53 protein-coding genes (1 of these 53 only partly in view) are annotated in these 55,452 nt (G+C 67.3%); 24 read left to right on the forward strand and 29 right to left on the reverse strand.

Annotated features, from left to right (window positions below; translation table 11 throughout):
* The first annotated feature begins 248 nt into the window (after positions 1–248).
* The 3 genes from ASE66_RS01760 (at position 249) to ASE66_RS01770 (ending at position 4,198) form a co-directional block, all read left to right on the forward strand.
* The gene (locus tag ASE66_RS01760; protein WP_057187850.1) at positions 249–1,271 is read left to right on the forward strand and encodes an LLM class flavin-dependent oxidoreductase; all 1,023 of its coding nucleotides are present in this window, start codon (positions 249–251) and stop codon (positions 1,269–1,271) included.
* A gap of 259 nt (positions 1,272–1,530) precedes the next feature.
* Positions 1,531–3,513 (forward strand): alkyl/aryl-sulfatase, encoded by a 1,983-nt coding sequence (locus tag ASE66_RS01765; protein ID WP_057187851.1) that lies wholly within the window; start codon positions 1,531–1,533, stop codon positions 3,511–3,513.
* Positions 3,514–3,577: 64 nt separating this feature from the next.
* A complete protein-coding gene (locus ASE66_RS01770; protein WP_057187852.1) occupies positions 3,578–4,198 on the forward strand; it encodes an SCP2 sterol-binding domain-containing protein in 621 nt (206 codons plus the stop codon).
* Positions 4,199–4,952: 754 nt separating this feature from the next.
* Here the strand turns inward: ASE66_RS01770 and rnhA are convergent.
* The 3 genes from rnhA to ispH are packed head-to-tail and all read right to left on the reverse strand — an operon-like array spanning position 4,953 to position 7,340.
* Positions 4,953–5,399, reverse strand: coding sequence for a ribonuclease HI (rnhA, locus tag ASE66_RS01780; protein WP_057187854.1), 447 nt, complete (start codon positions 5,397–5,399; stop codon positions 4,953–4,955).
* Complete coding sequence (locus ASE66_RS01785) at positions 5,396–6,361, reverse strand: homoserine kinase (protein ID WP_057187855.1); 966 nt, start codon at positions 6,359–6,361, stop codon at positions 5,396–5,398. Before ASE66_RS01785 ends, rnhA begins: the two co-directional genes overlap by 4 nt.
* 7 nt (positions 6,362–6,368) lie before the next feature.
* Complete coding sequence (ispH, locus tag ASE66_RS01790; RefSeq protein WP_057187856.1) at positions 6,369–7,340, reverse strand: 4-hydroxy-3-methylbut-2-enyl diphosphate reductase; 972 nt, start codon at positions 7,338–7,340, stop codon at positions 6,369–6,371.
* A 189-nt stretch (positions 7,341–7,529) separates the two neighbouring features.
* Between ispH and ASE66_RS01795 the strand changes: the two genes are divergently transcribed.
* From ASE66_RS01795 to ASE66_RS01805, 3 genes are all read left to right on the forward strand, one after another.
* Complete coding sequence (locus ASE66_RS01795; RefSeq protein WP_057187857.1) at positions 7,530–9,395, forward strand: monovalent cation:proton antiporter-2 (CPA2) family protein; 1,866 nt, start codon at positions 7,530–7,532, stop codon at positions 9,393–9,395.
* Complete coding sequence (locus tag ASE66_RS01800) at positions 9,392–10,765, forward strand: MATE family efflux transporter (RefSeq protein WP_057187858.1); 1,374 nt, start codon at positions 9,392–9,394, stop codon at positions 10,763–10,765. Before ASE66_RS01795 ends, ASE66_RS01800 begins: the two co-directional genes overlap by 4 nt.
* Positions 10,766–10,930: 165 nt before the next feature.
* Positions 10,931–11,824 carry a DUF937 domain-containing protein gene (locus ASE66_RS01805; RefSeq protein ID WP_057187859.1) on the forward strand — a complete coding sequence of 298 codons (894 nt, stop codon included), beginning with the start codon at positions 10,931–10,933 and terminating at the stop codon, positions 11,822–11,824.
* Between the two features lie 60 nt (positions 11,825–11,884).
* Here ASE66_RS01805 and ASE66_RS01810 read toward each other — a convergent pair whose 3' ends face one another.
* Together ASE66_RS01810 and ASE66_RS01815 are read right to left on the reverse strand one after the other, a co-directional pair.
* Entirely contained in the window at positions 11,885–13,771 is a 1,887-nt protein-coding gene (locus tag ASE66_RS01810; protein ID WP_082613127.1) for a methyl-accepting chemotaxis protein, read from the reverse strand.
* Positions 13,772–13,960: 189 nt separating this feature from the next.
* Positions 13,961–14,326, reverse strand: a complete 366-nt coding sequence (locus ASE66_RS01815) for a DUF1127 domain-containing protein (protein WP_057187861.1) — start codon at positions 14,324–14,326, stop codon at positions 13,961–13,963.
* A gap of 168 nt (positions 14,327–14,494) precedes the next feature.
* Between ASE66_RS01815 and ASE66_RS01820 the strand changes: the two genes are divergently transcribed.
* On the forward strand, positions 14,495–15,376 hold the full coding sequence (locus ASE66_RS01820) for a LysR substrate-binding domain-containing protein (RefSeq protein ID WP_057187862.1): 882 nt from the start codon (positions 14,495–14,497) through the stop codon (positions 15,374–15,376).
* A 14-nt stretch (positions 15,377–15,390) separates the two neighbouring features.
* Here the strand turns inward: ASE66_RS01820 and ASE66_RS01825 are convergent, their stop codons facing one another.
* The 6 genes from ASE66_RS01825 to ASE66_RS01850 form a co-directional block, all read right to left on the reverse strand.
* On the reverse strand, positions 15,391–15,933 hold the full coding sequence (locus ASE66_RS01825) for a TadE/TadG family type IV pilus assembly protein (protein WP_057187863.1): 543 nt from the start codon (positions 15,931–15,933) through the stop codon (positions 15,391–15,393).
* Positions 15,933–16,439, reverse strand: coding sequence for a TadE/TadG family type IV pilus assembly protein (locus ASE66_RS01830; protein ID WP_057187864.1), 507 nt, complete (start codon positions 16,437–16,439; stop codon positions 15,933–15,935). Before ASE66_RS01830 ends, ASE66_RS01825 begins: the two co-directional genes overlap by 1 nt.
* On the reverse strand, positions 16,430–17,524 hold the full coding sequence (locus ASE66_RS01835; protein WP_057187865.1) for a TadE/TadG family type IV pilus assembly protein: 1,095 nt from the start codon (positions 17,522–17,524) through the stop codon (positions 16,430–16,432). The genes ASE66_RS01830 and ASE66_RS01835 overlap by 10 nt, the downstream gene beginning before the upstream one ends.
* Positions 17,525–17,936: 412 nt before the next feature.
* A complete protein-coding gene (locus tag ASE66_RS01840) occupies positions 17,937–19,322 on the reverse strand; it encodes a glutamate--cysteine ligase (protein WP_057187866.1) in 1,386 nt (461 codons plus the stop codon).
* Positions 19,323–19,541: 219 nt separating this feature from the next.
* Positions 19,542–20,726 carry a carboxylate-amine ligase gene (locus ASE66_RS01845; protein ID WP_082613129.1) on the reverse strand — a complete coding sequence of 395 codons (1,185 nt, stop codon included), beginning with the start codon at positions 20,724–20,726 and terminating at the stop codon, positions 19,542–19,544.
* A 167-nt stretch (positions 20,727–20,893) separates the two neighbouring features.
* The gene (locus ASE66_RS01850) at positions 20,894–21,634 is read right to left on the reverse strand and encodes a 16S rRNA (uracil(1498)-N(3))-methyltransferase (RefSeq protein ID WP_057187867.1); all 741 of its coding nucleotides are present in this window, start codon (positions 21,632–21,634) and stop codon (positions 20,894–20,896) included.
* A 177-nt stretch (positions 21,635–21,811) separates the two neighbouring features.
* On the opposite strand from ASE66_RS01850, the gene ASE66_RS01855 reads away from it, so the two are divergent.
* Together ASE66_RS01855 and ubiA are read left to right on the forward strand one after the other, a co-directional pair.
* Complete coding sequence (locus ASE66_RS01855) at positions 21,812–22,282, forward strand: hypothetical protein (RefSeq protein WP_156411987.1); 471 nt, start codon at positions 21,812–21,814, stop codon at positions 22,280–22,282.
* Between the two features lie 14 nt (positions 22,283–22,296).
* Positions 22,297–23,247 carry a 4-hydroxybenzoate octaprenyltransferase gene (ubiA, locus tag ASE66_RS01860; RefSeq protein WP_057187869.1) on the forward strand — a complete coding sequence of 317 codons (951 nt, stop codon included), beginning with the start codon at positions 22,297–22,299 and terminating at the stop codon, positions 23,245–23,247.
* On the opposite strand, the gene ASE66_RS01865 is transcribed toward ubiA, so the two are convergent.
* Positions 23,244–23,771: a DUF6101 family protein gene (locus tag ASE66_RS01865; protein WP_057187870.1), complete on the reverse strand. Its 528-nt coding sequence runs from the start codon at positions 23,769–23,771 to the stop codon at positions 23,244–23,246. The genes ubiA and ASE66_RS01865 overlap by 4 nt on opposite strands.
* A 249-nt stretch (positions 23,772–24,020) precedes the next feature.
* Between ASE66_RS01865 and ASE66_RS01870 the strand changes: the two genes are divergently transcribed.
* From ASE66_RS01870 to lpxK, 5 genes are all read left to right on the forward strand, one after another.
* Positions 24,021–24,848, forward strand: a complete 828-nt coding sequence (locus ASE66_RS01870; RefSeq protein ID WP_057187871.1) for a 3'(2'),5'-bisphosphate nucleotidase CysQ — start codon at positions 24,021–24,023, stop codon at positions 24,846–24,848.
* A gap of 206 nt (positions 24,849–25,054) precedes the next feature.
* Positions 25,055–25,297, forward strand: a complete 243-nt coding sequence (locus tag ASE66_RS01875) for a DUF4170 domain-containing protein (protein WP_057187872.1) — start codon at positions 25,055–25,057, stop codon at positions 25,295–25,297.
* A gap of 27 nt (positions 25,298–25,324) precedes the next feature.
* Positions 25,325–26,074 carry a lysophospholipid acyltransferase family protein gene (locus ASE66_RS01880; protein ID WP_057187873.1) on the forward strand — a complete coding sequence of 250 codons (750 nt, stop codon included), beginning with the start codon at positions 25,325–25,327 and terminating at the stop codon, positions 26,072–26,074.
* On the forward strand, positions 26,071–27,372 hold the full coding sequence (locus ASE66_RS01885) for a 3-deoxy-D-manno-octulosonic acid transferase (protein ID WP_057187874.1): 1,302 nt from the start codon (positions 26,071–26,073) through the stop codon (positions 27,370–27,372). Before ASE66_RS01880 ends, ASE66_RS01885 begins: the two co-directional genes overlap by 4 nt.
* Positions 27,372–28,406 carry a tetraacyldisaccharide 4'-kinase gene (lpxK, locus tag ASE66_RS01890; RefSeq protein WP_057187875.1) on the forward strand — a complete coding sequence of 345 codons (1,035 nt, stop codon included), beginning with the start codon at positions 27,372–27,374 and terminating at the stop codon, positions 28,404–28,406. The genes ASE66_RS01885 and lpxK overlap by 1 nt, the downstream gene beginning before the upstream one ends.
* On the opposite strand, the gene ASE66_RS01895 is transcribed toward lpxK, so the two are convergent.
* Entirely contained in the window at positions 28,374–28,595 is a 222-nt protein-coding gene (locus tag ASE66_RS01895) for a DUF2093 domain-containing protein (RefSeq protein WP_057187876.1), read from the reverse strand. The genes lpxK and ASE66_RS01895 overlap by 33 nt on opposite strands.
* Positions 28,596–28,714: 119 nt before the next feature.
* On the opposite strand from ASE66_RS01895, the gene ASE66_RS01900 reads away from it, so the two are divergent.
* Positions 28,715–29,560: a dienelactone hydrolase family protein gene (locus tag ASE66_RS01900; protein ID WP_156411988.1), complete on the forward strand. Its 846-nt coding sequence runs from the start codon at positions 28,715–28,717 to the stop codon at positions 29,558–29,560.
* A gap of 34 nt (positions 29,561–29,594) precedes the next feature.
* On the opposite strand, the gene ASE66_RS01905 is transcribed toward ASE66_RS01900, so the two are convergent.
* Positions 29,595–30,323, reverse strand: coding sequence for an SGNH/GDSL hydrolase family protein (locus tag ASE66_RS01905; RefSeq protein WP_162262434.1), 729 nt, complete (start codon positions 30,321–30,323; stop codon positions 29,595–29,597).
* A gap of 157 nt (positions 30,324–30,480) precedes the next feature.
* Positions 30,481–32,004, reverse strand: coding sequence for an exodeoxyribonuclease VII large subunit (xseA, locus tag ASE66_RS01910; RefSeq protein WP_057187879.1), 1,524 nt, complete (start codon positions 32,002–32,004; stop codon positions 30,481–30,483).
* Between the two features lie 257 nt (positions 32,005–32,261).
* Between xseA and purD the strand changes: the two genes are divergently transcribed.
* The 5 genes from purD (at position 32,262) to ASE66_RS01935 (ending at position 36,155) form a co-directional block, all read left to right on the forward strand.
* Positions 32,262–33,542 (forward strand): phosphoribosylamine--glycine ligase, encoded by a 1,281-nt coding sequence (gene purD, locus ASE66_RS01915; protein ID WP_057187880.1) that lies wholly within the window; start codon positions 32,262–32,264, stop codon positions 33,540–33,542.
* 58 nt (positions 33,543–33,600) lie between these two features.
* Entirely contained in the window at positions 33,601–33,855 is a 255-nt protein-coding gene (locus tag ASE66_RS01920) for a type II toxin-antitoxin system VapB family antitoxin (protein WP_057187881.1), read from the forward strand.
* Complete coding sequence (locus ASE66_RS01925; protein WP_057187882.1) at positions 33,852–34,274, forward strand: type II toxin-antitoxin system VapC family toxin; 423 nt, start codon at positions 33,852–33,854, stop codon at positions 34,272–34,274. The genes ASE66_RS01920 and ASE66_RS01925 overlap by 4 nt, the downstream gene beginning before the upstream one ends.
* Complete coding sequence (locus ASE66_RS01930; RefSeq protein WP_057187883.1) at positions 34,271–35,185, forward strand: alpha/beta fold hydrolase; 915 nt, start codon at positions 34,271–34,273, stop codon at positions 35,183–35,185. Before ASE66_RS01925 ends, ASE66_RS01930 begins: the two co-directional genes overlap by 4 nt.
* Before the next feature lie 94 nt (positions 35,186–35,279).
* On the forward strand, positions 35,280–36,155 hold the full coding sequence (locus ASE66_RS01935) for a patatin-like phospholipase family protein (RefSeq protein WP_057187884.1): 876 nt from the start codon (positions 35,280–35,282) through the stop codon (positions 36,153–36,155).
* Positions 36,156–36,206: 51 nt separating this feature from the next.
* Here ASE66_RS01935 and ASE66_RS01940 read toward each other — a convergent pair whose 3' ends face one another.
* Positions 36,207–36,962, reverse strand: a complete 756-nt coding sequence (locus ASE66_RS01940; protein WP_082613130.1) for an ArsR/SmtB family transcription factor — start codon at positions 36,960–36,962, stop codon at positions 36,207–36,209.
* A 157-nt stretch (positions 36,963–37,119) separates the two neighbouring features.
* Here ASE66_RS01940 and ASE66_RS01945 point away from each other — a divergent pair, with 157 nt between their 5' ends.
* A complete protein-coding gene (locus ASE66_RS01945; RefSeq protein WP_057187885.1) occupies positions 37,120–37,860 on the forward strand; it encodes a sulfite exporter TauE/SafE family protein in 741 nt (246 codons plus the stop codon).
* A gap of 1 nt (position 37,861) precedes the next feature.
* Here ASE66_RS01945 and ASE66_RS01950 read toward each other — a convergent pair whose 3' ends face one another.
* The 3 genes from ASE66_RS01950 to ASE66_RS01960 form a co-directional block, all read right to left on the reverse strand.
* On the reverse strand, positions 37,862–38,242 hold the full coding sequence (locus ASE66_RS01950) for a D-Ala-D-Ala carboxypeptidase family metallohydrolase (RefSeq protein ID WP_057187886.1): 381 nt from the start codon (positions 38,240–38,242) through the stop codon (positions 37,862–37,864).
* A 445-nt stretch (positions 38,243–38,687) separates the two neighbouring features.
* Positions 38,688–39,191 carry a GNAT family N-acetyltransferase gene (locus ASE66_RS01955; protein ID WP_057187887.1) on the reverse strand — a complete coding sequence of 168 codons (504 nt, stop codon included), beginning with the start codon at positions 39,189–39,191 and terminating at the stop codon, positions 38,688–38,690.
* Positions 39,191–39,619 (reverse strand): nucleoside deaminase, encoded by a 429-nt coding sequence (locus ASE66_RS01960; RefSeq protein WP_156412024.1) that lies wholly within the window; start codon positions 39,617–39,619, stop codon positions 39,191–39,193. The genes ASE66_RS01955 and ASE66_RS01960 overlap by 1 nt, the downstream gene beginning before the upstream one ends.
* A gap of 173 nt (positions 39,620–39,792) precedes the next feature.
* On the opposite strand from ASE66_RS01960, the gene ASE66_RS33810 reads away from it, so the two are divergent.
* Together ASE66_RS33810 and rsmD are read left to right on the forward strand one after the other, a co-directional pair.
* The gene (locus ASE66_RS33810; protein WP_057187889.1) at positions 39,793–42,117 is read left to right on the forward strand and encodes a pseudouridine synthase; all 2,325 of its coding nucleotides are present in this window, start codon (positions 39,793–39,795) and stop codon (positions 42,115–42,117) included.
* A 10-nt stretch (positions 42,118–42,127) separates the two neighbouring features.
* A complete protein-coding gene (gene rsmD / locus ASE66_RS01970; protein WP_057187890.1) occupies positions 42,128–42,688 on the forward strand; it encodes a 16S rRNA (guanine(966)-N(2))-methyltransferase RsmD in 561 nt (186 codons plus the stop codon).
* A gap of 100 nt (positions 42,689–42,788) precedes the next feature.
* On the opposite strand, the gene ASE66_RS01975 is transcribed toward rsmD, so the two are convergent.
* The 9 genes from ASE66_RS01975 to ASE66_RS02015 form a co-directional block, all read right to left on the reverse strand.
* Positions 42,789–43,079 (reverse strand): GIY-YIG nuclease family protein, encoded by a 291-nt coding sequence (locus ASE66_RS01975; RefSeq protein WP_057187891.1) that lies wholly within the window; start codon positions 43,077–43,079, stop codon positions 42,789–42,791.
* 142 nt (positions 43,080–43,221) lie between these two features.
* Positions 43,222–45,033, reverse strand: coding sequence for a DNA mismatch repair endonuclease MutL (gene mutL / locus ASE66_RS01980; protein WP_057187892.1), 1,812 nt, complete (start codon positions 45,031–45,033; stop codon positions 43,222–43,224).
* 25 nt (positions 45,034–45,058) lie between these two features.
* Complete coding sequence (locus tag ASE66_RS01985) at positions 45,059–46,351, reverse strand: M16 family metallopeptidase (RefSeq protein ID WP_057187893.1); 1,293 nt, start codon at positions 46,349–46,351, stop codon at positions 45,059–45,061.
* 54 nt (positions 46,352–46,405) lie between these two features.
* The gene (locus ASE66_RS01990) at positions 46,406–47,701 is read right to left on the reverse strand and encodes a M16 family metallopeptidase (protein WP_057187894.1); all 1,296 of its coding nucleotides are present in this window, start codon (positions 47,699–47,701) and stop codon (positions 46,406–46,408) included.
* Between the two features lie 140 nt (positions 47,702–47,841).
* Positions 47,842–48,498: a hypothetical protein gene (locus ASE66_RS01995; RefSeq protein WP_057187895.1), complete on the reverse strand. Its 657-nt coding sequence runs from the start codon at positions 48,496–48,498 to the stop codon at positions 47,842–47,844.
* 235 nt (positions 48,499–48,733) lie between these two features.
* Positions 48,734–49,222 carry a signal peptidase II gene (gene lspA, locus ASE66_RS02000; RefSeq protein WP_057187896.1) on the reverse strand — a complete coding sequence of 163 codons (489 nt, stop codon included), beginning with the start codon at positions 49,220–49,222 and terminating at the stop codon, positions 48,734–48,736.
* Positions 49,219–52,200 (reverse strand): isoleucine--tRNA ligase, encoded by a 2,982-nt coding sequence (gene ileS, locus ASE66_RS02005; RefSeq protein ID WP_057187897.1) that lies wholly within the window; start codon positions 52,198–52,200, stop codon positions 49,219–49,221. Before ileS ends, lspA begins: the two co-directional genes overlap by 4 nt.
* Before the next feature lie 197 nt (positions 52,201–52,397).
* Positions 52,398–53,381 carry a bifunctional riboflavin kinase/FAD synthetase gene (locus ASE66_RS02010; RefSeq protein ID WP_082613133.1) on the reverse strand — a complete coding sequence of 328 codons (984 nt, stop codon included), beginning with the start codon at positions 53,379–53,381 and terminating at the stop codon, positions 52,398–52,400.
* A 109-nt stretch (positions 53,382–53,490) separates the two neighbouring features.
* Positions 53,491–53,937, reverse strand: a complete 447-nt coding sequence (locus ASE66_RS02015; RefSeq protein WP_413814238.1) for a MaoC family dehydratase — start codon at positions 53,935–53,937, stop codon at positions 53,491–53,493.
* Between the two features lie 279 nt (positions 53,938–54,216).
* Here ASE66_RS02015 and ASE66_RS02020 point away from each other — a divergent pair, with 279 nt between their 5' ends.
* A complete protein-coding gene (locus ASE66_RS02020) occupies positions 54,217–54,600 on the forward strand; it encodes a response regulator (RefSeq protein ID WP_057187898.1) in 384 nt (127 codons plus the stop codon).
* A gap of 97 nt (positions 54,601–54,697) precedes the next feature.
* Here the strand turns inward: ASE66_RS02020 and ASE66_RS02025 are convergent, their stop codons facing one another.
* Positions 54,698–55,452, reverse strand: the 3' portion of a protein-coding gene (locus ASE66_RS02025) for a TIGR01459 family HAD-type hydrolase (RefSeq protein WP_057187899.1). 103 nt of this gene lie beyond the right edge of the window; 755 of the gene's 858 nt are visible here — the last part of the coding sequence; its start codon lies off the right edge, out of view — the gene reads right to left on this strand; it ends in the stop codon at positions 54,698–54,700.

Below are 55,452 nucleotides of genomic sequence, written 5' to 3' on the forward strand. Positions count from 1 at the left end.
AGGCAGGGTCGAAATGCGGTTCTGAGGGAGACGGCGGCGCCTACCGGCAGCCACCGGCGCGAGCCGGCAGGCAGCCACGCAAGAGCCCGGAGATTGCATCGCGGCATTGGCGTCTGTGCATGAACGCCACGGCGCGACCGTGAATCCTGCCTATATGCCGGTGGCACACGCCCGGCGGCGATGGCCGCTCGGGCGTTTCCTTGCCGCGGAACAGCTCCGCACTCTCGGTCGTTCACAGGCGTCACGCGATGAAAAAGATCGGCTTCCTGTCCTTCGGACATTGGACCCCCTCGCCGCAATCCCAGACCCACTCGGCGAGCGACACGCTGCTGCAGTCGATCGATCTTGCCGTCGCGGCCGAAGAACTGGGGGCTGATGGCGCCTATTTCAGGGTGCACCACTTCGCCCGCCAGCTCGCCTCGCCCTTCCCGCTGCTGGCCGCGATCGGCGCCAGGACCAAGCGCATCGAGATCGGCACCGCCGTGATCGACATGCGCTATGAGAACCCGCTCTACATGGCCGAGGATGCGGGCTCGGCCGACCTGATCGCCGGCGGGCGGCTGCAGCTCGGCATCAGCCGTGGCTCGCCCGAGCAGGTCATCGATGGCTGGCGCCATTTCGGCTACCAGCCGGCGGAGGGGCAGAGCGATGCCGACATGGCGCGCCGCCACACCGAGGTCTTCCTCGACGTCCTGCGCGGCGAGGGTTTCGCGCGCCCCAATCCGCGCCCGATGTTTCCGAACCCGCCCGGCCTGCTGCGGCTGGAGCCGCATTCGGAAGGGCTGCGCGAGCGCATCTGGTGGGGCGCCTCCTCCGACGCGACCGCCGTCTGGGCGGCGAAGGCCGGCATGAACCTGCAGAGCTCGACGCTGAAGACCGACGAGAGCGGCGAGCCCTTCCACATCCAGCAGGCCAAGCAGATCCGTCTCTTCAGGCAGGCCTGGAAGGAGGCCGGTCACACGCGCGAACCGCGCGTCTCGGTCAGCCGCAGCATCTTCGCTTTGGTCGACGACCGCGACCGCGCCTATTTCGGCCAAGGCAACCAGGGCGACGATTCGATCGGCTACATCGACGACAACACGCGCGCGATCTTCGGGCGCAGCTACGCGGCCGAACCCGACAAGCTGATCGAGGAGCTGAAACGGGACGAGGCGATCGCCGAAGCCGACACACTGCTGCTGACGGTGCCGAACCAATTGGGCGTCGACTACAACGCCCATGTCATCGAGGCGATCCTGAAGCATGTCGCGCCTGGACTCGGCTGGCGCTGAGGGGGCGGCGCTGCGGCGCCGGAGAGAACGGGATACCGGTCTGATGGTTCCACTTCCGACCCAACTCGGACAGTCAGCGCGTCCGCTTGCGGCCATTACCAGGGGTTATTTGCCCTCTGACGCTGCGGCATAGACGTCATGCCTTCTGCGATTACATTCACGGCTGACTCTCGGAGGCATCTCCGATAGCATCGCGGCGTCACGCAAACGAGGAATAGCAGATCGATATTGATAAATTTATCCAAATTCGGAGGGAATAATGAGCATCCGTCACTCCCTAGCCGTATTCGGACTATCGATCGGTATACTTAGCGCGACGGCAGTCGCACAACAGCCGCAGCCAACAGCGCCCAAGCCCGCAACGGAAGCCACCAAAGCCGCCAACCGCGCGCTTCAGCAGAGCCTCAACTTCAACGACAGACAAGATTTTGAAGATGCGACGCGGGGGTTGATCGCAAAACCCGATACCCTCACGATCAAGAACGACAAAGGCGCCGTCGTTTGGGACCTTGAGCAGTACAAGGCGTTCATCGCCGTCGATAAGCCGGCGCCGGACAGCGTGAATCCCAGCCTCTGGCGCAATGCCCAGCTCAACATGCAGTACGGGCTGTTCCGCGTCACCGACAACATCTTCCAGGTCAGGGGCTATGACCTCTCCAACATCACGTTCATCAAGGGCGATACCGGCTGGATCGTCTTCGACCCGCTGATCTCGGCCGAAACGGCCAAGGCGGCGTATCAGCTCGTCACGCAGCACCTCGGCAATCGACCGATCCATGCGGTCATCTACAGCCATTCGCACGTCGACCATTACGGCGGTGTCCGCGGTATCATCGACGAGGCCGATGTGAAGGCCGGCAAGGTCCAGGTTCTGGCGCCGGAGCACTTCAGCGAACACGCGATCAGTGAAAACGTCATCGCCGGCAACGCGATGAGCCGTCGCGCCGTCTACATGTATGGCGCGGTCCTGCCGCGCAACGACAAGGGCGGCGTGAACGGTGGCCTCGGTCAAACGACTTCCGTCGGAACCTCGACGCTGATCGAGCCCAGCCGGGAGATCAAGAAGACCGGCGAAGAGGTGACAATCGATGGCGTGAAGATGGTGTTCCAGATGACTCCCGGAACGGAAGCTCCGGCGGAGATGAACACGTACTTCCCGCAGTTCCGGGCCATGTGGATGGCCGAGAACTCAACCAACACCCTGCACAACTTCCTGACGCTCCGAGGCGCCCAGGTCCGTGACCCGCTCAAATGGGCGAGTTACCTGAACGAGACCATCGAGCTCTATGGCGACAAGGTCGACGTCAAATTCCAGGCTCACCACTGGCCGATCTGGGGCAATGACAGGATCATCCCGTACTGGAAAAACTACCGCGACCTCTACAAGTACCTGCACGACCAGTCGGTGCGCTTGATGAACATGGGCTACACCGGGGTCGAGATCTCCAACATGGTCAAGCCGCCACCGGAGCTGGAGAAGCAGTGGTACAACCGCGGCTATTACGGCTCCTATAAGCACAACACCCGCGCCGTCTATCAGCGCTACATGGGCTTCTACGACGGCAACCCGACGACGCTCGATCAATTGCCTCCGGAGGAAGCTGCCAAGAAGTACGTCGAGTATATGGGCGGCGCGGCCGCCATCCTGCAAAAAGCCAAGGCCGACTACGACAAGGGCGAGTATCGCTGGGTTGCCGAAGCGTTGAAGCAGATCGTCTTCACCGATCCGAATAATAGGGACGCCAAGGAACTGCTGGCGGATTCCTATGAGCAGATGGGCTACCAGTCCGAGTCTGGGCCTTGGCGGGCGATCTACCTCCAGGGCGCCCTAGAGCTGCGCAATGGCGTGCCCAACCTTCAGGTCGCGGTGACCGCCAGCCCCGACACCATCCGTGCCATGCCGCCCGAGATGCTGTTCGACTATCTCGGCGTCCGGCTCAACGGCGAGCGCGCCTCCGGGAAGAACTTCACTTTGCATCTCGATTTCACCGACCTAAAGCAGCACTACGTGTTGACGGTCGCAAACGGGACTCTCAACTACTCGACAAAGGTTCCGGCGCAGACCGATTCCAAGCTGACGCTGACCAAGGCCACGCTCGACAAGATCCAGCTCAAGGAAACGACCCTGGAGCAGGCCATCGCCGCGGGCGACCTGAAGGTCGAAGGCAAGCGCGAAACGCTCGGGGAGTTCATCGGTTTGCTCGATAACTTCCCGTTCTGGTTCAACATCGTCACTCCGTGACGGCGTGGCGGGGCGTTAGGGTGGTCAGCCCTGCGCCCCGTTCGCCTTTTGATGGGAGGCTTCCATGACGAAACGGACCAACCCCTTCATTGCGCTCGGCTTTGCCACGGTTATCGTCGGAGGTAGCGTGGGATCGGCGACGGCTTGCGGCTTCGACGGGATATTGCTGAACGGCTTCGACGCCCTGCATCCCAAGTCGATCGATGTCTCAATCGCGATCCGAAACGCCTACGAGGCGGGCATTGTCGATAAGAGCGCAATTCAGCCGATTACGCCCGGCTCCGCTGGTTACTGGCGTGCCGTCGGTCACCTGACCGATCTTCAACGCTGGCTGAGCTTCGACGAACTGAGCCGGGAGCGACCTACCATTTCGGTGCTTTTGGTCGATTCCGGCCTTTGGTCACGGATCACCGGCACGGGCCCCCAAAGCCTTCAGGTCCATACCGCAGGCGCTCAAGACAACGACGTTATCCTCCTCACAAACGAGGCTGTCCTCGTCGCGATCCTAGAGCGGCGTCTGTCGCCCGACCTGGCGCTCGAGCAAGGACTGCTCCGCATCGAGGGGAGCGCTCCCACTGCCGAAAGCGTTCGACAGGCGATCCGCAGGACGGCAGGGACCTCGGACAGCGCGGCAACGGGCGCAGCTGCTCGGATCGCGCCGTTCTTCAAAGTAACGAAGCAATGACAAGTTTTTGACGGCAGGGGGCGAAATCAAGTCGATCATTGAAGGAGAAGAACCATGAGATCGATCCGTATCCTGACCGCCGCACTTGGCATCGGCCTGTTCGCATCAGTTGAGGTTTCCGCAGGAGTGTTTGTGACGCCCACGCTAAAGCTCGCTGCCCCCGAACTGATCGAAACAGTCCAGTTCCGACGGGGAGGAGCCGTCAGGGGGGGCCGGGCGATCGGAGCAAGGGGCGGTTTCGCTCATCGGGGTTTCGCAGCCCGTGGACCGCGCGGTGCCATTGCCGGAAGAGGTTACGTCGCGCGAGGTCCCCGCGGCGCAATCGCCGGTCGCGGATACGTGGCCCGGGGCCCGAGGGGGAATGTGGTCGCGCGACGCGGCGTCGTCGCCCGGCCGGGTTATCGTCCGGTTGGGCCATGGGTCCGCCCCGCAAACTACTGGTGGCATCCCGGCATGGCCGTTGTCTCGGGCGCGGCGATCGGCTTCGTCACCGCTGCTGCGGCCAACGCCTACGTCAATTCGCAACCGCCGGCGCCGGGCTATTGCTGGTACTACACGAACTCGCAACGCACCCAAGGGTTCTGGGACGTTTGCCCCTAAGCGACCGTGCGCTTGTTGAACCCCTCGTGTTCCTCGACTGCGTGAAGAGGGTAAGGGCAAAAATCGAAGAAGAAGCAAGCGTCCGCTTTCGGGCATGGACGTTATGTCCCGAAACCACTCTCAGCTGCCGCTGAGACAGCAGCCCGCCGCCTCCTCACCGCCCTGGCTTGAACGGCGCCATGCCGGCGCGCGCCAGGGCGTCGGCGCGCTCGTTCATCTCGTCGCCGGCATGGCCCTTGACCCATTTCCACTCGATCTTGTGCTGCTTCAGCGCGGCATCGAGGCGCTTCCAGAGCTCCTCGTTCTTGACCGGCTTGCGGTCGGCGGTCTTCCAGCCGTTCTTCTTCCAGCCATGGATCCAGCTGGTGATGCCCTGGCGCAGATACTGGCTGTCGGTGTGGAGCGCGACGGTGCAGGGCCGGGTCAGCGTCTCCAGCGCCGCGATCGCCCCCATGAGCTCCATGCGGTTGTTGGTGGTCTGCGCCTCGCCGCCGGAGAGCTCGCGGTCCGTGCCCTTGTAGCTGAGGATCGCGCCCCAGCCGCCCGGGCCGGGATTTCCCGAGCAGGCGCCGTCCGTCCAGACTTCAACAGTGTCACTCATCGTCTCAATCCGTATTCGCGTGCATCCGAAACCCGCTGATGGAAAGCGAGCTTGCGGTCGTATTCGAGCGGATCGAGCGGCTTGACGAACGCACCCGGCGGCACGTTCAGCCAGTCGACCAACCGGGTCAGCAGGAAACGCAGCGCGGAGCCGCGGCAGAGCGCCGGCAGCGCCGCGACCTCGGCGTCCTCCAGCCGGCGCACGCTCTCATAGCCGGCGAGCATCGCCTGGCCCTTGGTCAGGTTGAACGAGGCATCGGCCTCGAAGCACCAGGAATTCAGGCAGATGGCGAGGTCGTAGGCGAAAGCGTCGGTGCAGGCGAAATAGAAGTCGATCAGCCCCGACAGCCTGTCCTTGATGAAGAAGACATTGTTCGGAAACAGGTCGGCATGGATCACGCCGCGCGGCAAATCCTTCGGCCATGAGCGTTCATGGATGTCGATCTCGGCCATGATGCGCCTGGCGAGGCCGGGCGAGACGGTGTCGGCGGCGGCACCGGCGCGTTCGGCCAGCGGCCGCCAGTCGGGCACCGACAGGGAATTGGCCCGTTCCATCGGGAAATCGGCACCCGCCTGATGCAGCAGCGCCAGGCCGCGCCCGAGCTCGGCGCAATGCGTCGCATTCGGACGCCGCACCGACAGCCCGTCCAGGAAGGTCACGATCGCAGCCGGGCGGCCGGCAAGGCGGCCCACAGCCGAACCGTTCAGTGCCTTGACGGGCTGCGGGCAGATCAGCCCGCGCGCCGCCAGATGCTCCATCAGGCCGATGAAGAAAGGCAGGTCGGCGAGATCGACCCGCTCCTCGTACAGCGTCAGGATATAGAAGGCCTTGCTGGTGTGGAGCAGGAAGTTGGAGTTCGAGACACCCTCGGCGATGCCCTTCACCGCGAGGAGGTCGCCGATGCCATAGCTCGCCACGAAGGCAGCCATCTCGTCATCAGGCACTTCGGTATAGACGGCCACGCTGGACTTACTCTGCTGCGGTCGGGGTCGGCTCGCGCAGCTCGCGCGGCAGCGGGAAGAAGACGCTCTCGTCTGCGGTCGAGACCGTCTCGACCGTGACCTCATAGCGCTCGGCGAAGGCGTCGATGATCTCCTCGACCAGCACTTCGGGCGCGCTGGCGCCGGCTGTGATGCCGAGGCGGCGGATATCGCCGAAGAGCGACCAGTCGATCTCGTCGGTGCGCAGGACGAGGCGCGAGATCGGGCAGCCGGCGCGCTCGGCGACCTCGCGCAGGCGCTGCGAGTTCGAGGAATTGGGCGAGCCGACCACGATCAGCCCGTCGACCAAAGGCGCGACGCGCTTGACCGCCTCCTGGCGGTTGGTGGTGGCGTAGCAGATGTCTTCCTTGTGCGGGGCGATCAGCGCCGGAAACCGCGCCTGAAGCGCCTGCACGATCTCACGGGTGTCATCGACCGAGAGCGTGGTCTGCGTGACATAGGCGAGCTCCCTGCCCTCGGGCGGGGTCAGCCGTGCCACATCCTCGCGCGTCTCGATCAGCGTGATCGCGCCTTCCGGCAGCTGCCCCATCGTCCCGATCACCTCGGGATGACCGGCATGGCCGACCAGGAGGATGTGCCGGCCGCGCTTGTGATGGACCTCGGCCTCGCGATGCACCTTGGTGACCAACGGGCAGGTCGCATCGATGGCGAAGAAGTGGCGCGCCTGCGCTTCGGCCGGCACCGATTTCGGCACGCCATGGGCCGAGAAGATCACCGGCCGCGTCGCATCGGGAACCTCGGAGAGCTCGGCGACGAAGACCGCGCCCTTCCGCTTCAGCGACTCGACCACGTATTTGTTGTGCACGATCTCGTGGCGCACGAAGACCGGCGCGCCGTGCAGGGCGAGCGCCTTCTCGACGGCGTCGATCGCCCTGACCACGCCGGCGCAGAAGCCGCGCGGGGCACAGAGCAGGATGTCGAGCGGTGGCTTGGCGGTCACTGGGTGCTGGTTCCGAGATGGTCGCGCCTTCTTTCGATCTGGCGGCTGCGATGTCAAGAAAGCCCGGCGCCGCAGCGCATGGCCGCCGATGCAATGCGCCTCTCGCAGGATGCGGCGACAGGCCCTACATTGCACGCGACCGGCCAGCGCCTCCGCGCGGCCCATCTTCGCTTCAGCACGAGTTCTTGCATGGCCGATGCCGCCTCGCATGCCAGCTATCTGCCGCCGATCCTGACTTTCTGCGCCGGAGCGGTCATAGCAGTGCCGTTGTTCCGCCGTTTCGGCCTCTCGGCGGTGCTCGGTTATCTCGCCGCCGGCGTCGCGATCGGTCCCTCGGTGCTCGCCGTGATCAAGGACCCGGATACGATCCGCAGCACCGCGGAGATTGGCGTCGTGCTGCTGCTCTTCCTGGTCGGACTCGAATTGCAGCCGGCGCGACTCTATTCGATGCGCAAGGACATCCTCGGCGCCGGCTTCGCGCAGATGCTGCTGAGCGCGGCGGTAATCGGCGCCGTCGCCTGGAAGCTCGGGCTCAGCCCCGGCGGCGCGCTGGCGGTCGGGCTGGCGCTCGCCCTCTCCGCCACCTCGATCGCGCTGCAACTGCTCGAGGAGCGCGGCGACGGCGCCGAGCCCTATGGCAGGCGCTGCTTCTCCGTCCTGCTGTTCCAGGACATCTCGATCGCCCCGATGCTGGCCCTGCTGCCGCTGCTGGCGACGACCGAGGCCGCCCATGGCGGCGGCTCGGCCAAGGCGCTGACGGGCTTAGGACTTGCCCTGCTCGCCATCGCGGCCGTCGTGCTCGCTGGCCGCTATGCGCTCAATCCCTTCTTCCGCCTGCTGGCCAAGACCGGCGCCAAGGAGGTGATGACGGCGGCCGCCCTGCTGGTCGTTCTCGGCGCGGCGCTGCTGATGGAGCAGGTCGGCCTCTCCATGGCGATGGGCGCCTTCCTCGCCGGCGTGCTGCTGGCGGATTCGCATTTCCGGCATGAGCTCGAAGCCGATATCGAGCCCTTCCGCGGCGTGCTGCTCGGCCTGTTCTTCATGGCGGTCGGCATGTCGATCGACCTCAAGCTGGTCGCCGAGAACGCGCTGCTGCTGGCGCTGGCGGCCCCGCTCCTGGTGCTGTTCAAGATCGCGGCCGCGGCAGCGATCTTGCGCGCTTCCTGTTCCTCGACGAGCGAGGCCATCCGCGCCGGCGCCCTGCTCTCTCCGGCCGGCGAGTTCGCCTTCGTGCTGCTGCCGCTCGGGGCCTCGCTCGGCCTGCTCGACGAGAAACAGGGCGCACTCGCGACGGCGATCGCCGCGCTCAGCATGCTGATCGGCCCGATCGCCGCCAAATTGATCGACCTCTGGCTTGCCGCCAACGCACCGCCTCCGGAGGAGATCGAGGAGACCTTCGACGGCGTCACGCCCTCGGTGCTGGTCATCGGCTTCGGCCGCTTCGGCCAGGTGGTGACGCAGGCGCTGCTGCTGCAGCATCTCGACGTCACCATCATCGATTCCGACATCGAGCGGATTCGGTCCGCCGCCAAGTTCGGCTTCAAGATCTACTATGGCGACGGCACCAGGCTCGACGTCCTGCGTGCCGCCGGCGCCGGCAAGGCCAAGGTGGTCTGCGTCTGCATCGACGACCGGCAGGCGGCGCTGCGCATCGTCGAGATGGCCAAGGTCGAATTCCCGGCCGTTCGCATCCATGCCCGCGCCTATGACCGCGTCCATGCGATGGACCTGATGCGCGCCGATGTCGACTACCAGATGCGCGAGACCTTCGAATCGGCCCTCGGCTTCGGCCGGGTGACGCTGGAGGCGCTCGGCCTGAGCTATGAGGAAGCGAGCTTCGTGATCGAGCATGTGCGCGACCGCGATGCGCAACGCATGGAGATCCAGTTCAACGAGGGCGTCGCCGCAGGCATCGAGAAGGTGCCGCGCGTCACGCCCGAGCCTCTGGTCGCGCCGAAGGGCAAGTCGAAGGCGCTCACCAAGGAGACCCAGGACGTCATCGAGGATGGCGGCGCCGAGGTCGCGGTCGGCGGGGTCGGGGAGCCGGCCGAGTGAACGCACCGCCAAAGCCACAGCAGGCCGTCTTCCTCAGCGGCTCGACCCTGCGCCATGTCGCAGTGATGACATCGACCGCCTCGGTCGGCCTGATCGCGATCTTCGTCGTCGACTTCCTGTCGCTGCTCTACGTCTCGCGCCTCGGCCGGCCCGAGGCGACGGCGGGTGTCGGCTACGCGACGATCGTGCTCTACTTGATGGTCTCCTTCAATGTCGGGCTGATGATCGCAGTGACCGCGCTGACGGCGCGGGCGCTCGGCGCCGGCGATCGCGACGGCGCACGCCGCATGGCCGGCTCGACATTGACGGCCATGACCATCTGCGGCCTGGCCCTGAGCCTCCTGATGCTGCCGCTGCTGCCCTGGCTCTTGCCTAAGCTCGGCGCGCACGGAGAGTCGCTTTCGGTCGCGACCTCCTTCCTGTGGATCACCCTGCCCTCGAATGCCCTGATGGCCCTCGGCATGGGCCTCTCCGGCGTCCTGCGCGCCGTCGGCGACGCCAAGCGGGCGATGTATGTCACCCTGGCCGGCGGCATCGTCACGGCCGGGCTCGACCCCCTGCTGATCTTCGGTCTCGGCCTCGGCCCCGACGGCGCCGCCTGGGCGACCGTGTTCTCGCGCGTCGTCTTCCTCGCCGTCGGCTTCCAGGGCGCGCTTCGCGTGCACAAGATGATCGCGCGCCCGAGCTTTGCCGCGCTCCGCCGTGATGTCAGGCCGACCTTCGCGATCGCGGCCCCGGCGATCCTGACCAATCTCGCCAATCCGATCGCCAATGCCTGCTTCTTCGGCATCATCGCCCGCTTCGGCGACCAGGTGATCGCGGCGAGCGCGATCATCGACCGGCTGGTGCCGGTCGCCTTCGGCGTGCTGTTCGCGCTGTCGGGCGCAGTCGGGCCGATCCTGGCGCAGAACTGGGGGGCACAGCGTTATGACCGCATGCGCCGGGCATTGACCGATTCCGTCGGCTTCGCCGCAGCCTATGTCGCGGTCGCCGGCGTCCTGCTGGCGCTGCTCCGCCACCAGATCAGCGCGCTCTTCGGCACCGGCGGCGAGACAGCCGAGCTCGTCGCCTTCTTCTGCCTGATCGCCGGGCCGATGTGGCTCTTCGTCGGTGCGCTGTTCGTCGCCAATGCCGCCTTCAACAATCTCGGCATGCCGTTCTACTCGACCCTGTTCAGCTGGGGCCGCGCCACGCTCGGCACGGTGCCGCTCGCCTGGCTGGGCGCGCAATATGCCGGGCCCAAGGGCGCGCTCGCCGGGGCGGCACTGGGCGCCGTGCTGTTCGGCATCGCCGCGCTGGTCACCGCCTATCGCGGCATCAGCCGGCTGGAAAGCGCGGCACAGGCCGCTGCCAGGTCGTCGCTTGCCTGACGGCACGCGGCTGCTATCGTTTCCCGGTGGATGAGCGGGCTGGCCCCGCTATAGCATCGGACCGAAAAGTGGAATCCACTTTTCGGAATAATCCGATGCGATAACAATGTGATAGATCATCGTGACCGCGTCCGGTCGGACGCGCGATGATCTCGGGAGCGCGCCATGATGAATCTCTTCGAGATGATGCAATCGGCCCAGAACGGCCAGGCCATGCAGAACCTGGCGCGGCAATACGGTCTCTCGATGCAGCAGACCCAGGCCGCGCTCGATGCGCTGCTGCCGGCCTTCTCGATGGGGCTGCAGCGCCAGACCCAGAACCCCTACGCCTTCGGCAATCTCGCCCAGATGATGACGGCGACGCCGTTCGGCCAGATGTACGACAGCGATGGCGACGGCATCCCCGACCGGGCGATGCCGCTCGGGCAGGACGTGATGAGCCAGCTCTTCGGCTCGAAGGAGGTCGCCAACGCCGTCGCGGCGCAGGCGGCAGCGACCAGCGGCGTCGGCCAGGCGATCCTGAAACAGATGCTGCCGGTGATCGCCTCGATCGTGATGGGCGGCCTGTTCAAATCGGTGAACAATCAGGGCCTCGGCGGCATTCTCGGTCAGTTCGCCGAGATGATGCGCGGCCAGATGCCAGGCATGCAGCCTTCCCCGCAGGCGACCCCCGCCAACCCCTGGGAACAGATCCTTGGCGGCATGTTCGGCGGGCAGAAGCCCCAAGCCGGCCAGGCACAGGGCGGCGGCGGGATGCCCGGCATGCCGACCGACATGGGCGCCATCTTCGGCCAGATCCTCGGCGGCATGTTCGGCGGGACACAGGGGCAAGCCCCGCAGAGCAGCCCGCAGCCGGCGCCGCAATCGCGCCGGCCTGCGCCGGAACCCGAACCGGCCGCGGACGAGGCGCCGCCATCGGGTGAGGCGAGCCCGGGCTCGATCGGGCTCGATGCGCTGAACCAGATGTTCGAGCACGGCCGCCAGGTCCAGGCGGGCCAGCAGGACGCACTGCGCTCGATCTTCGAGACGATGCTCGGCGGCGGCCAGCGCAAAGGCTGATCCATGACAAACGGCCGCCCAGAGGCGGCCGTCCATCAATTCCAGTGATGCCGCTTATGCTCAGGCCCGGCGGCGTTCATCCCATTCGTAAGCGTCGTCTGCGAGCGGCGCACTGGTCTGCGCGAGCGCATCGCCGCTGGTGCGGAAGCTGGCGACCAACTCGTTGAGACGATGGATCTGACCGCTGAGCGAGGTCGCCGAAGCGGCGCTCTCCTCGGCCAGCGCCGCGTTCGCTTGCGTCATCTCATCCATATGGGCCACCGTCTGGCTCATCTCGTCGATGCCGTTCGCCTGCTCGGCCGCCGCGGCCGAGATGTCGGAGACCGTGGCCGAGACCTTCTTCGAAGCCTCGACGATCCGGCTCAGCGCCTCGCCGGCGGCCCGGACCAGCCCGACGCCCTGCTCGACCTCGGTGCCCGACTCGCTGATCAGCCCCTTGATGTCCTTGGCGGCGTCGGCCGAGCGTTGCGCCAGCGTCCTGACCTCGCTGGCGACCACGGCGAAGCCCTTTCCGGCATCGCCGGCACGGGCGGCTTCCACGGCGGCGTTGAGCGCCAGCAGATTTGTCTGGAAGGCGATCTCGTCGATCACCGAGGTGATGTCGGAGATCTTGCGCGAGGTCTGCTCGATCCGCGCCATGGCGTCGACGGCCTGGCTGGCGACGGCCCCGCCATTGACCGCGACGTCCGTCGCCTCGTTGGCGAGCTGGACAGCCTGCCGCGAGGCCTGCGCCGAGGCCTTGACCGAAGCGGCGAGCTGCTCGGTGGTGGCGGCCGTCTGCTCGAGCGAAGACGCCTGCTCCTCGGTGCGCTTCGACAGGTCGTCGGCCCCGGAATTGATCTCGCGCGCGGCGCTGCCAACATCGACCGAGGTTGCCTGGATGGTCGCGATCGTCTGCGCCAGATGGCTGACGGCGGCGTTGAAATCCTGCTTCAGCGCGGCATAGTCCGCGGCTACCTCGTCCTCGACGCGCGCGCTGAGATCGCCTTGGGAGAGACGGGTCAACCCTTCGGCCAAAGCCCTGACCACGACCGCCTGCTCCGCCGCAAGGCGCTGCTGAGCCGCTGCGGCGCTCGTGCGCTCGGTTTCGGCCGCCAGGCGCTGGCGCTCGGCAGCGGCGCGCCCGGCTTCCGTCTCGCTTTCGAGGCGCCGGACGGCTAGGCCGTTTTCCTTGAACACCTGGACTGCCCGGGCCATCTCGCCGACCTCGTCCTTGCGGTCCTGGCCCTCGACCTCGCCGGCATAGTCGCCCTGAGCAATCTGGCCCATGCGAAGCTTGAGCCGCTCCAGCGGCCGCGTAATGGCTGCACCGGTCAGCAGTGCGCCACCGATCAGGCCGAGCAGCGTCCCGGCCAGGCTCAGGCCAATCGCGATCAGCGTGACGTGCTTGGCATCGACGGCGAGCGCCTCCGAGGTCGCCTCGGTATCCTTCTTGATGTCGCCATTCAGCTTGGCCGCCGTATCGACAATCCCGCTGATCGTCTTATCAAGCTGCGACATGATCGAGAGTGCCGGCAGGTCTTCGTCGCGCCCTGCCTGGGCGATGATCTGGTCGATGTCGGACTTGGTCGCCTGCAGGCGGCGGCTGAGTTCGTCGAAACTCTCGGCCCGCTGCGGGAAGCTGATCTTCGCCTCGACCAGCGCCTGGAGCGAAGCCGCATAAGCGGTCTTCACCTCCTCGATGCTGGTCGCATTTTGCTTCATGAACTCGGGATAGGCGATCGCCTGGTAGAGATTGCCAACGATCTCGCCCATCGCAGCCGTGGCGCGAGCCGAGTCGACGATTGCCGTCGCGCGCTGGGAGACCAGATCGGCATAGGTCTTCTCGATCTTGCCGAACTCGAACGCGCCATAGGCGGCCGAACCTATACCGATCGCTCCCATGACCAGCATCGGGATGGCGATCTTAGTCCTGATCCGCAGATCCTGAAAGCGAAGACGACGCATGAAAAACCCCGGGGCGAGGGATCGGGGCGCCGGTCCTGGCGCAATGCGGCGCAAATGTGGTCGAACTTGCTGAATGAAGTGTTACGTTGCGCGCTCAGCGGTCAACTATCGCGGCCAGGTTGCATGTCCGGCACAAAAAAAGGGCGGCAGCCGAAGCCACCGCCCGCAGGGACGCGTCACGCCAAGGGGTCAGGCGTTGCACGCGATCTTGATGTCCTTCGCGCCGGGCCGCGTCGCGGCCTGGATCACCACAGGCCGTCGAAGCCCGGCCTCTCGCCGGCTCGCGGCAGCCGACTGCTGTTGATCCGAGCGGGCCTGCAGCACGCTCGACGGGTCGTTCAGCCAGGACACCGAGAGCGCGCCGTCGATGTCGGAGCGGATGAGGCCGATGTCCTTCAACCCGCGCTCGTCGAGCTCGCTGAGACGCATCACTTCGCGGCGGTGCACGAAGGCGCGCACCAGATTTTTCGTGCCCGTGACCGAATGGGCGGCAGCACGCGCCGCGCCGCCGGAAACGGCTGACAAGGTCTTCGTGACGAAGGTCATGATCAACATGACGGCCTCCTCGGGTTGGACTGGAAACTCGCTCCCCCGCCGCCCCGACGCTGACCGGTATGTGCGGGAGAATGCCCAAACGATAACTCCGCGCTGGTCATCAGCCAAACGAATGGTTATGATGTTTAACACAACCGATCTTGATGACCCTCTGGGAGGAGGCCGGCCATGGCCCATGTGCTCGACGCCGATCAGCTCAAGACCTTCGTCGCCATTTCCGATACCGGCTCCTTCACCCGCGCCGCCGAGATCGTCTTCAAGACGCAATCGGCCGTTTCGATGCAGATGAAGCGGCTGGAGGAACGTGTCGGCCGGCCGCTTTTCGGCCGCGACGGGCGCCATGCCAAGCTGACCGAGGACGGCGAGCGCCTGCTCGACTATGCCCGTCGCATCGTCAGGCTCAACCTCGAATGCGTCGCCAGCTTCACCGAGGCCGATCTCAAGGGCCGCATCCGACTCGGCGTGCCCGACGACTATGCCGACCGCTATTTGCCGGAGATCCTGGCGCGCTTCGCCCGCTCCAATCCGCGCACCGAGGTCACCGTGGTCTGCGAGCCGACGCCGATGCTGGCAGAGCGGATCGGCAGCGGCGATATCGACCTCGCCATCATCACCCATGTCGAGGGGCGCGGCCAGGGCGAGATCATCCGGATCGAGCCGCTGCTCTGGGTGACCTCGGCCCGCCATTGCGTGCACGAGGAGGATCCGCTGCCTCTGGCGCTGGGACGGCCGACCTGCAACTGGCGCCAGGCGGCAGTCGAGGCGCTGGAGAGCAAGGGCCGGCGTTTCCGCGTGCTCTATGCCAGCTGGAACTCGACCGCGGTCGGCGCCGCAGTAGTGGCGGGGCTCGCGGTCTCGGTGCTGCCGGAAAGCGCGGTCAGGCCCGGCATGCGCATCCTGGGGCCGGCCGAAGGCTTCTCGACCCTGCCCTCCTGCAAGATCGGCCTGCTGCGCACAAGGCACGACCCGTCGATCCTGTCGAACGCGCTCGCCGAGCACATCATCCAGAGCCTGGACAACCTGCAGAGCTTCAAGGTGGCGGCGGAGTGAACGGAAGCCGGCGCTTACGGTGCCGGGGGGCGATAACTGAGAACGACTCTGGGCGCGCGAAAATTCTTGGTCGTGAAACCCCAGTCGTTGGCCAGGCCGAGGATGATCGGCTGGTGGGTGTAGGTCGCGAGAACTGCTACGCCCTTATCCTTATTCTCCAGCCTCGCCATCGCGTCGGCATTCATGTCGGACGGTAGATAAGTCATGAATCCGCCGATTTCTTCGACACGATTATTATCCTTGGTGAAGTAAGCCATACCGAGTTGTATCGTCCCGAGATTCGGCGCGATATTCGCGCGGCGCGCATTGATCGCCTCCATGACAGGAATGGCGCAACCAGGCGCGCCTTTGCAAGCAGCCAAAACCTGCGCGACCTCGGCCGCCACTCGGTTTAGATCGCGTTGGATCGTGATCGCCTGAGTGATGTCGACAGCGCCCGAGAGCATCGTGAACATACCCATGCCGATGAGGGCGAACTCAACGGCCGCGACGCCATTCTGATCGCTGATCAGATCACGCTGCTTTGTACGTCGGAACATTCTGACGAACCGTTTCATCACGGCCTCGTATATAGCGCGGCTGCACTGACATGAAGCGTCGGCAGGCCCGGGACGAAGGTCATCACTGGGACCCGTGCCCGGATCAGCATCACCGTCCCGGACGCGCCGGCGACAAAGACCGTTCCTGTGACAGACTGAGCAGCCGCTGAATAACTCGTCAACGGCTGGGTCTCCAATTGAAGATTAGCAGCGCAGTTGTCGAGCGCGATCATCCGCCCGCAGATCTGTGCCGCCACCTGGGAGCGGTTGCCCGCATAGGTCCCCGCCGTTCGGCCGGTCGCAGCCTCCGACACGGCGTCATGGAGATACATCTTTGCCATGAAGGCGAGAGCGAATTGGACGATGCCGAGCATCGAGACAATAAAGATGAGACCTATGAAGGCGAACTCGACTGCGGTCGAGCCAGCAGCATCATTGCGGAATCGCCCAAATCGAGCCGCCAGCCGGTTGTGGCAGGTTCGCGGGGAGCCGTTCCTGGCCATATCGGCGCTCGTCACGGACATGCACTGCTGCAGAAGCGGATGTAGTCGATCAGACCGCCATAGGTATCCTCGCGGCCGGCAGCCTGGAAGAAGATGCGATAGGTCCCCTTGCTCGTGACTTTCAAGGGAATTTTACGCTCTGTCCACCTGTCGGTATGCACGCAGACATCGACCTGATCGGTGCCCTTGTCCACGTCTTTAGAGGGCGTGGTATAACTACTCGACTTCTTCTGGAAAAATACCTCGATCCGGTTGGTCTGAGCTTCCCATTTTGCCGCAGCAAGCTTGGTCCAGACCGAGGTCGCGTCAGTCTTATAGGCGCACAGGGTCTGACCAGCATAATCAGGATTACGGACTCGCGAGATATACCAATAACTTAATTCGTAATTACCAACCTCAAGGTTGGTGAATTCGCGCCACATGTTCGAATTAGTCTTGCAGTTCGTTACGTAACAATGAGAGTCCAACTCAGCGAAGAAATTTCCGAACCGGATTGTATTGGCTGCGAGTTCGGGAATACCGTTGATCTCGATACCGCCTTTGCCGCTTTGTGTCGTCCAGCCATTCCAGTTATTCAGCACAGTCCAGCTGTTAGAGGCGACATTGTGCCCGGTTTCGAAGGATTCCATGAAGAGAACCGTGCCAGGACTACCCCCACCTCCACCTGGCGTACCAAGCACATAATCGCAGCGCCGTTCGACGCGAAGCGCGATTGTATCGTAGCCCACTATACCGCCGAAGGAGTTCGTGCTGGTGGCAGTTGCGACTGCGGTGATGACATTGTTGGCCAATGTGCTCGTCACAGTGACGCCGCTGACGCCAGACTGCGAGACGCCGGTGACCCGGCTTTTGATCTCGGTATTGGCGACCGAAGTGTAGTCCTTCTTCGGATCGGCACCTGTCTTCTGCGACTGCGAGTTAATTTTGAGAGCGGCTTCCCGACAGCCGATCTCGACCTCGCTGGCGATGCGCTGACGGCGCGCCGCCGCCTGGCTGAAATCGATGCCGCCGGCGACCGAGAGCGCGATCACCGGCAAGGACATGCCGAACATCAACGCGCTGACGCCGCGGACATCCTTCAGGAAAGATCGAAACAGGCCGGGCATCGGAGGGCCTCGCAAACGCTACAGGCGAGCAACAGGACGATTGCCCGAACGGTAGGCGCGACGCGATTGAGAAAACCTTTCCAGGACCTGTGAATGTCACCGGTATCGCTGGCAAAACCCGCCTGATCGCTCAGTCTTCGAGCGGTATGGTAAAATGCAGTTAAAAGTGAATGGAGAATGAGAGCGCGGACACATTGAGCCGGCGCTCCGCTGAATCGCGGCGATCACTGCGATCAGGCATAGAAAAGGCGACGAAGCCGTCGTCGAGCACGGCCGAGCCGTGGTGATCGCGTTGAGTATCGCGGACGGGAATGCGCTCCATACGCCTCTACGAATGCGAAACTCCGGGCCGATCGGTTAATCCGACGCGTGAAAGGCGCCGCCGCCAGCCGAAACCGGCTTCGGCCGGCGATTAGAAGGAGAGCTCCGGGAAGACCGGCTCGACCTTGCCGCCCCAGGCGCCCTGCTCGCGCACGGCCAGGCGCTCGGCGAGCGTGCGGCCGCTCTGGGCGATGGCGACGATCGGCTCGAGGTAGACCGTCTCGTCGCGCCCCTGCTCGTCGAGCCGGGCCCGGCGAGCCAGCCCGGCGCGCGACAACTCGATCACTTCGCGGGCCAGCTCGCGCAGCGGACGGTTCCCGATCCGGCTGTTGAGCCCGGCTTTCGGGACCGTATCACGCAGCTCCTGTCGCTCCTGCGCGCTCCAGCCCTTGACCAGGTCCCAGGCGGCCGCGAGCACGGCGTCGTCGTAGAGCAGGCCCACCCAGAAAGCCGGCAGCGCGTTCAGCATCTCGACCGGGCCTGCATCGGCGCCGCGCATCTCGATGTAACGCTTCAGCCGTGCCTCCGGGAACAGGGTTCCAAGGTGATTGACCCAGTCCGACATGGTGGCGCGCTCGCCGGGCAATTGCTGGAGCTTGCCCGCCAGCAGATCGCGGAAGGAAGCGCCGGCGACGTCGTGATAGGTGTCGCCGCGCTTGACGAAATACAGGGGGACGTCGAGCGCCCAGTCGACATAGGCCTCGTAGGACATGCCCGCGTCGAAGGCGAAGGGCAGCATGCCGGAGCGGGCGTTGTCGGTGTCGCGCCAGATCTCGGAGCGCATCGACTGGAAGCCGTTGAGCCGCCCTTCACTGAAGGGCGAGGCGGCGAAGAGTGCCGACGCCAGCGGCTGCAGCGCGAGCGAGACCCGCAGCTTGCGCACCATGTCGGCCTCGCTGGCGAAGTCGAGATTGACCTGGACGGTGCAGGTCCGGAACATCATGTCGAGGCCGCGCGTGCCGACCTTCGGCATGTAGTTCTTCATGATCTCATAGCGCCGCTTCGGCATCATCGGCGTTTCCCCGCGCGTCCAGAGCGGCGAGTGCCCAAGCGAGAGGAAACCGATGCCATGCGGCTCGGCCACTGCCTTCAGGTCGGCGAGGTGCTGGTCGAGCTCGCGGGCGGTCTCATGCACATTTGCAAGCGGCGCGCCGGAGAGCTCGAACTGTCCGCCGGGCTCCAGCGAGATCGCGCCGCCGCCATCGGGACCGGCGAGACCGATGACATGGCCGGCATCCAGGATCGGCTCCCAGCCGAGACGCTCCTGCATGCCTTCGAGCAATTGCCGGATGCCGCCGCTGCGGCCGGCTGTGGCGACCTCATAGGGAACCGGGCTGAGATCGTCGCGATAGAACGGGAACTTCTCGTGCTCGGTGCCGAGCCTGAATTCGGAAGCCGGCTTTTCGCCCTGCGCGATCCAGCCGACGAGTTCGGCCTTCGAGCTGATCGGAGTCGAATCGGATACGTCGCGGGCCATGGGCGCTCCGGAATGCATGCACCGGCGCGCTGCCAGCCAATCTGGCCAGACGGGAAATGCGCCGGATCGAACGGTGCGACACAACAAGCGGGAGCGAACGCCCCGCCGCGCCATGCGCTGAGGAGCGACAGCATTAGGCGAGCGGCGAGCATCCCACAACGACCGCAAACGCGTGCAAGCACACGCCGACCTTGCATCAATGCATGATCGCGGCAGTTCTCATGCGGCGCCGCGCAGCAGATTCTCACCCTTCGGCACGAGTCCGCCATCCTGATCTTCATCCGCGCGCGTCTGCGCGGCGATCCAGTCGGTGACGGCGACGAGTCCGGCGTTCTGGCCGCCAGTCCCGGCGCGCGCCTCCTCGAAGATCGCGAGCTGCATGTCGGCGCTGGTGCCGCCGGCGACGATAGTGCGGCCATGGGCGAGATCGAGGCCGCAGCCGAGCGCGGCCGCGTCCTCGTCGAGGACGTCGAGCACCTCGTCGAGCACCTGTCCGACCGGGATCATGGCGCGGCGCTTCTCGCAGACGAAGCCGCCATGCAGGCCGTAGCGTTGGGCCCGCCAGATGTTCTCACCGGCGAGGGCGCGCGAGGCCGCGGTCAAGTCGGCGTTGAGATCGGGATTGCGGGCGAGATGGCGCACCAGGCAGCGATAGAGTGCGACGATGGCGAGCGTGTCGTCGAGGCGCGTGCAACTGTCGGCGACGCGCAGTTCCAATGTCGGATGCTGGTGCGAGGGCCGGATCGCCCACCAGATGAAGCTGGAATCGCGCATGGCGCCCGATGCGACCATGGTGTCGACATAGGTGCGGTAGTCCGCAGCATCGGTGAAGAGCTCGGGCAGGCCAGTGCGCGGCAGTTCGGCATAGGCGCAGAGCCGGTAGCCCATCAGCCCGGTCCGCCGCCCCTGCCAGAAGGGCGAGGAGGTCGAGAGCGCGAGCAGCAGCGGCAGATAGGGCAACATCCTGACCATGATCGAGATGCGCTGTTCCTCGTCCGGCACCTCGACGTGGACGTGCAGGCCGCAGAGCTGGTTGCGGCTGCCGAGCATCTGCAGGTCGCGCATGATGCCATCATAGCGCTTGGCCTCGGTGGCGCGCTGGCGGGCCCAGACGGCGCTCGGATGCGTGCCGCAGGCAAGCAGGAGCATGTCGTGCTCGCGCGCAATGGTCGCGAGCCCCGAACGCAGCCGCTGCAGCGAATGGCGGGCCTGGGTCATGCTCTCGCAGACCGGCGTCGCCACCTCGATCTGGGATTGCAGCATCTCGCGCTGCAGTTCGTTCGGAAAGGCGGCCTGCGCCGCTTCGATGAAACGCGGTGCGATCTTGCGCACGGCGCCGCGGCTTTCGGCATCGGACAGGAAATACTCCTCCTCGACGCCGAAGCGGTAGGCGCTGCTCACCATGATGTCTCTCCCCCGTGGCGGGCCGCTCCGAAGCGAAGCGGCGGCGCCAGACTGCCAGTCAATGAGTCGGAACTGCGACCGGTGGCGCAGTTTCCACGCCTAAACGCGGAAGCCGCCATGGCGTTCCAACCGGCAGGGAAGAGGCCGGTCTGGCGCAAGCCCCGGAGCTAATTGGCGGACCAGTCGCCGAGCGTCGCCTGGACGAGGGCGAGCGCCGCGACCGCCGCGGTGTCGGCCCGCAGGATGCGCGGACCGAGCGACAGGCGCAGCACCCGCTCGCGCTGGAGAATCAGGGCGCGCTCCGATTCGTCGAAGCCGCCTTCCGGGCCGATCAGCACGGCGAGCGGTCCACGCGCCGCCCCTTGCAGAGCGGTGATCGGACTTCCGGCGTCCTGCGCCTCATCGCAGAAGAAAAGCAGCCGCTCCGGCTCGAGCCCGGCAAGCACCGCAGCGAGCGGCCGTTCGGCCCTGATCTCCGGCAGAGCGAGGATGCCGCATTGCTCGGCCGCTTCGACGGCATTGGCGGCGAGCCGGTCGAGATTGAGCCGCGAAACCTGGGTGAAGCGGGTCAGCACCGGCTGGAGCACGCCCGCCCCCATCTCGACCGCCTTCTGGGCCATGTAATCCAGCCGGGCATGCTTCAGCGGTGCGAAGAGATAGATGAGGTCCGGCGCCGGCGGTTGCGGGCGGGTCTGCTCCAGCGCCTCCAGGCTCGCCTGCTTGCGCCCCTCCGCCCGGATCGCGCAGAGCCATTCGCCGTCGCGGCCATTGAAGACGAGGATCGTGTCGCCGCTGCGCAGCCGGAGCACGTTGAGCAGATAGTTGGCCTGGTCCCGCGCGAGGTCCAGCACGACGCCGGCCGCCAGCGGCGCCTCGTTGTACAGCCGGTGTTTGGTGAAATCCCGCATGCGAACCCAATCCGATATCCACAAGAATGGCGCGAAAGTCGCCACAATCCCACGCTATCGGCAAGTCGGTCCTGGCAAAATACAAGCCGGCGCTTGTTGGCGCACGGCTCTGGCTGTTATGGAAAGGCCCGCGACGCTGGGGCGGGCGTGGTTAACGGGACAAGAGCGGAGCGGATGATGCGGCGATACGCGACCCTGAAGCTGGCTGCAGCGCTGGCTGGCCTTGGCTGGGCCGCGCCGGCATTGGCGCAAGTGCCCTCGGGCTGCGAGAACCTGCAGAAGCTGATGCAGGAACGTCAGTCGATCGTGGGGCAGCTCAATGCCAACGCGAAAGCCAAGCGCAAGATGACGCCGCAGGCGGCCTGCGGCGTCCTGGGCCGGCTGGTCGGCAACGGCAATTCGCTGATCAAGTTCGCCACCGCCAATCAGGATTGGTGCCAGATTCCGGCGACTTTCGTCGACGGCATGAAGGCCGACAACGAAAAGGCCGGCACCATCCGCGGCCAGGCCTGCAATGCGGTGAAGCAGCAGGCGCAGATGCAGCGCCGCGCCCAGCAGCAGGCACAGCAGCAGCAGGGCGCCAACCCGTTCGGCGGCTCCGATTCCGTCACCGGCGGCCCGATGCGCGTGCCGCAGGGCGCACTCTGAAAGACGGCGTCGAGATGGCGTCGTCCCCCAACGCCACCGACACGCCCCTTCCCGACGCGCTCAAGGGCCACTGGGTCGATACGCGTGCGCCCAAGCGCCTGCGGCCCTATCTCAAGCTCGCCCGGATCGAGCGCCCGATCGGCTGGCAGCTGCTGCTGCTGCCGTGCTGGTGGGCGGCCGGCCTGGCAGCGATCGCGTCCGGCCAGGCCTTTCCCGATCTCTGGCAGTGCCTGCTCTTCCTGATCGGTGCGATCGTGATGCGTGGCGCAGGCTCGACCTTCAACGACATCGTCGACCGCAAGCTCGACGCCCAGGTGGCGCGCACGCGCGGTCGCCCCCTGCCCTCCGGCCAGGTCAGCCCGAAGGAAGCCGCCGCCTTCATGGTCGGGCTCTCCCTGGTCGGCCTCGTCGTCCTGCTGCAGTTCAACCGCTTCACGGTGATCGCCGGCATCGCCTCGCTGGCGATCGTCGCGATCTATCCGTTCATGAAGCGGATCACCAACATGCCGCAGTTCGTGCTCGGCCTCGCCTTCTCATGGGGCGGGCTCGTCGGCTGGAGCGCGGTGTTCGGACGCTTCGATGCGCCGGCCTATCTGATCTACGCCGCCGCGGTGTTCTGGACGATCGGCTACGACACGATCTACGCGATGCAGGACATCGAGGACGACGTGATCGCCGGGATCAAGTCGAGCGCACGCTATTTCGGCGCCTTCACCCAGCAGGCGGTGGGGTTGTGCTACGGCGCGACGATCGCCCTCGCCGCCGCCGCCGCCTGGCTCGCGAGCGCCGGCTTCGTCGCCTTCATCGGGCTCGGGCTGTTCGCGCTGCACCTGGGCTGGCAGGTCCACAGCATCGCCGGAGCCGACGGGCCCACGGCGTTGAAGCTGTTCCGGTCCAACTGGCATGCCGGACTGCTGCTCGCAGCTGGCTTCGCGCTCGATGCGCTGGTGAAGTTCGCGTTCTAGGACAGGATCTCGCCTTTGATCACCACCGGCCGCTCCGGCAGGCGGCCGGTCTTGCGCCGGGTCAGGAAGCGCGGCCGGCGGCCGGCGAGCAGAGCATGCCGGCGGCGGATGCGGGTCGTGCCGAGCGCGACCCGGCCGACCTGCGGATAGGGTTCGGTGATCGCGCCGTCGCTGGTCTCGAGCAGGAGCGGCAGGCCGCTGGTCCGGCCGGCGTCGCGCCAGACGGCGATGGCATCGTCCTGGTCGAGCACGGCGACGATGACGGAACGGCCGTCACCGGCGGTCAGGGCAAGCTGGAAACGGTCATCATCGGCGATCGCACCGCCCGCGAGGCGCAGGGCGATGCCGCGCCAGCCGGCGCCGCCGCGCAGGATGCGCACCGGCCCGACACGTTCGATGCGGGGGCTGTCGGACTGCTGCGGCGCATGCGCCGGCTGCGAGGGCTGTCCGCTCTGGTTATGTGCGCTGCCGGGGAAAACGGGCACGTAGCCAGCCTCCCCGGCAGCCGGCGTGACGCTGGCCATCGGTTTTAACGCCTCTCTTTTAATCCCTGCTGCCCGGAACCCTCTGTCGATGCGGGGTTCTCGTGCTTTGCAGGGAGGAGATTGGCGGGAAGGATTGTCCGAGCGCTTAAGCTTGAGGGTTAAACAAAGGTGATGAGGCGGTTTTCCGCCTCTCTCCGGTTGGTTTCCCGGCTGATGCTTGACGGAATCTTTCTGGTGATGGTGGCTTTTTCCTTGTTCCACCATCCCGCAAAGCCGTAACGAAGTCCGATGACATCAACACCATTGCCAATCGCCCGCGATCTGCTGCCCGCCGTCGAAGCCGCTTGCCGCGAGGCCGGCCAGCTCGCGCTCGACCTGTTCCGCCCCGGCGCGCAGACCGCGGCGAAGACCTGGTCCAAGGCCGGCGGCGCGCCGGTGACGGAAGCCGATATCGGCGTCGACACGTTCCTGAATGTGCGCCTGTCGGCATTGCTGCCGGACGCGGCCTGGCTCTCGGAGGAGACGGCCGACGATACGATCCGCCTGTCGCGACGCTTCGTCTGGGTGGTCGATCCGATCGACGGCACCCGTGCCTTCATGGCCGGCTCGCCCGATTGGGCGGTCTGTGTCGCCCTGCTCGACGCGGGCAAGCCCATCCTCGGCGTGGTGCATGCGCCTGCGGGAGCCACGACCTATACGGCGACCAGCGGCGGCGGGGCGATGAGCAACGGCAGGCCGATCCGAACGACAGACCTCACCTCGCTCACCGGCGCGCGCATCGCCGGCCCCAAGCCGATGCTCGACGCGCTGGCGCGCCAGGAGAGCTTCACGGCCGCCGACAAGATTCCGTCGCTGGCGCTGCGGCTGACCCGCATCGCCGACGGCACGATCGATGCCGGGCTGGTCTCGCCCGATGCCCGCGACTGGGATCTCGCCGCCGCCGACCTCGTGCTCAGCGAAGCGGGCGGGCAAGTGACGACGGCCGATAGCGAGCCGCTGCGCTACAACCGCGAGATGCCGGTTCACGGCATGCTGATGGCATCCGGAAACAGCCTCGCCGCCCCGCTCGCCCTCGCGCTGAGCCGCCTGCGCGAAAGCCAACCGCAGCGCAGCTAGAGCGCGGCGCAACGCCGCTGCCGCCGCGTCAGGACGAAAACTGCCGGAAATAACCGCAATTTGTTGGCAATCGGCCCTCGCGCGCGAGCAGCGGATGCCTTATCTGATCGCACGGCAAAAGCGCAGATGGGGCAAGTCGGAGCGAATCCGGCAGCGCTTCGGCCTGCTTGCGACAGAGATTTCAAGACACCGGTCGGAGACGGACGATGAGCACGAGCCACGACACCAAGCAGCTGCTGCACCTCGTGATCGGCGGCGAGCTGAGCTCGCTCGACGGAGTCGAGTTCAAGGATCTCTCCAAGCTCGACATCGTCGGCGTCTATCCCAACTACGCCGCCGCTCACACCGCCTGGAAGGCGAAGGCGCAGCAGACCGTCGACCAGGCCCAGACCCGCTATTTCGTCGTCCATCTGCACCGCCTGCTCGATCCCTCGACGGCGCAGAACTGATTCCAGGGTCACGGCCAGTCCGGTTCGATGGGATTTTCGCTGCTCAAGACGAAATTCGCGCAGGAGGTGCTCGGGCGCAGCCTCGCCTTCTATCTGCGCCTGGTCAGGCGTACGAACCGCTTCGTCGTCGAGCCGGCCGATGTCTATGAGCATGTGCGCGGCGAGCTGCCGCTGATCATCGCGATGTGGCACGGTCAGCACATCATGATCCCGTTCGCCCGACCGGAATGGATGCCGTCCTGCTCGCTGGTCTCGCGCCATGGCGATGGCGGCTTCAACGCCGTGGCCCTGCGCGAGCTCGGCATCGGCGCGATCCGCGGCTCGGGCGCCTCCGGCAAGAAGGTCCGCGAGAAGGGCGGCGCACCGGCCTTCCTCGCCATGGTCCGCCGGCTCGCCGCCGGCGACACCATGGTGCTGACCGCCGATATCCCCAAGCGCGCCCGTGTCTGCGGCCCCGGCATCGTCCAGCTGGCACGGGCCTCGGGCCGGCCGATCCATCCGATCGCGGTGGTGACCAGCCGGCGGATCGACTTCAACAGCTGGGACCGCGCCTCGATCGGCCTGCCCTTCGGGCGCGGCGCCATCGTCGTCGGCGATCCCGTGCGGGTCGCGCGCGACGCCGACGAAGCGACCTGCGAGGCGGCGCGGCTCGCCGTCCAGGCCGGGCTCGATGCCGTGCATGAGCGCGCCTATGCGCTGATCGGCGCGCGCGATCCCGGGGCAGGATTGCGCGAAGCCCAGGCCGCCAAGATCGCAGCGAAGGCCAGCGCCGCATGATCGGCCGCAGCTTCGTCATACGCGCCTATCGGACGCTCACCGCCCTGCTCGAGCCGGTTGCGGCCGGGCTGCTGCTCTGGCGGCGCCGGCGCGGCAAGGAAGACCCGGCGCGGCTCTCCGAGCGGCGCGGCTATCCCAGCGTCGAGCGGCCGCAAAAGACCCTGGTCTGGCTGCACGGCGCCAGCGTCGGCGAGACGGTGACGCTCTTGCCGCTGATCGAGCGCCTGCAGCGGCGCGGGCTCGCCGTGCTGGTGACCTCGGGCACGGTGACCTCGGCGCGGTTGCTGGCGCAGCGTCTGCCGGCCGGGGCGATCCATCAATTCCTGCCGCTCGACGTGCCACGCTATATGCGCCGCTTCCTCGACCATTGGCGCCCCGATCTCGGCCTGATCTGCGAATCCGAGATCTGGCCGAACCTGATGATCGAAGCCGGCAAGCGCGACATCCCGCTCGTGCTGGTCAATGCGCGCATGTCGGAGCGCTCCTTCCGGCGGTGGTACAAATTCCCCAAGACCTCGCGCTATCTGCTCTCCGGCTTCGACCGCTGCCTGGCGCAATCGCAGGAAGATGGGCAGCGCCTCGCCCAGCTCGGCGCCCCGCGCGTCAGCATCGCCGGCAACCTGAAGTTCGACGTTCCCGCGCCGCCGGCCGATCCCAACACGCTCGCCTTGCTTGACGGCCTCGCCGCCGGCCGGCCGGTCTGGGTCGCCGCCTCGACCCATCCCGGCGAGGAGGAGGACGTGCTCGCCGCCCATCTCGGCGTCAGGCAGCACCTGCCCAAGCTCCTCACCATCGTCGTGCCGCGCCATCCCGACCGCGGCGGCGAGGTCGAGGCACTGGCCCAGGCCAATGGCGTCGCCAGCGCCCGCCGCTCGCTGGGGAACCTGCCGGAGCGCGACATCGACTTCTACATCGCCGACACGCTTGGCGATCTCGGCCTGTTCTACCGGCTGGCGCCGGTCGCGTTCATCGGCGGCTCGCTCGCGCCGATCGGCGGCCACAACCCGATCGAGCCGGCCAAGCTCGGCTGCGCCCTGCTGCACGGCCCGCTGGTCCACAAATCCGCCGACCTCTTCGCCGCCTTCGACGCTGGCGGCGGCGCGATTCAAGTCGCCGACCGGCAGGAGCTCGCCCAAGGCGTGCATCGCTGGCTCAGCGACCCCGCCGCTGCGCGCCAGGCCGCCCGGGCCGCAGCCCGCACCAGCACGGAGCTCAGCGGCGCGCTCGAGCGCACGGTCCAGGCGATCGAGCCGCTCCTGCTGCGCGCGGCCATCGGCCAGCGCGAGGCGACGGGCTGATGCGGGCCCCGGGCTTCTGGTGGCGCTCGCCGCCATCCGCCCTCGCCCGGCTGCTGCAACCGCTCGGGGCGCTCTACGGCGGGATCACGCTGAAACGGATGCGCCAACCGGGCGCGCGAGCCGGCATCCCGGTGATCTGCATCGGCAATTTCGTCGCCGGCGGCGCCGGCAAGACGCCGACCACGCTGGCCCTCGCAGCGAAGCTCTCCACGATGGGTGAGACAGCCTTCGCCCTGACGCGCGGCTATGGCGGCAAGCTGCCCGGCCCGCTCCGCGTCGACCCGGCCCGGCACAATGCGATCGATGTCGGCGACGAGCCTCTGCTGCTGGCGGCCCGCCTGCCGACGATCGTGGCGCGCGAGCGGCCGGCCGGCGCGACGCTCGCGCGCGAGGCCGGCGCCAGCCTCGTCCTGATGGATGACGGGCTGCAGAACCCCTCACTGCACAAGGACCTGCGCCTCGCGATCGTCGACGGTGCTGTCGGTGTCGGCAACGGCCTCTGCCTGCCGGCAGGGCCGCTGCGCGCGCCACTCGCCGGCCAGCTTGGACAGGTCGACGCCCTCGTCATCATCGGCGAGGGAGCGACAGGCGACAATGTCGCCGTGCAGGCGCTCGCCGTGGGCAAGCGCGTGCTGCGGGCGCGGCTGGCACCGCCGGTCGAGATCCAGGCCGAGCTCGCCGGGCTATCGGTGCTGGCGGTCTCCGGGATCGGCCGACCGGAGAAATTCGCGGCGACGCTACGTGATGCCGGAGCGCGGCTTGCCGGCGAGCGCGCCTATGGCGACCATCACGCCTATTCAGCGGGCGACGTCGCGACGCTGATCGCCGAGGCGAAGGCGAAAGCCTGCCGCATCGCCGTCACCGAGAAGGACATGGTCAAGCTCGCGCCGCTCTGGCCGACGGCCGAGCGCTCGCTCCTGATCTGTGTGCCGGTCACGCTCGCCTTCGACGATGAAGAGGCGCTCGACGCGCTCCTGCGCGGCTGCCTCGCGAAGGCTCGTTCAGCTGCGGCCGGCGCGGCGCACGCGCAATAGCACGGCCTCGGGCGAGGCATAGGCCTCCTGCCAATCCACCGACCAGTAGCGCAGATCCTCGAGCCGGATCGGGGCGCCGGTGATGGCGCAGCGGACGAAGGCGCCAGGACGCACGACCCGGAACTCGCCATGGCCGTAATCGACCAGCGCTTCCGTTCCGGAGGGGGGCAGACGTTCGTTGATGTTCATCACGGGGCCGGGCGGTCGAGCGGCAGAAAGCTAGCGTACAGGTTGCAGTAGGACGCAACCATCTCTGAATCAACGCATTGTTCCAGAATGGTCTTTCTGTGATAGCGTCAGTTGCGATGATGTCCAGCCTGACCCGCGCCAAGGCACTGGCGATTGGTCTACTTTCCCTGCTCGCGGCGCCCGCGATCGCGGGCGGCTATGAGCGCGTCCGCATCCCGCATGACGATTATCAGCTCGATGCGGTGCTGTTCCGCCCGGCGGGTCCGGGACCGTTCCCCGCGGTCGTCGCGTTGCATGGCTGCGGCGGCCTCTGGCGCGAGCCCGACAAGCTCTCGACGCGGCATAGCGACTGGGGCGAGCGTCTGGCCGCAACCGGGCTCGTCGTACTGATGCCGGACAGCTACGGCTCGCGCAGCCTCGGCTCGCAATGCGGCGTCAAGGAAGTCACCATCCGCGCCAGCCGCGAGCGCGTCGGCGACGCGATGGCGGCGCGGCGCTGGCTGCAGGAACGTCCCGAGGTCCGCCGGGACGCGATCGCACTGCTCGGCTGGTCGGGCGGCGGCTCCACCATTCTCGCCGCGATCCGGAAGGACCGCAGGCCGGCCGACCGTCAGCCCGATTTCGTCCGTGCGGTCGCCTTCTATCCGGGCTGCCGGACGCAATCGGAATCGGGCAGCTTCGAAGCGCGGCTTCCAACCCTGATCCTGATGGGCGACGCCGACGACTGGACGCCGCCCGCCCCTTGCAACTTCCTCGCCAAGGCCGCCCAAGCCCGTGGCGAGCCGGTCGAGATCGTGCTCTATCCCGGCGCTGTGCATGATTTCGATCATCCGCGCCTCGACCGGCGCGAGAAGGAAGGCATCGCCTATTCCGCCTCCGGAACCGGGAAGGTCACCGTCGGCACCGATCCGGCGGCGCGCGACGATGCGATCCGGCGGGTAAAAGCCTTCCTGCTGGGCAAGTGAGCAGCAGGTAGAACGCCGGCTCTGGACCGTCGCGCTATCGGACCGAGGCTGCGAGCGTCACTGCAGGCTTGTCGCCCAGCAACGAGCGGGCGATGTCCTGAGCCAGGCAGCCATAGCCGGCATCGCTCATGTGGAAACGGTCGCCGGCGAGCGCGGCCATGAAGCCGTCCGCGTCGCGCTGATACCAGCCCAGCATCGCCTGATAGCGCGACAGGACGGGCACGGCCTGCGCCCTGGCGACCTCGGCGATGGCTTCGACATAGGCGCGGTAGCGCGCCGTTTCCTTGATGCCGGGGTAGAATTGCGGATCGAGGATCACGAGCCGGGTATGGCTCTGCTTGGCGGCGGCTATGCCGTCGGCGACGAGGTTGCGGAATGTGCCAAGGTCGCCGCCGGTCACGGCGTCGTTGGTGCCGACCTGCCAGATCACCAGATCGTAACGGCCTTGCGCCAGCGCGCCCTTGAGACGCGATAGCGTCTGCGGCGCGGTTTCGCCGCCAATGCCGGCATTGACCATCTCGATGGAGCGACCGGACAGCCCTTCGCGCAACAGCGAGCCAAGCCGCGCCGGATAGGTCTTGTCCTTGCCGCTGGCGCCGATGCCCTCGGTCGAGGACGAGCCGATGGCGAGGATGCGCAAGGGGGTGCTGCCGTTGCTCCAGACCGAAGCCAGAGCGGCGGCATCACGCGTCAGCGTCGACGGCTTGCAGATGAACTCGGATGCGCTCGCCTGCTGGGAATGCAGGCCCGCGAACGCAAGCATGGCAAAGGCGCAAGCAAGGCCTGTCCGGAAACCGGCGAGCATCAAGGATGAATCCCCCAACCGCTATCAAGCAGCGATTATCCAGAGCTAGCTGAACGCTGTCTGAACGAAGCCGGGTTCATCCAAAACCGTGGTGAATCGCAGGTTTTCGGGTTCGTCAGAACAGATCCCCCTGCCCCGCCCCTCCGCTCGCCTTGCGCCCGGGTTGCCGCGGCGTCTGCGGCGGGGAGGCTCCGCCCGGCACCACGGCGCCGAAACTGCCATCGGCGAGCGTGACCTGGAGAGCAAGTCCCGGGCGGGCTGCTGCCGCGCTGCGCAGCAGATTGCCATCCTCGTCGCGAACCAGCGCATAGCCCCGCGCCAGCACGGCCTGCGGCCCGAGCGAGGCGGCGAGAGACCAGACGCTCTCCAGCCGGTCGCGGCGACGCTGGAGCTGGCGCGAGAACGCCGCGACCGCGCGCGCGGCAACAGCATCGAGCCGGTCTCCGGCGCGGGCGATACGGTCGCGCTCGGTGCGAAGAAGTGCGCCGCGCGCTGCTGCGAGCCGCTTGCCGAGCCCGTCGAGGCGGGCGGCATGGGTTTTCAGTCGCGCCGCCGGCGACTGCGTGTGAAGGCGGCGGTCGAGCTGGGCGAGGCGCTGCTCGTAAGCGCGGGCGTTACGCGCCAGCGCCGGGCCAAGTCTCGTCGCAGCCAGATCGAGCCGCTGGCGCGGCGCGGCCAGCAGGTTCTCTGGCGTCGGTAGGGCCCGGGCGAGCGCGCGCAGATCGCTGCGGCGGCGCTCGGACAGGCGCAGCGTCGCGCCCGACAGCCGGCGCGACAGGTCGGTGACTTGCCCCAGCAGTTCGGCGCGCACCGGCACGACCTTCTCGGCTGCGCCGGTCGGCGTCGGGCTGCGCAGATCGGCGGCGTGGTCGATCAGGGTCACGTCGGTCTCGTGGCCGACGGCCGAGACCAGCGGGATCAGCGAGGCCGCGGCGGCGCGCACCACCACCTCCTCGTTGAAGCCCATCAGGTCCTCGAGCGAGCCGCCGCCGCGCGCGACGATGATCACGTCCGGGCGCGGGATGCGGCCGCCTTCGGGCAATGCGTTGAAGCCCGCGATCGCGTTGGCGACCTCGGCCGCGCTGCTCTCACCCTGGACGCGCACCGGCCAGACCAGGACATGGCGCGGAAAGCGTTCCTCCAGCCGGTGCAGGATGTCACGGATGACAGCGCCGGTCGGCGAGGTGATGACGCCGACGACGCGCGGCAGGAAGGGGATGAGCTGTTTGCGGCCTGCATCGAACAGGCCTTCGGCGGCGAGCTTCTTGCGCCGCTCCTCTAGCAGCGCCATCAACGCGCCGATGCCGGCCGGCTCGAGCGAATCGATGATGATCTGGTAGCTCGACTTGCCGGCGAAGGTGGTGATCTTGCCGGTGGCGATGACCTCCAACCCCTCCTGGGGCTTGGTCTTCAGCCGGCCGAAGACCCCCTTCCAGATCACCGCGTCGATCTTGGCGTTGGCGTCCTTCAGCGAGAAGTAGACATGGCCGGAGCCGACCGGGCCGCGATAGCCGGAGATTTCGCCGCGCACGCGCACGAAGCCGAAGGCATCCTCCAGCGTGCGCTTGAGCGCGCCGGAGAGATCGGAGACCGACCATTCGGGGGCATTGCCGGGGGCTTGAGGCGATTCGCTGTCCATGGCGCGAACTTAGCGGCACGAGGACACAAGCAGAAGCGTTGCCCTGTCAGAGGATGGCGGCTATTGCGCGCCTTGTGGACTTCTTGCTGGAACCCACCATGTCGTCCCGGGCGATCGGAGGAAGACCCGGGACCCATTCCGGAACCTCTTTCGGGAAGGCTCAGGAATGGATCCCGGATCGGCGCGGCTCCGCCGCTTGTCCGGGATGACCGATGAGGTTGGTGTGCCAGCGACTGCGACCTGAACGAGGCGGTGCGATGAACATTCTTCTGATCGGGTCCGGCGGACGCGAACATGCCCTGGCCTGGGCGATCTCGGCCTCGCCGCTCTGCGACAAGCTCTTCATCGCCCCCGGCAATCCCGGCACCGGCCAATGCGGCACGAATATCGTGCTGGATATCGCCGACCACCGCGCCGTGGCCGATTTCTGCAAGGTGATGGGCGTCGGCCTCGCCGTGATCGGGCCTGAGGGGCCGCTGGTCGACGGCATCGCCGACGATCTCGAAGCCGCCGGGATCAAGACCTTCGGCCCGTCGAAGGCAGCAGCACAGCTCGAGGGCTCGAAGGCCTTCACCAAGGAGCTCTGCGCCGAGTTCGATATCCCGACCGCAGCCTTCGCCCGCTTCACCGACGAAGCCGCAGCCAGGGCTTACGTCGCCAAGACTGGTGCGCCTTTGGTGATCAAGGCCGACGGGCTCGCCGCCGGCAAGGGCGTGGTCATGGCCGAGACCATCGAACAGGCCAATGAGGCCTTGGCGATGATGTTCTCCGGCGGGCTCGGCGCGGCCGGCGCCGAGGTCGTGATCGAGGAGTGGATGATCGGCGAGGAAGCCAGTTTCTTCGCGCTCTGCGACGGCACGCATGCGCTCGCGCTCGCTTCGGCCCAGGACCACAAGCGCGTGGGTGATGGCGACACCGGCCCGAACACCGGCGGCATGGGCGCCTATTCGCCGGCCCCGGTCATGACCAAGGCACTGGAAGATCAGGTCATGGCCGAGATCATCGCGCCGACGCTCGCCGGCATGGCAAAGCGAGGCACGCCGTTCAAGGGCATCCTCTACGCCGGGCTGATGATCACGGCACAGGGTCCCAAGCTGATCGAATACAACACGCGCTTCGGCGATCCTGAATGCGAGGTGCTGATGCCGCGCCTCAAAAGCGACATCGTGCCGGCGCTGCTCGCCGCCTGCGATGGCGTGCTGAACGCGGTCGATCTGCGCTGGTCGGACCAGGCGGCGCTGACGGTGGTGATGGCTGCGAACGGCTACCCAGCCACGCCCGAGAAGGGCAGCGTCATCAAGGGCATCGAGAAGGCTGCCGCCGAAAAGGACGTGCTGGTCTTCCATGCCGGCACACAGGCGAAGGGCGACGACATCATCGCCAATGGCGGGCGCGTGCTTAACATCGTCGCGCTCGGCAAGACTGTCTCTGAAGCGCAAGCCAAAGCCTATGCTGCAGTCGACCTGATCGACTGGCCGGGCGGCTTCTGCCGACGCGATATCGGCTGGCAGGCGGTGAAGCGCGAGCGTGAAGGCTGACAAGGCGACTACCAGGTCGTATATATCGAGACAGGATCGATATATACGCGAGGATGCCATGGCCATCCTGATCAAGGACCCCGAAACGGACCGGATCGTCCGCGAGCTCGCGGCACGCACGGGCAGGACGATCACCGACGCGGTCAAGACAGCAGCGGAGCGCGAGCTTGCCGAGTTGCCGCCGCGCAAGGGCCGGATCGACATGGAGAAGCTTGAGAAGCTGCTCGCCGAGATCGACGCCATGCCGAAGATCAACAGTGATCTCAGCGATGATGAGATCATCGGCTATGACGAGAATGGCGTCCCATCGTGACGGCCTCGCCGATTGTCGTCGACAGCTCGGCGATCATCGCGGTCCTGCTCAAGGAGCCGGAGCGTGCCCTCTTCGTTTCCGTTCTGGACGACAGCGCCGACGCCTGCTGTTCGGCAGTCACCTTCGTGGAAACCTTCATGGTGGCGATGGGCCGTGTGCCGAACTTCACGTTCGAGCGTTACATCGCATTGATGGACGGTTTCGGAATCCGTCGTGTTCCGGTCGATGACGAGCAGAGTACGCTGTCAGCCCAGGCCTTCCTGCGTTTCGGCAAGGGGCGCCATGCTGCCCGCCTCAACCTCGGCGACTGCTTCTCTTATGCTCTTGCCAAATCCTTGAACGCGCCTCTGCTCTACAAGGGCGGGGATTTCGGCCGGACCGACATCGTTTCGGCGATCACGACGGGAGCACGGCCATGACCAATATCGACAGCCTCTTCCCCGGTTTTGAGGCGCGCTGGGTCGACGGGCCGGTCGGCAAGATCTTCGCCCGCGTCGGCGGCGAGGGACCACCTGTGGTGCTGATCCACGGCTTCCCGCAAACCCATGCCGAATGGCACGAGATGGCGGGCGAACTGGCGAAGAAGCATACCGTCGTCTGCCCTGATCTGCGCGGCTATGGCTGGTCTGCTGCCCCGCACGGCGATGGCGGCAAGGCACTCTATACCAAGCGCGGCATGGGCGAGGACATCGTCGCCCTGATGAGCGCGCTCGGCTTCAACCGTTTCGCGGTGATCGGCCATGACCGCGGCGCTCGCGTCGCCTATCGCCTCGCGCTCGACCATCCCGGCCGGGTCGAGCGGCTCGTCCTGCTCGACATCCTGCCGACCGTGTCGATGTGGGAAGGCATGAACGCGGCGCGCGCCATGCAGGTCTATCACTGGACCTTCCTGGCCCAGCCCGAGCCGGTGCCGGAGAAGCTGATCCAGGCCGACCCTGCCGGCTGGCTCGACCATACGATCGCGAGCTGGACGCGGGCCAAGGAGCTGAAGGCCTTCCACCCGCTGGCGCTGGCCGCCTACGCCGATTCCTTCAACGATCCGTCGCGCATCCATGCCGCCTGCGAGGATTATCGCGCCGGTGCGACGACCGATGTCGAGCACGACAAGGCCGATCTCGGGGCGGGCAAAAAGATCCTCTGCCCGGTGCTGGTGCTCTGGGGCGAGGCCGGCATTCCCGCCAAGGGCGCGAGCCCGCTCGAAATCTGGCGCGAGACCTTCGCGCCACAGGCGGAAGGGCTGGCGATCGCCAGCGGCCATTTCCTGCCGGAGGAGAATCCGCAGGACACCCTCGCGGCAGTGAAACCTTTCCTCGCCAGACCGCTTTCATAAATACGCGGGTCATCCCGGACGGAGCGAGGCGGAGATCCGGGACGACTATGAAAGGGCTCGCCTCGATGTGCCCTGAAACGGATCGCCTCTCGCTATGACCTTGCTCCAGCCTGCAACGAATCGAGCCCCCTCCCAGCCCGAGCTCGTCCTCGTGCTCGGCTCGGGCGGCGCGCGGGGGCTCAGCCATATCCCGGTGCTGGAGGCGCTCGACGAGCTCGGGCTGAAGCCGGCGCTGATCGCCGGCTCGTCGATGGGCGCGATCGTCGGCGCGGCCTATGCCGCCGGCCTCTCCGGCCGCGATCTCCGCGCCCATGTCGAGGCCAGTTTCCGCGACCGCGCGCGGGTGATCGCCCGGCTGCTCGAAGCGCGCGTCGGCAAGATCGCCGATCTCTGGCGCGGCGGGCTCGGCAATCCCGTCCTGATCGACGGCGAGCGCCTGCTCGACCTGTTCTGGCCGCAGGCCGTGCCTGATCGCTTCGAGGAACTCGGCATCCCCTTCCTCTGCGTTGCGACCGACTACCACCTGCATGACGAGGTCATCATCGGCAGCGGCCCGTTGACGCCGGCTGTCGCCGCCTCACTGGCGATCCCGGGCCTGATCCGGCCGGTAACGATCGGCGGGCGGGTGCTGATCGACGGCGGCGCGATCAACCCCCTGCCCTATGACCGCCTGCTGGCGCCAGGACGCCTCGTGCTCGCGGTCGACACCAGCGCCCCCGCTACCATTAGCGACAGCCGCGTGCCGGAGCCGCTGGAGGCGATGGTCGGCGTCTCGCAGATCCTGACGCGGGCGCTGGTCCAGCGCATGATCGAGCGTCAGCCGCCGGACATCCTGATCCGCGCCGGCGGCGAAGGCTTCGGCGGGCTCGACTTCTTCCGCTGGCAGGCGATCTTCGAGGCCGCCCAGCCGGCCAAGGAGGAGGTCAAGCGGAGGCTGTCAGAGGCGCTGGAGAAGGCGGCGGTGGCGTGAGACGTCATGCTCGGGCTTGACCCGAGCATCTCGGAAACCAGTGCCAGCTGGTCATGAGGTTCTCGGGTCTGCGCTCCGCGCCGCCCGAGAATGACGAGCAGCCATCTCCGGTTCATCGCACCGGAAGCCTGGCAACCCGGCCTCCAGCGCTGCGCGTCCCTCGTCCGTCAGCAGCACGGCGCGGCTGTCCCTGATCCGCGTCACCCAGCCCGCTTCGAAGCAACGGCAGGCCAGCGCCGCCGCGAGCGAGCCGGCGAGATGCGGGCGGCGCTCGCTCCAGTCGAGACAGGGGCGGAGCGCAGCGCGCTTGCCCTTGCTTGCGGTGGCGGGATCGACCTCGAGCCCGGCGAAGAGCGTGACGCCTGAGCGGGTCAGCCCATAGCCGCCGTCGGCAACGGTGAGATGCCCGCCGGCGACGAGCGCATCATGGATCGCGATGCCCAAGCGGCCAGCGAAATGGTCGTAGCAGGTGCGGGCCTGAGCGAGATCGGCACCGACTCGGGAAGGCAGCCGGCGCCCGTTCGCCTGCCCGCCGGAAAGTACCATCAATCCTTCGAGTGCGGCAGCGACTTCCGGCCCCGCGAGCCGGTAATAGCGATGGCGGCCCTGCACGGCGACGCCGAGCAGGCCGCCCTGCATCAGCTTGGCGAGATGGCCGCTCGCGGTCTGCGGCGCGACGCCGGCGAGGAAGGCGAGCTCCTTCGCCGTCAGCGCGCGCCCGTCCATCAGCGCATGCAGCATGTTGGCCCGGGCAGGGTCGCCCATCAGATGCGCGATCTCGGCTAGATAGGGTCCGTGCATGGCCATGGCTCAACGCCCTCCATTGTGGCTGCCATGATGACGCCCGCGCCCGTCCAGGCAAGCAAGGACGCTACGGCCGAGACCGTAGTATCCGCTCGCGACAGGCGCGGTCAGGACTGCGACAAGCGATCCGACGCAATCGACCGACAGGGCCGGCACGATCATGGACCAGACGACGCTCCTCATCTTCATTGCCGCGACCTTCGTGCTCGCCGGCTTCGTCAAGGGCGTGATCGGACTCGGCCTGCCGACGATCGCGGTCGGCATCCTCGGCGTGGTGATGGCGCCGGCGCAGGCCGCGGCGCTGCTGGTCATTCCCAATCTCGTCACCAATAGCTGGCAGCTGACCGGGTCGAAGCTGAAGGCGATCGCCATCCGGCTCTGGCCGATGCTGGCCGGCATCTGCGTCGGCACCTGGGCTGGGGCCGGGCTCCTGGAGAAGGCCAAGGACGGCTCGGCGACGCTCTGGCTCGGCATCGCGCTGGTGCTCTATGCGCTGGTCGGGCTGAAGGCGGCGAAGCTGCGCGTGCCGGCCAGACATGAGGGCTGGGCCGGCCCGGTCGTCGGCGTGCTCACCGGCATCTCGACTGCTGCGACCGGTGTCTTCGTGCTACCGGCGGTGCCCTATCTGCAGGCGCTCGGCTTCGACAAGGACGAACTGGTGCAGGCGCTCGGCCTCTCCTTCATCGTTTCGACGATCGCCCTGTCGTTCGGACTGGTCGGCGCCGGCGCGCTCGACCTCAAGGTCGCCGGCGCCTCGCTGCTGGCGCTGCTGCCGGCACTCGGCGGAATGTGGTTCGGCCAGGCGATCCGGCAGCGCATTTCGGCAGCGACCTTCAAGCTCAGCTTCTTCGCCGGACTCCTGGCGCTGGGCGGCTACCTCGTCGCCCGGGCGATGCTCTGAGCTAGCGCCCGCGCCCGGCATAGGCCAGGCGGCGGCTGCGCTTCTTGCCGTACCAGGCGATCTCGCGATCACCGACATCGACATGGACGAGGCCGTTCGAATAGGAGCCGACGCCGCCGACAGCTTCGATTTTCTTGGCAACGGCTGCGGCATTGCGCGGCGAGGTGGCGAGCGGGCGAAAATCGATGGCGTTGCCGCGATAGTGCTGGGAGTTGCGGGCGTGGCGGCCACCGCAGGTCGAGGTGATCTGGACCGGACCGATCTTCGCGGTGAGTTCCTTGATCATGCCAAGGGTTTCCGGCTTGAGGCAGCCGAGGCCCTTCACCTGTGGCTGGAAGGAGATCTTCGCGAGCGCGGTATCCGCGGCGAAGGAAGAGGACACAGGCCAACAGGCTGCGAACAGCGCAGCCAACGCAACTTTACGCATAATGGAGGTGAACCAGTTTTCTTGGGGAATGGAAGGCTCAAGCCACCATTCCTTGGTCTGGCTGAGCAGTGCATCAGCGACCTACTGACGATACAAGGCCAAAACATGGCAGGCTGCACCAGCAACGCCAAAACGGATCAACTCACGACTTGCCTAGCCAAATCGAGTTAGGTCGATTGAACTAGAATCCGACAGCCATTTGATTGTTGAATCAATACTTGCATATCACAAATTCAATTTCATTCGCGTGGGTATTTACTGGAAACTCAAGTGCTGGCGCAGACCCTTGAAGAATTCGCCCGGCAGCTCGCCCTGCCCCGCTTTCAGCGAAGCCCCTTTTCGGCGCCTGAGCCGCCAGCGAGGCAGAAACCTGACTGAGGCCGTGGGCCGAAGCGGGCGGCTACAGCCCGAACGCGGCCGGATAGGCAACCGAACCTTGCTGCCCAGCCAGGGCTCCCGGCACGAGCTCCAGCGCCATGAAGGCCTCGCCGGTGAAAGGAGAGGCGAGGTTCCGCGCCAGTGCCGCCGAGAAGCCGAAGCGCGGGTAATAATCGGGATGGCCGAGCACGATGACAGCCTCTGCGCCGGCAGCCCTCGCCTCGTCCAGCGCCGCCGCGATCAGGCGGCCGCCGATACCCTGCTTTTGGAATCCCGGCAGGACGGCTATCGGCGCAAGCGCCAGGGCCTTCACGGCGCGCCCGTCCATCATCGTCGGCAGCCAGCTCAGCAGGATATAGCCACCGATCGCGCCGCCCTGTTCGGCGACGAGCTCGACCGCGACCAGGCCATCACGGCTCAGGCGCTCGATGATGCCGACCTCGCCCTCGCCGCCAAAGGCCGCGTGGTTGAGATCGGCGATGGCTTTCGCGTCGGCCGGGCTCGCGGCGCGGATGATCTGCGCCATCAGCGCTTCCCGCGGAAGAAATCGCGCAGCAGCTCAGCCGCCTCGCGCTCGCTCAGGCCGCCATAGACCTCCGGCGCATGATGGCAGCTCGGGCTGCTATAGAGCCGGACGCCGTTCTCGACCGCCCCGCCCTTCGGGTCGAAGGCACCGAAATAGAGCCGCCTGATCCGGGCGAAGGAGATCGCCGCCGCGCACATCGGGCAGGGCTCGAGCGTGACATAGAGATCGCAGTCGATCAGCCGTTCCGAGCCGATCGCCTCGCAGGCCAGCCGGATCGCCAGCGTCTCGGCATGCGCCGTCGGATCCTTCAGCTCGAGCGTGCGGTTGCTGGCGATGGCCAGCACCTGGCTGTCACGGACGATCACCGCCCCGACCGGCACCTCGCCACGCTCCGCCGCGGCGCGCGCCTCGGCGAGTGCGAGCGCCATCGGCGCCACCTCGAGCTGCTTTGCGTCGATCGATCCCATCGAACCTTCATCTTTGCCGTCGCAGCGCACGAAAGCGCCTGCTACAAGCGCCGGCTAATACCAGATTCAAAAGCCGCTGCCGTCCCGGATCGCTTCGCAACCCGGTCCGCGATGATCCGGCTTCAGGAGCCACCATGAGCGACGACAACAACCAGAAAAGCCGCGGCCCGCGCAAGGGCGGCGGAACCGGCGGCCGCGGCGGCGGACGCGATGGCGGCCCCGGCCGCGGTGGACCGGGCGGCCGGCCGCCCGGGCGCGGCGGCCCTGGCAAGCCGCCCTTCCGCTCGCGCGATGGCGAGGATCGGCCCCGGCGCGCACCCGCCGAAGGTGCCGAGCGTCGCCGCAGCGAAGGCGAGCGCCCGGCGGCGCCGCGCTTCGAGAAGAAGCCGTTCCGCGAGCGCCCGAGCGGCGAGCGGCCGCCACGCGAGGGCGGTGAACGCCCGTTCCGCGACCGTGGCAGTGACGAACGCCGTGCCAGCCGCCCGCCTCGCGACGGCGAACGGCCACGCAGTGACCGGACTGGCGGCGACCGGCCCGGCGGCTTCGGGCGTCCTTCCCGCGACGGCGCACCGTCACGCCCACCCCGCGAGGGTGGCGAGCGGCCATTTCGCGAGCGCGGCGGTGATGAGAGCCGCGCCGGCCGTCCTCCGCGAGGGGGCGAGCGGCCAAGCCGCGACAGGACCGGCGGCGATAGGCCCGGCGGCTTCGGACGCCCTTCTCGCGACGGCGCACCGTCACGCCCGCCGCGCGAAGGCGGCGAGCGGTCGTTCCGTCCGCGTGACGGCGAGGAGCGCCGGCCGCCGCGGGACCGCGGCGATCAACCTGGCCGCAGCGAGCGCCCCTTCCGCGAGCGTAGCGGCAGCGGTGAGCGCCCTGCCCGGCCGCCGCGCCGCGACGACCGCGGTGAAGGTCGCAGCTTCGGCGGCGCCAAGCGTTTCGACGCGCCGCGTGGCAGCAATCCGACGCGCGGCCGGCCTGACCGCGCGCATCGTAACGCCGCCGAGATCGCCGAGGCAGTCTCGGTCCCGGCCGCGCCGCAGGAGCCCGAGCGCATCGCCAAGGTGATGGCCCGCGCCGGCGTCGCCTCGCGCCGCGATTCCGAGGCGATCATCGCGGAAGGCCGCGTCAGTGTGAACGGCAAGATCATCGAGAGCCCGGCGCTCGATATCGGCCCTAACGATGTCGTTCTGGTCGACGGCGAGGCGTTGCCGGCACGCGAGCGCACGCGGCTCTGGTTCTACCACAAGCCGCGCGGCCTGGTGACGACCAACCATGATCCGGAAGGGCGCCCGACCGTGTTCGACGCGCTGCCGGAGGATCTGCCGCGCGTGCTCTCGGTCGGCCGGCTCGACATCAACACCGAAGGCCTGCTGCTGCTCACCAATGATGGCGGGCTGGCGCGGATGCTGGAGCTCCCCGAGACCGGCTGGCTCCGGCGCTATCGCGTGCGTGCCTTCGGCCAGGTCAATCAGGGCCAGCTCGATACCCTGAAGGGCGGCGTCACCATCGACGGCGTCCAGTACGGACCGGTCATCGCCCAGTTCGAGCGCGAGCAGGGCTCGAACACCTGGCTCACCGTCGACCTGCGCGAGGGCAAGAACCGCGAGGTCAAGACGCTGCTGGAGCATCTCGGCCTGCAGGTGAACCGCCTGATCCGGGTCTCCTTCGGCCCGTTCCAGCTCGGCGACCTGCCCGAGGGCGAGGCCGAGGAGGTGCGCTCCAAGGTGCTCAAGGACCAGCTCGGCACCGAATTGATGGCCAAGGCAGGGGTCGATTTCGACTCGCCGCGGCGCGACGAGGGCCCAGCAGCGGAACGACCCGCGCGCGGCAGGCCCGCACCTGCCGGCGACGACCGGCCACGCCGCCGTCCTCGCGCCGAGCAGGACGAGCGGGGCGAGGATGGGAGCCTGATGCGCGGCGACAAGCCGTGGACGCGCGGCGTCTGGCGCGATGCCGAAGCCGAGCCGCAGCGCGATCGCAAGGCGGCACCGCGACGCGGCCTCGATCCCAAAGAGGAGCGGCAGGCACGCGAGGCGGCCGGCACCGTCAAGCGCATGCGCGACAAGGCGATCGCCGATCCGAAGGGGCGGCGCGTCAAGGTCGAACGCATCAGCGCCAAACCGAAGGACGAGTCACGCGAGGAGCGCCCGGCGCGCGCGCCGCGCAGCGAACGTCCGGAGCGGGCACCACGCGAGGAGAGCTTCGGGCACGATCGCAGCGGCGAGTCGCCTTGGCGTGGCGCCGGCGACTGGGCCGACAAGCCGCCACGCGGCAAGCGTCCGCCCAGCGGCGGCGCTGGCGAGGCCCGGCCCGAGCGTCCGTTCCGCGACAGGCCTGCCGGTGACCGCCCGGGCGGCGATCGGCCCGGCGGACGCGGCGGCCCGCGCCCCGGCGGCGACAAGCGCCCACCGCGCTCCGGTCCTCCGCGTTCCGGCGGTGGACGCGACCGCCGCGGCTGAGGTCTGACCGATGCGCATCGTCGGAGGCCGCTTCGGCGGCCGTCCTCTCGCCAGCCCGAAGCCGGGCATCGGCGCGATCCGGCCGACTTCGGATCGGCTGCGGGAATCGCTGTTCAACGTGCTGGCGCATGGCCATGGCGATGCGGCCGATGGTGCGCGCGTGCTCGACCTCTTTGCCGGCACCGGCGCGATGGCGTTCGAAGCGCTGTCGCGCGGCGCCGCCTTTGCGCTCTTGGTCGATGACGGGGCCGAAGCGCGCGGGCTGATCCGCGAGAACCAGATGGCGCTCGGGCTCGCCGGCTATAGCCGCATCTTCCGCCGCGACGCGACCAAGCTCGGCCCGATCACCGGCATGGCCCCGTTCGACCTCGTCTTCTGCGACCCGCCCTATCGCAAGGGCCTGGGCGAAAAGTCTCTCGCCTCGGCCCGCGAGGGTGGCTGGCTGGCGAAGGACGCGCTCATCCTGCTGGAGGAAGCTGCGGACGTTGAGATCGCGCTGCCAGGTGGCTTCGAGGAGTTGGACCGGCGGGACTATGGCGAGACGCAGGTAAGGTTTCTGCGGGCGGTTTAGACCTCTCCGTCATTGCGAGGAGCGAAGCGACGAAGCAATCTAGGAGGGCGTAGAGCAAGTCCCCCTGGATTGCTTCGCTTCGCTCGCAATGACGGGGGCGTCAGCCGGCCAAATTCTCATACAGATCGCGCCAACCTGGATTCATTGCCTCGATCAACGCCAGCTTGTTGGCGCGTGAGCCGCCCTTGAGCTGCTTCTCACGGCTAATAGCTTCGTCCATTCGCTCGTGATGCTCGTACCAGACGAGGAGCTTGCAGCCATATCTCTTGGTGAACCCTGGTACTACGCCCTCTCTATGCTGCCATACCCGCTCGGCGATGTTCGACGTCACGCCGACATAGAGCGTTCCGTTACGCTGGCTCGCCATGATGTAGACAGCCGGCTCGCGCATGCTCGCTCCCGCAGATTTCGCGCCACCGAAAAACGATAGCCGTCGTTGCGAGCGTAGCGAAGCAATCCAGCAGGTCTCGCTCTGCTGCCCCTAGATTGCTTCGTCGGCTTCGCCTCCTCGCAATGACGGGCGAGCCCTGCCCTCACCGTCTCCCGAACAGCTTCTCGATATCGCTGAGCTTCAGTTCGACATAGGTCGGGCGGCCGTGATTGCACTGGCCGGAATTCGGCGTCGCCTCCATTTCGCGCAAGAGCGCATCCATCTCCTCGGGGCGCAGGCGCCGGCCGGCGCGGACCGAGTTGTGGCAGGCCATGGTCGCCAGCACATGGTCGAGCCTTCGCTCCAGCGAGCCGGCGTCGCCATGCTCGGCGAGCGCATCGGCAACGTCGCGGACGATGCCCTGCAGGTTGCCGCCGGCGATGGCGGACGGCGCCTCGCGCACCAGCACGGCACCGGGGCCGAAGCTCTCGATGACGAGGCCGAGCGAGGCGAGATCGGCGGCGGCGGCGTTGAGCCGGTCGGCATCGACGGGATCGAGCTCGACCACCTCGGGCAGCAGCAAGGGCTGGCGGGCGATCCCGGCCTTGGCGCGCTCGGCCTTGAGCCGTTCATAGACCAGGCGCTCATGCGCGGCGTGCTGGTCGACGATGACCATCCCGTCGCGGGTCTGGGCGACGATATAGGTGCCATGGACCTGGGCGCGCGCCGCGCCGAGCGGCCGGTCGAGCGCATCCTGCGGCGGCTCGGCAAGATGCGCGCGAGCATCGGCCGAGGGCATGGCGAGGTCGGAAAAGCCCGCCTGCATCGGCTGAGCATGAGCCTCGGGCACGCGCCAATCGGCGGTGCTGCCGAAGTTCGGGCGCTGGATCGTGGCTGGCCCACCGCCTAGTCCCCCGCCTGAGAAGACCGCACGGAAGGCGTCGAGCGTGCGGGCGCCGCCGGTGGTGGTGGCGCGGTGGCCGGCGCCGGCGAGCGCCGCCTTGAGGCTGGACACGACGAGCCCGCGTACCAGAGCCGGATCGCGGAAGCGGACCTCGCTCTTGGCCGGGTGGACGTTGACGTCGACCACGGCGGGATCGCAGAGCACGTCGAGATAGAGCACCGGATGCCGGTCGGACGGCACGACGTCGGCATAGGCCCCGCGCACGGCCGAAAGCAGCAATTTATCGCGCACCGGGCGGCCATTGACCGCCATGTGGATGCCGGCCGAGGTGCCGCGATGGAAGGTCGGCAGGCCGGCGAAGCCCGAAAGCCTGACGCCCTCGCGCTCGGTTTCGACCGGCAGCGCGTTCTCGGGGAAGTCGCGCCCGAGCGCGCGGCCGAGACGACGCAGCCGGCCGTCCTCGCTGAACGGTTCGGCCGGCCAGTCGAAGGCCGAGACATGCTCGCCCTCGAGCGAGAAGCGGACCTCGTGATGGGCGATGGCGAGCCGCCGCAGCATGTCGGAAACGGCCTGCGCCTCGGCCCGGTCACTCTTCAGGAATTTGAGGCGGGCGGGCGTGAAGATGAAGAGGTCGCTGACCTCGATGCGGGTCCCGGGGGCGGCTGCCGCCGGCCTCACCGCTCCCTTTGCGCCGGCCTCGACCACCAGGGCGGAGCCCTGCGCCGCATCGCGCTGGCGCGTGGTGATCGAGAGCCGCGCCACCGAACCGATCGAGGGCAAGGCCTCGCCGCGGAAGCCGAGCGAGCGGATGGCGAAGAGGTCGCCGTCCGGGAGCTTCGAGGTCGCGTGGCGCTCGACGCAGAGGGCAAGGTCCCCCGGGCTCATGCCGCTGCCGTCATCGACGACGCGGATCAGTTCGCACCCGCCAGCCGCGATGGTGACGGCGATGGTGCGGGCGCCGGCATCGATCGCGTTCTCGACCAGCTCCTTCACTGCCGCGGCCGGCCGCTCGATCACCTCGCCGGCGGCGATGCGATCGACCAGGACGGGATCGAGACGGCGGACGGTCATGACGGGCGGCCGAGCCTTGCTCCGATCAAACCAGCCCGACCGGCCGGCCGACGGCTTGGACGAGCAGCTTGCCCTCGCCAAACAGGCGCTGGGCGACGCGCCGGACATCGGCAAGCGTCACCGCGGCGAAGCGCTGGTTGCGGGTCTCGACGAAGTCCGGCTGCTCACCGCGGATCGCGAGGCCGAGCAGTTCGCCCGCGATCTTCGGCGAGGTGTCGAAGCGCAGCGAATAGGAGCCGATCAGATAGCGCTTGGCCTCCTCGACCTCGTGCTCGCTCGGCCCTTCGCTGACGAGCTTGGCGATCTCCTCGCGGATCACGCTCATGGATTCGGCGACGCGGTCATTGCGGGTCGAGGTGCCGCCGACGAAGAAGCCGCTCTGGCGCAAGGGGACCAGGCTGGACGAGACGCCGTAAGCGAGGCCGCGCTTCTCGCGCACCTCCAGGAACATGCGCGAGGTGAAGGCCGAGCCGCCGAGGATGTGGTTCAGCACGGTCGCGGCGATGAAATCGGGATCGTCCCACATTAGGCCGGGGCCGATGAAGCGCAGCACGGTCTGCGGCACGTCGAGATCGACGACATGGGTCTGGCCGAGATCGGCGATCGGCAGCGGGGCCGCCGGCTCGATGCGCGGGGCGCCGGCCGGCAAGGCGCCGAACAGGGCATCGAGCCGCGAGGCCAGCTCGCTCGCGCTGATGTCGCCGACCGCGACGACCTTGAGACCGCCGCGGGTGAAGAGGCCCTGCGTCAGTGCCTTCAACGCTGCGGGCTCGACCCCGCCGACGCTGGCGACATCGCCGCGTTCGGGCCGGCCATAGGCGTGGCCGGGGAAGGCCGCGGCGAAGAGCGCATTGCGGCAGACCACATCCGGATTCTGCGCCTGGCGTTGCAGGCCGGCGATCACCTGCGCCTTGACGCGCGCCACCGCATCGGCGTCGAAGCGCGGGGCGTTGAGCGCGAGGCCGAGCAGTTCGAAGGCAACATCGCGATGCTGCGACAGGGTCTGAAGCTGACCGTGGAAATCGTCGCGGCGCGCATCGAAGGAGAGGTTGATGGCGTGGTCGGCCAGGCGACCCTGGAAGGCCTCGGCATCGAGATCGCCGGCGCCCTCGTCGAGCAGGCCAGAGACCAGATTGGCGCTGCCGGCGGCATTGGCCGGGTCGCGGTTGGCGCCGCCGTCGAAGGCGAAGTCGAGCGCGAGCAGCGGCAGGCTGTGCTCCTCGACCAGCCAGGCCTCGACGCCGCAGGCGGCGGTGACGCGCTGGACGGCGAGCGAAGGACCGGGAGAAGCGGAGGCGGGAGCAAGCGAAGCGTTCATCGGCAATCCTCGACGGCGGACCGGAGCCCGCCCGTAATGGCTTTAAGCGCAGTATCAGGCAGCGGCCGGCAGCAGCAGGCCGGTGACCGAGCGGTCGGGCTTGAGATAGCGCCGGACTGCCTCGGTGACCTGCTCGCGCGTCACCGCCTCGATCCGCTGCGGCCAGAGCAGCACGTCCTCAACGGTCTCGCCGACGGCGAGCGCCGAGCCGAAGATGCGGGCGAGCGAGGACTGGCTGTCGCGGGCGAAGACCGTTTCGGCCACGAGGCGGGTACGGGCGCGGGCGAGCTCGAGCTCGGTCGGTCCCTCGGCGATGAAGGCTGCGAGCGCGGCATCAAGCCCTGCTTCGAGCGCCGTCATCGCGACACCCGGGCGCGGGCTGACCGAGAGCTGGAAGGTCGAGCGGTCGACCATCGAGCCCATGAAATAGGCGCCGGCGCCGGCAGCGAGCTCCTGCTCGACGCAGAGCTTGCGATAGAGCCGCGAGGTCGTGCCGCCGCCGAGGATCTCGGCCGCCAGCTCGAGCGCGAAGGCCTCGTCGCGCTGTGCCGAGACATAGGTCGGCGCCAGCCAGGCCCGGCGCAGCGAAGGCTGCTGGACGCGCGGATCGTTGAGGGTGACGCGGCGCGCGGCGCGCGGCTCGGGCTCGGCAGGACGCTTGCGGCGAGGGGCCTCGCCGTGGGCCGGGATCACGCCATAGGTCTCCTGCGCGAGGCGCAGCACCTCACCCGGCTCGACATCGCCGGCGACGACCAGGATGGCGTTCTCGGGCGTGTAGAAGCGCTGGTAATAGGCGAAAGCGTCGTCGCGCGAGAGTTCCTCGATCTCGTGCTCCCAGCCGATGATCGGCGTGCCATAGGGGTGGTGAGCGTAGAGGGCGCTGGAGAACTCCTCGCCGAGCTGGGCGGCCGGATCGGCGTCGACGCGCATGCGCCGCTCCTCCAGCACCACGTCGCGCTCGGGCGCGACCACGCTCTCGTCGAAGGCGAGGCCGGTCATCCGGTCGGCCTCGTAATCCATCATCGCGCGCAGATGCTCCTTCGGCACGCGCTGGAAATAGGCGGTGTAGTCATAGGAGGTGAAGGCGTTCTCCTGGCCGCCATAGCCCGCGACGATCTTCGAGAACTCGCCGGCCGGCCATTTCGCCGTGCCCTTGAACATCAGGTGCTCGAGGAAATGGGCGATGCCGGACTTGCCCGCCGGATCGTCACCGGAGCCGTTACGGTACCAGACCATATGCGTGACGACAGGCGCGCGGTGGTCGGGCGCGACCACGATCTCGAGCCCATTGGCGAGCTTGTAGGATTCGATCTGGCTGGCTGCTTCGGCGGGAGCGATGTGCACCGTCATGACCTTAAAGCTCCTGCGGATCGCGAGGTCTAGAAACGAACCGGCTCGGGCCCGCATGGACCCGAGCCGGAAAAAGGGCTCGTTCTTAGATAGGCCGGCTGCGCCGGAAAACCAACGCAGCAAGATCCGATCGCTGACGCCTATTCGTAGACCTTCTGGCCGGTGAGGAATTCGCGCTGGCCGACCGCCTGCTTGTCCTCGCGCGGGCCAACCGCGCCCGGGCCGAGCGCGGCGGTGCCGGCCGGGCGGCGATAGCCGGTCGGCGGCTCGTGCAGATAGCGACGGGACGGCTCGGTGCCATAGGCGAGGTTGGAGGTATCCGTCGACGCCTGGCGGGCCGCCATCTCGCGGCCGATGCGGATCGGGCCGATCTGGTTGTTGCCAGTGTTGTGATCCTCGGCGACCCCTTCCGGGCCGTTGCCGCGCCCGGTCACGCGGCCGCGGCGCAGCTCTTCCTGCGACAGCAGCGGCCTGGTGTTGGCGCGATAGGACTCGGTGTTCTGGAACAGGATGTTGGAGCTGTCGCGCTCGGCCTTGCGGCGGGCGACGTCCGGGTCATCAGGCCAGGCGGCGCTGCGGTTGGCGCCGGCTTCCTGCGGCTTGGGCAGAGCCGAGGACGGCGGCACGACCAGCGGGGCCCGCTGCTTGTAATCGATGTCCGCCTTGTCGCGGCCGAACAGACCCATGCCCTCAACCAAATTCTTGAAGAGCATGCCTTCCTGGGCGAAAGCAGGGGTCGTCGCCAGCAGCAGGCCGCCAGCGAGCAGCACGTGCGAAGCGCGAATCCGATAAGCCATCTACCTCTCCATCCCGATACCGGCCACGTCATTGAACGAACGACGCGGCGAAAGCATGGCGGGCCTTTTAACCCATATCCGGCAAAACGGGGAGCCCTTTTGCCGAATTGCCGTAAATGACCTGTGGCCGGCCGGTACTCTGGAGGCCCATGAATGCCCCTCAGCCCTCATCCTGAGGAGCCGCGCAGCGGCGTCTCGAAGGATGAGGCCCAAGAGCCGAATAAGCGTTTGATCTTCAAGTCGCCTTGGAGCGGTCCGCGCTTGGCCTCAGCGACTCCCAGAGCAACCCGAGCACGCCGAAGACGATCGCCGCGTCGGCGATGTTGAAGATGTACCAGCTGAACGTGCCGACATGGACATGCACGAAGTCGACGACAGCGCCGTAGACGATACGATCGAGCCCGTTGCCGAGCGCGCCGCCGATGATCAGCGCCAGGCTCACCACGGTCAGCCTGTCGTCGGAGCGCCACATCCAACGCCAGAGCCAGATCGCCGCGACAATCGAGAGCACGACCAGCGCCCAGCGGCCGATATCGGTCGACTGCTGGAACAGGCCATAGGAGATGCCGCGGTTCCAGGCGAGCACGATCTCCAGGAAGGAGGCGAGCTGGAACGGCCCCTCCTCGGCCAGCCTGAGGCCGAAGAGCAGCCAGAGCTTCAGCGCCTGGTCGAGCACGAAAACGAGCGCGACGATCAGGGCGCCGAGGCGGCGCGTCGGTGTCATGCTGCGCGCCCGAGCTCGCGCAGCGCCTTGGCGTCGCGCGGCGTCACCTCGGGGAAGCCGGGCTCGGCCGTCGCCGGATCGAAATACTTCCAGGAGCGGGCGCATTTGATGCCGGAGGCGCGCGCCGGGACAACCGCGACACCGGGCACGTCCGGCAGGCGGAAGGCGTCGGCCGGCCCCTCACCGTCCGCGATCTTCGCACCGGAGATGATGCAGATCTCGGCGAGGTCGAGCCCGCTCAGCGCCGCGCGCAGGTCGGGATCGGCGATGTGGACGATCGGCGCCGCTTCCAGCGAGGAGCCGATGCGCTTGGCGGCACGCTCCAGTTCGAGCGCACCGGTGACGACGCGGCGCACGCGGCGGACCTTGGCCCAGCGCTCGGCCAATTCGGGAGCGAGCCAGGCGTCATCCGCCTTGGCGAAGAGCTCGAGATGGACGGAAGCCTCGCCGGCCTTGGCGTCCGGATAGCGCTCGAGCCAGGCCTCCTCGGCGGTGAAGACCAGGATCGGCGCGAGCCAGGTCGTCAGGCAGCGGAAGAGATGGTCGACGACGGTGAGCGCGCTCTTGCGGACATGGCTGGAGCGCGGATCGCAATAGAGCGCGTCCTTGCGGACGTCGAAATAGAAGGCCGAGAGCTCGGTGTTCATGAACTGCGAGAGCAGGGTCACGACCTTCTTGTAGTCATAGGTGCGATAGGCTTCCTCGACCTGCGGGCCGAGCTCGGCGAGACGGTGCAGCATCAGCCGCTCCAGCTCCGGCATCGAGGCCGGATCGGAGACGCGGATCTTCTCGTCGAAATGAGCGAGCGTGCCGAGCATCCAGCGCATGGTGTTGCGCAGCTTGCGATAGGTCTCGACGAAGGTCTTCAGGATCTCCTTGCCGATGCGCAGATCGTCGGAATAGTCGGCAGCCGCGACCCAGAGGCGCAGGATGTCGGCGCCGCTGTCCTTGATGATGTCCTGCGGGGCGGTGACGTTGCCCTTCGACTTCGACATCTTCTCGCCCTTCTCGTCGAGGCAGAAGCCGTGGGTCAGCACCACGTCGAAGGGCGCGCGGCCGCGCGTGCCGCAGCTTTCGAGCAGGCTCGAATGGAACCAGCCGCGATGCTGGTCCGAGCCTTCGAGGTACATCACCTTGTCGCGGCCGCCGTCGACGACGCGATGAGTCTTGAGGTCGGCGCGCTTCTCCAAGGTGAAGGCGTGGGTCGAGCCTGAGTCGAACCAGACGTCGAGCACGTCGGTGACGCGCTCGTACTTGGCCGGGTCGTAGCCCTGGGACTTCAGGAAGCGAGCCCCATCGTGGTCGGTGAACCAGGCGTCGGCCCCCTCCTGCTCGAAGGCCTCGGCGATCGCGGCGTTGACCTTCTCGTCGACCAGGATCTCCTTGCTCTCCTTGTCGACGAAGACGGTGATCGGCACGCCCCAGGCGCGCTGGCGCGAGACCACCCAGTCCGGCCGGTTGGCGATCATGCCGTTGATCCTGTTCTCGCCGGCGGCGGGAACCCATTCGGTCTGCTTGATCGCCTTGAGCGCGCGGTTGCGCAGCGTGTCGGCATTGCCGCCGGCGGTCGGCGCCGGTGCTGCCGGATCGGGCGCACCGGCATCGCCATAGGACTTGTCCATGGCGATGAACCATTGCGGCGTGTTGCGGAAGATCACCGGCTTCTTCGAGCGCCAGCTATGGGGATACTGGTGCTTGAGGCGGCCGCGCGCGACGAGGTTGCCGGAGGCTGCGAGCGCCTTGATCACGACCTCGTTGGCATTGCCCTTCTCGCCCTTGTCGGTGATGACCTGCGCGCCCTCGAAGCTAGGCGCCTCCTTGGTAAAGCGGCCATCGGCGTCGACGGTGTAAGGGATCCTCGTCTCGATGCCGCGTTCGGCGAGCATCCGGCCATTGGCCGTCCAGACGTCGAAGTCCTCGCGGCCGTGGCCCGGCGCGGTATGGACGAAGCCGGTACCGGCATCGTCGGTGACATGGTCGCCGTCGAGCAGCGGCACGTCGAAATCGTAGCCCTGGCCGCGCAGGGGATGGGCAGCGGTCAAGCCGGCGAGATCGCCGGCAGCAACGTCGCGCACCAGCTCGTAAGCCTCGACCTTGGCGCTCTTGAACACCGACTCGGCAAGGTTCTTGGCCAGCACATAGCTCGCGCCGACCTTGGCCCAGTTGCCTTCGGGAGCGGCAGTAATCCGGTAGAGGCCGTAGGCGATCTTGTTATGGAACGAGATCGCGCGGTTGCCCGGGATCGTCCAGGGCGTCGTCGTCCAGATGAGCACCGCTGCGCCGGAGAGCGGGCCGGAACCGAGCACTGGGAACGCCGCGAAGATCGTGTCGCTGGTGTGCTCCTCGTATTCGACCTCGGCCTCGGCCAGCGCCGTCTTCTCGACCACCGACCACATCACTGGTTTGGAGCCGCGATAAAGCTGGCCGTTCTGCGCGAATTTCATGATTTCGCGGGCGATCTGCGCCTCGGCGCCATAGGCCATGGTGAGATAAGGATCGTCCCAGTCGCCCTCGACGCCGAGGCGCTTGAACTCGTTGCGCTGGATGTCGACCCACTTCTCGGCAAAGACGCGGCATTCCTTGCGGAACTCGACGACCGGCACGTCGTCCTTGTTCAGCCCCTTGGCGCGGTACTGCTCCTCGATCTTCCACTCGATCGGCAGGCCGTGGCAGTCCCAGCCCGGCACGTAGTTGGAATCGTAGCCGAGCATCTGCTGCGAGCGCGTCACCAGGTCCTTCAGCACCTTGTTGAGCGCGTGGCCGATATGGATGTTGCCGTTGGCGTAGGGCGGGCCGTCATGCAGGACGAAGCGGTCGCGGCCTTGGCCGGCTTCGCGCAGCTTGCGGTAGAGGTCCATCTTGGCCCAGCGGGCGAGCAATTCGGGCTCGCGTTGCGGCAAGCCGGCGCGCATCGGGAATTCCGTCTGCGGCAGGAACAGCGTCTGCGAATAGTCGGTGGTTTCGGGTTTTTCGGTCATTGATCCGGCTCGGGCAAATGCGACAGGCGGGCCAGCTCGGCTGGCGCGGCGCCTCTCGGCGAAAAGATCAGGGAAAGCGACGCAACCCCGGACTGCGCAAGCGCCCGCGCATCAGCGCGGGGCGGCAGCCGGGCCGGTAATTCGCCGAGGCGGGACGAGATGCGGAGCGGACATCAGCGGCTTCTAGCAAAGGGGGCTCAGGGAAGGAAGGCCGGTGTCTTCGCCAGGATGTCGCGTGCACTCGCGCTGTCGGCATCCATCTGGGCAATCAGTGCTTCAAGAGAGTCGAATTTCGCCTCGCCGCGCAGGAAGGCGGCGAAGGCGACATCGACGGTCTTGCCATAGAGATCGCCGGAAAAGTCGAAGACGAAGGTTTCGAGCTTGGGCGCACCATCGTCGAAGGTCGGACGGCTGCCGAAGCTGGCGACACCGTCGCGCCAGGCGCCATCGATCTTGATCCTGACGGCATAGATGCCGAAGCGCAGGCGGCAATCGCGGGGAAGGTGCATGTTCGCGGTCGGGTAGCCGAGATCGCGGCCGCGCTTGTCGCCATGAGCGATCTCGCCGCGCACGAACCAGGGCCGGCCAAGCAAAGCGGCAGCGTGGTCGACATCGCCGGCTTCGAGCGCTGTGCGCACCAGCGTCGAGGAGACGGGTTCGCCCTGGAAGGCGAAGGGCGGCACCACAGTAACGGGGATGCCGGCATGACCGGCGCGCGCCTGCAGCATTTCGGGAGAGCCGGTGCGGCCCTTGCCGAAATGGAAATCGTAGCCGCAGACGAGGCCGGCGGCGCCGAGCTGGCCGAGCAGCAGCTCGTCGACGAAGGCCTCGGCCGGAATGCCGGCAACCGCGCGGTCGAACGGCACGATGAAGCTGAGGGTGAGCCCGAGTTCGGCGAGGAGCGCGACCTTGATCGGCTCCGGCGTCAGCCGGAACACAGGCTGCTCGGGCCGAAACAGGGTGCGCGGATGCGGCTCGAAGGTCAGCGCCGCGGCCTGCGTTCCCTGCGCTATCGCCATCTCGCCGGCGACACGCGCGAGCTCGGCATGGCCGCGATGGACGCCGTCGAAATTGCCGAGCGTCAGCACCCGGCCGCGCAGATCGGCCGGCACCGGCTTGCCGGGTTCGAGGACGAAGGCAGACCGCGCATCGGATCGCGCCGCCTCGGGGGATGAGGTCATGGAATGCAAGGTCGACGCCGGGAAGCCCCGGCCAGCGCCGTGTTTGGCCCCAAGCGGCAGGGAGCGTCAAGGGAGCAAGCACTCCCCCCGCTTGCGGTGGGGAGGGAATTCAGGCCGGCGCCGCCGCGCGTGGCAGTGCCACCCAGGCCTCGCCTTCCAGCACCGCCTTGCCGTCGACCAGGCATTCGCAGAACAGCCGGGCCCGCCGGCGCTCCGCCACGAGCTCGACCACCTCGACACGAGCGGTGACGACATCGCCGATCTTCACCGGCGCGAGAAAGTTGAGCGTCTGCGAGAGATAGACCGCGCCCGGCCCCGGCAGGCGCGTGCCGAGCAGGGCCGAGACCAGGCTCGCGGTCAGCATGCCATGGGCGATGCGCTGGCCGAACTTGGTCGAGGCGGCGTAGCGGTCGCAGAGATGGATCGGGTTGGCGTCGCCCGACAGGTCGGCGAAGAGCGAGATGTCACGCTCCATCACCGTGCGCATCAGGCTCTCGCGCTGGCCGATGACAAGGTCCTCGAAGGCATGAACTTGATAGAGCGTGCTCGCCATCATCGGTCAGCTCTCGCAACTGCAGCACGGTGGAGCACCGCCTGCATCCGGAAACGAGCGGAGAGCGTCCCATAGTTCGCTGCATCGCACCATTGAACTTTGGTGCCTGTTGCCCTGTTCACCCTTCCGCCAAAGGTAGTATGCCGTTAGGTCACTTCTGGACCGGGTTAACGGCTTTGAAACGCCGAGCGCCTATCAGAATTGACCTAAGGTCGCTGCTCTGCGAGAGCGGCGCGCGTCGGCGCCGCAAGCGCCGCGGACTACTGGCTTTGGAGCGCCGTCATGGCTGTCGACCCGTCAATGCCGATTCTGGTGGTGGACGACTATCAGACGATGGTGCGGATCATCCGGACCCTCCTGAAGCAGCTCGGCTTCGAGAATGTCGACGACGCCTCCGACGGCAATGCCGCGATCGCCAAGATGCGCGACAAGAAATACGGGCTGGTGATCTCGGACTGGAACATGGAGCCGATGACCGGCTACGAGCTGCTGCGCCAGGTCCGCAACGAGGCTGAGATCGCCGAGACGCCGTTCATCATGGTGACGGCGGAATCGAAGACCGAAAACGTCATCGCCGCCAAGAAGGCCGGCGTGAACAACTACATCGTCAAGCCGTTCAGCGCGCAGACGCTGAAAACCAAGATCGAGGCGGCCTGCGCCGCCTGAGGCGTCTCGCCTCCGCTACAACCCAACGCGCGAAGTCATCCCGGCCGAAGCGAAGCGTAGCGCCGGGTTTCATTCCAGAGCCGCACCCCGAAGCTTCTCACCAGGCCAGATGCGGCATGGCGTAGTCGGGCCGGTGGCTCTGCCGGCCGAACCAGCCCTGCAGCGCTTCATTCGTCATGCCCGCCATCTCGCCGGCATGGATACCGGCCACGCACATCAGCGACGCCAGGCCATATTGGGCCGCACCGGCGATGTCGGTGCGGATGGCGTCGCCGACCGCCAGGATGCGTGCCTTCTCGACCGTCTCGCCGCGCAGCTCCTGGCCGAGGCGAATGGCGAGATCGTAGATCGGCGCATGCGGCTTGCCCGCATAGATCGCCTTGCCGCCGATCTGCTCGTAGGCCAGGGCAAGCGAACCGGCGCAGGGCACGATGCGCCCCCCACGGTCGACGACCAGGTCCGGATTGGCGCAGATCAGCGTCAGGCCGCGACGGGCGAAATCCGCGAGCTGCTCGGCATAGCTCTCGGCCGTCTCGGTCTCGTCATCGAAGAGGCCGGTGCAAACAATGTAGTGCGCCTCGGCAGAGCCGACGCGCGGCGCATCGAGCCCGGCCATCAGCGGCAGGTCGCGCGGCGGGCCGAGATGGTAGAGCGGCTCGCCGGCGCGCTGGGCGATCAGGTCGCGCGCGACGTCGCCCGAAGTGACGATCGCGTCGAAGGCGTCACCGGGGACGCCGAGCTTGCCGAGCTGGACCGCGATCTCCGAGCGCGGGCGCGGCGCGTTCGAGACGAGCACGACGGTGACGCCACCGGCCCGCATCCGGGCCAGTGCATCACAGGCCGCTGCGAAGG

The organism is Allobosea sp. Root483D1 (assembly GCF_001429505.1).
In the GTDB taxonomy this organism is placed as follows: domain Bacteria; phylum Pseudomonadota; class Alphaproteobacteria; order Rhizobiales; family Beijerinckiaceae; genus Allobosea.

Excerpts from the sequence above, each read along its gene's own strand:
- ASE66_RS01900 (WP_156411988.1), top strand. The coding sequence starts at position 28,715 with ATGTCCAGCCTGACCCGCGCCAAGGCACTGGCGATTGGTCTACTTTCC.
- ASE66_RS01960 (WP_156412024.1), bottom strand. The coding sequence starts at position 39,619 with ATGGCGCTCGCACTCGCCGAGGCGCGCGCCGCGGCGGAGCGTGGCGAG.
- xseA (WP_057187879.1), bottom strand. The coding sequence starts at position 32,004 with ATGGACAGCGAATCGCCTCAAGCCCCCGGCAATGCCCCCGAATGGTCG.
- ASE66_RS01825 (WP_057187863.1), bottom strand. The coding sequence starts at position 15,933 with ATGAAACGGTTCGTCAGAATGTTCCGACGTACAAAGCAGCGTGATCTG.
- rsmD (WP_057187890.1), top strand. The coding sequence starts at position 42,128 with ATGCGCATCGTCGGAGGCCGCTTCGGCGGCCGTCCTCTCGCCAGCCCG.
- ASE66_RS01830 (WP_057187864.1), bottom strand. The coding sequence starts at position 16,439 with ATGTCCGTGACGAGCGCCGATATGGCCAGGAACGGCTCCCCGCGAACC.
- ubiA (WP_057187869.1), top strand. The coding sequence starts at position 22,297 with ATGGCGTCGTCCCCCAACGCCACCGACACGCCCCTTCCCGACGCGCTC.
- ASE66_RS02015 (WP_413814238.1), bottom strand. The coding sequence starts at position 53,937 with ATGATGGCGAGCACGCTCTATCAAGTTCATGCCTTCGAGGACCTTGTC.
- lspA (WP_057187896.1), bottom strand. The coding sequence starts at position 49,222 with ATGACACCGACGCGCCGCCTCGGCGCCCTGATCGTCGCGCTCGTTTTC.
- ASE66_RS01880 (WP_057187873.1), top strand. The coding sequence starts at position 25,325 with ATGGGATTTTCGCTGCTCAAGACGAAATTCGCGCAGGAGGTGCTCGGG.
- ASE66_RS01855 (WP_156411987.1), top strand. The coding sequence starts at position 21,812 with ATGCGGCGATACGCGACCCTGAAGCTGGCTGCAGCGCTGGCTGGCCTT.
- ASE66_RS02010 (WP_082613133.1), bottom strand. The coding sequence starts at position 53,381 with ATGACCTCATCCCCCGAGGCGGCGCGATCCGATGCGCGGTCTGCCTTC.
- ASE66_RS01845 (WP_082613129.1), bottom strand. The coding sequence starts at position 20,726 with ATGGTGAGCAGCGCCTACCGCTTCGGCGTCGAGGAGGAGTATTTCCTG.
- ileS (WP_057187897.1), bottom strand. The coding sequence starts at position 52,200 with ATGACCGAAAAACCCGAAACCACCGACTATTCGCAGACGCTGTTCCTG.
- ASE66_RS01935 (WP_057187884.1), top strand. The coding sequence starts at position 35,280 with ATGACCTTGCTCCAGCCTGCAACGAATCGAGCCCCCTCCCAGCCCGAG.
- ASE66_RS01940 (WP_082613130.1), bottom strand. The coding sequence starts at position 36,962 with ATGGCCATGCACGGACCCTATCTAGCCGAGATCGCGCATCTGATGGGC.
- ASE66_RS01865 (WP_057187870.1), bottom strand. The coding sequence starts at position 23,771 with ATGGCCAGCGTCACGCCGGCTGCCGGGGAGGCTGGCTACGTGCCCGTT.
- ASE66_RS01765 (WP_057187851.1), top strand. The coding sequence starts at position 1,531 with ATGAGCATCCGTCACTCCCTAGCCGTATTCGGACTATCGATCGGTATA.
- ASE66_RS01920 (WP_057187881.1), top strand. The coding sequence starts at position 33,601 with ATGGCCATCCTGATCAAGGACCCCGAAACGGACCGGATCGTCCGCGAG.
- ASE66_RS01905 (WP_162262434.1), bottom strand. The coding sequence starts at position 30,323 with ATGCTTGCGTTCGCGGGCCTGCATTCCCAGCAGGCGAGCGCATCCGAG.
- ASE66_RS01975 (WP_057187891.1), bottom strand. The coding sequence starts at position 43,079 with ATGCGCGAGCCGGCTGTCTACATCATGGCGAGCCAGCGTAACGGAACG.
- ASE66_RS01955 (WP_057187887.1), bottom strand. The coding sequence starts at position 39,191 with ATGGCGCAGATCATCCGCGCCGCGAGCCCGGCCGACGCGAAAGCCATC.
- ASE66_RS01820 (WP_057187862.1), top strand. The coding sequence starts at position 14,495 with ATGGCCCATGTGCTCGACGCCGATCAGCTCAAGACCTTCGTCGCCATT.
- ASE66_RS01930 (WP_057187883.1), top strand. The coding sequence starts at position 34,271 with ATGACCAATATCGACAGCCTCTTCCCCGGTTTTGAGGCGCGCTGGGTC.
- ASE66_RS01810 (WP_082613127.1), bottom strand. The coding sequence starts at position 13,771 with ATGCGTCGTCTTCGCTTTCAGGATCTGCGGATCAGGACTAAGATCGCC.
- lpxK (WP_057187875.1), top strand. The coding sequence starts at position 27,372 with ATGCGGGCCCCGGGCTTCTGGTGGCGCTCGCCGCCATCCGCCCTCGCC.
- ASE66_RS01990 (WP_057187894.1), bottom strand. The coding sequence starts at position 47,701 with ATGACGGTGCACATCGCTCCCGCCGAAGCAGCCAGCCAGATCGAATCC.
- ASE66_RS33810 (WP_057187889.1), top strand. The coding sequence starts at position 39,793 with ATGAGCGACGACAACAACCAGAAAAGCCGCGGCCCGCGCAAGGGCGGC.
- ASE66_RS01945 (WP_057187885.1), top strand. The coding sequence starts at position 37,120 with ATGGACCAGACGACGCTCCTCATCTTCATTGCCGCGACCTTCGTGCTC.
- mutL (WP_057187892.1), bottom strand. The coding sequence starts at position 45,033 with ATGACCGTCCGCCGTCTCGATCCCGTCCTGGTCGATCGCATCGCCGCC.
- ASE66_RS01805 (WP_057187859.1), top strand. The coding sequence starts at position 10,931 with ATGATGAATCTCTTCGAGATGATGCAATCGGCCCAGAACGGCCAGGCC.
- ASE66_RS01835 (WP_057187865.1), bottom strand. The coding sequence starts at position 17,524 with ATGCCCGGCCTGTTTCGATCTTTCCTGAAGGATGTCCGCGGCGTCAGC.
- ASE66_RS02020 (WP_057187898.1), top strand. The coding sequence starts at position 54,217 with ATGGCTGTCGACCCGTCAATGCCGATTCTGGTGGTGGACGACTATCAG.
- ASE66_RS01770 (WP_057187852.1), top strand. The coding sequence starts at position 3,578 with ATGACGAAACGGACCAACCCCTTCATTGCGCTCGGCTTTGCCACGGTT.
- ASE66_RS01850 (WP_057187867.1), bottom strand. The coding sequence starts at position 21,634 with ATGCGGGATTTCACCAAACACCGGCTGTACAACGAGGCGCCGCTGGCG.
- ASE66_RS01895 (WP_057187876.1), bottom strand. The coding sequence starts at position 28,595 with ATGAACATCAACGAACGTCTGCCCCCCTCCGGAACGGAAGCGCTGGTC.
- ASE66_RS01875 (WP_057187872.1), top strand. The coding sequence starts at position 25,055 with ATGAGCACGAGCCACGACACCAAGCAGCTGCTGCACCTCGTGATCGGC.
- ASE66_RS01795 (WP_057187857.1), top strand. The coding sequence starts at position 7,530 with ATGGCCGATGCCGCCTCGCATGCCAGCTATCTGCCGCCGATCCTGACT.
- ASE66_RS01870 (WP_057187871.1), top strand. The coding sequence starts at position 24,021 with ATGACATCAACACCATTGCCAATCGCCCGCGATCTGCTGCCCGCCGTC.
- ASE66_RS01985 (WP_057187893.1), bottom strand. The coding sequence starts at position 46,351 with ATGAACGCTTCGCTTGCTCCCGCCTCCGCTTCTCCCGGTCCTTCGCTC.
- ASE66_RS01815 (WP_057187861.1), bottom strand. The coding sequence starts at position 14,326 with ATGTTGATCATGACCTTCGTCACGAAGACCTTGTCAGCCGTTTCCGGC.
- ASE66_RS01760 (WP_057187850.1), top strand. The coding sequence starts at position 249 with ATGAAAAAGATCGGCTTCCTGTCCTTCGGACATTGGACCCCCTCGCCG.
- purD (WP_057187880.1), top strand. The coding sequence starts at position 32,262 with ATGAACATTCTTCTGATCGGGTCCGGCGGACGCGAACATGCCCTGGCC.
- ASE66_RS01995 (WP_057187895.1), bottom strand. The coding sequence starts at position 48,498 with ATGGCTTATCGGATTCGCGCTTCGCACGTGCTGCTCGCTGGCGGCCTG.
- rnhA (WP_057187854.1), bottom strand. The coding sequence starts at position 5,399 with ATGAGTGACACTGTTGAAGTCTGGACGGACGGCGCCTGCTCGGGAAAT.
- ASE66_RS01840 (WP_057187866.1), bottom strand. The coding sequence starts at position 19,322 with ATGGCCCGCGACGTATCCGATTCGACTCCGATCAGCTCGAAGGCCGAA.
- ASE66_RS01885 (WP_057187874.1), top strand. The coding sequence starts at position 26,071 with ATGATCGGCCGCAGCTTCGTCATACGCGCCTATCGGACGCTCACCGCC.